General features: G+C 72.4%; 47 protein-coding genes (1 of these 47 running past the window's edge). 26 read left to right on the top strand and 21 right to left on the bottom strand.

Annotated features, from left to right (window positions below):
* Positions 1-369 carry the 5' end (the start) of an aldehyde dehydrogenase gene (locus A3IC_RS0134710; protein ID WP_020554685.1) on the bottom strand. Its footprint begins 1,095 nt before the window's first position, so the window shows 369 of its 1,464 coding nt (coding positions 1-369); it begins with the start codon at positions 367-369; the stop codon falls past the left edge of the window.
* 311 nt (positions 370-680) lie between these two features.
* Between A3IC_RS0134710 and A3IC_RS0134705 the strand changes: the two genes are divergently transcribed.
* Positions 681-1,721 (top strand): MBL fold metallo-hydrolase, encoded by a 1,041-nt coding sequence (locus tag A3IC_RS0134705; RefSeq protein ID WP_020554684.1) that lies wholly within the window; start codon positions 681-683, stop codon positions 1,719-1,721.
* 136 nt (positions 1,722-1,857) lie between these two features.
* Positions 1,858-3,165 carry a prenyltransferase/squalene oxidase repeat-containing protein gene (locus tag A3IC_RS58240; RefSeq protein ID WP_020554683.1) on the top strand — a complete coding sequence of 436 codons (1,308 nt, stop codon included), beginning with the start codon at positions 1,858-1,860 and terminating at the stop codon, positions 3,163-3,165.
* Between the two features lie 81 nt (positions 3,166-3,246).
* Here A3IC_RS58240 and A3IC_RS0134695 read toward each other — a convergent pair whose 3' ends face one another.
* The gene (locus A3IC_RS0134695) at positions 3,247-3,684 is read right to left on the bottom strand and encodes a DUF779 domain-containing protein (protein ID WP_020554682.1); all 438 of its coding nucleotides are present in this window, start codon (positions 3,682-3,684) and stop codon (positions 3,247-3,249) included.
* Positions 3,684-5,201 (bottom strand): aldehyde dehydrogenase, encoded by a 1,518-nt coding sequence (gene adh / locus A3IC_RS0134690; RefSeq protein WP_020554681.1) that lies wholly within the window; start codon positions 5,199-5,201, stop codon positions 3,684-3,686. Before adh ends, A3IC_RS0134695 begins: the two co-directional genes overlap by 1 nt.
* A 426-nt stretch (positions 5,202-5,627) precedes the next feature.
* On the opposite strand from adh, the gene A3IC_RS0134685 reads away from it, so the two are divergent.
* The 4 genes from A3IC_RS0134685 (at position 5,628) to A3IC_RS0134670 (ending at position 9,445) form a co-directional block, all read left to right on the top strand.
* A complete protein-coding gene (locus A3IC_RS0134685; protein WP_020554680.1) occupies positions 5,628-7,922 on the top strand; it encodes a collagenase in 2,295 nt (764 codons plus the stop codon).
* 212 nt (positions 7,923-8,134) lie between these two features.
* Entirely contained in the window at positions 8,135-8,722 is a 588-nt protein-coding gene (locus A3IC_RS0134680) for a hypothetical protein (protein WP_158696210.1), read from the top strand.
* Between the two features lie 168 nt (positions 8,723-8,890).
* A complete protein-coding gene (locus A3IC_RS0134675; RefSeq protein WP_026219084.1) occupies positions 8,891-9,211 on the top strand; it encodes an antibiotic biosynthesis monooxygenase family protein in 321 nt (106 codons plus the stop codon).
* Positions 9,212-9,232: 21 nt separating this feature from the next.
* Positions 9,233-9,445 carry an FmdB family zinc ribbon protein gene (locus A3IC_RS0134670; protein WP_020554677.1) on the top strand — a complete coding sequence of 71 codons (213 nt, stop codon included), beginning with the start codon at positions 9,233-9,235 and terminating at the stop codon, positions 9,443-9,445.
* A 104-nt stretch (positions 9,446-9,549) separates the two neighbouring features.
* On the opposite strand, the gene A3IC_RS0134665 is transcribed toward A3IC_RS0134670, so the two are convergent.
* A complete protein-coding gene (locus A3IC_RS0134665) occupies positions 9,550-10,200 on the bottom strand; it encodes a restriction endonuclease (RefSeq protein WP_158696209.1) in 651 nt (216 codons plus the stop codon).
* 193 nt (positions 10,201-10,393) lie between these two features.
* The gene (locus A3IC_RS0134660; protein ID WP_020554675.1) at positions 10,394-11,215 is read right to left on the bottom strand and encodes an SDR family NAD(P)-dependent oxidoreductase; all 822 of its coding nucleotides are present in this window, start codon (positions 11,213-11,215) and stop codon (positions 10,394-10,396) included.
* 187 nt (positions 11,216-11,402) lie between these two features.
* Here A3IC_RS0134660 and A3IC_RS0134655 point away from each other — a divergent pair, with 187 nt between their 5' ends.
* The 5 genes from A3IC_RS0134655 (at position 11,403) to A3IC_RS0134635 (ending at position 14,686) form a co-directional block, all read left to right on the top strand.
* Entirely contained in the window at positions 11,403-11,741 is a 339-nt protein-coding gene (locus tag A3IC_RS0134655) for a GNAT family N-acetyltransferase (RefSeq protein WP_020554674.1), read from the top strand.
* 49 nt (positions 11,742-11,790) lie between these two features.
* Positions 11,791-12,294: a (4Fe-4S)-binding protein gene (locus A3IC_RS58235; protein ID WP_020554673.1), complete on the top strand. Its 504-nt coding sequence runs from the start codon at positions 11,791-11,793 to the stop codon at positions 12,292-12,294.
* A 117-nt stretch (positions 12,295-12,411) separates the two neighbouring features.
* Positions 12,412-12,882, top strand: a complete 471-nt coding sequence (locus A3IC_RS0134645) for an arsenate reductase/protein-tyrosine-phosphatase family protein (RefSeq protein WP_020554672.1) — start codon at positions 12,412-12,414, stop codon at positions 12,880-12,882.
* Positions 12,883-12,893: 11 nt separating this feature from the next.
* Positions 12,894-13,706 (top strand): serine hydrolase domain-containing protein, encoded by an 813-nt coding sequence (locus tag A3IC_RS0134640; RefSeq protein WP_020554671.1) that lies wholly within the window; start codon positions 12,894-12,896, stop codon positions 13,704-13,706.
* A gap of 128 nt (positions 13,707-13,834) precedes the next feature.
* On the top strand, positions 13,835-14,686 hold the full coding sequence (locus A3IC_RS0134635; protein WP_026219082.1) for a hypothetical protein: 852 nt from the start codon (positions 13,835-13,837) through the stop codon (positions 14,684-14,686).
* Between the two features lie 111 nt (positions 14,687-14,797).
* On the opposite strand, the gene A3IC_RS0134630 is transcribed toward A3IC_RS0134635, so the two are convergent.
* A complete protein-coding gene (locus A3IC_RS0134630) occupies positions 14,798-15,058 on the bottom strand; it encodes a hypothetical protein (protein ID WP_020554669.1) in 261 nt (86 codons plus the stop codon).
* Between the two features lie 185 nt (positions 15,059-15,243).
* Here A3IC_RS0134630 and trxA point away from each other — a divergent pair, with 185 nt between their 5' ends.
* Positions 15,244-15,681: a thioredoxin gene (gene trxA, locus A3IC_RS0134625; RefSeq protein WP_079026860.1), complete on the top strand. Its 438-nt coding sequence runs from the start codon at positions 15,244-15,246 to the stop codon at positions 15,679-15,681.
* 367 nt (positions 15,682-16,048) lie between these two features.
* Here the strand turns inward: trxA and A3IC_RS63040 are convergent, their stop codons facing one another.
* The 3 genes from A3IC_RS63040 to A3IC_RS0134610 form a co-directional block, all read right to left on the bottom strand.
* Complete coding sequence (locus A3IC_RS63040) at positions 16,049-17,221, bottom strand: PrsW family intramembrane metalloprotease (RefSeq protein WP_020554667.1); 1,173 nt, start codon at positions 17,219-17,221, stop codon at positions 16,049-16,051.
* The gene (locus tag A3IC_RS0134615; protein ID WP_020554666.1) at positions 17,218-17,808 is read right to left on the bottom strand and encodes a hypothetical protein; all 591 of its coding nucleotides are present in this window, start codon (positions 17,806-17,808) and stop codon (positions 17,218-17,220) included. The genes A3IC_RS63040 and A3IC_RS0134615 overlap by 4 nt, the downstream gene beginning before the upstream one ends.
* 127 nt (positions 17,809-17,935) lie before the next feature.
* Positions 17,936-18,391 (bottom strand): tellurite resistance TerB family protein, encoded by a 456-nt coding sequence (locus tag A3IC_RS0134610; RefSeq protein ID WP_020554665.1) that lies wholly within the window; start codon positions 18,389-18,391, stop codon positions 17,936-17,938.
* A gap of 235 nt (positions 18,392-18,626) precedes the next feature.
* Between A3IC_RS0134610 and A3IC_RS0134605 the strand changes: the two genes are divergently transcribed.
* The gene (locus tag A3IC_RS0134605; RefSeq protein ID WP_020554664.1) at positions 18,627-19,094 is read left to right on the top strand and encodes a hypothetical protein; all 468 of its coding nucleotides are present in this window, start codon (positions 18,627-18,629) and stop codon (positions 19,092-19,094) included.
* Between the two features lie 161 nt (positions 19,095-19,255).
* Here A3IC_RS0134605 and A3IC_RS70285 read toward each other — a convergent pair whose 3' ends face one another.
* The 4 genes from A3IC_RS70285 to A3IC_RS0134585 all read right to left on the bottom strand — a co-directional run bounded on the left by A3IC_RS70285 (position 19,256) and on the right by A3IC_RS0134585 (position 24,587).
* The gene (locus A3IC_RS70285) at positions 19,256-20,764 is read right to left on the bottom strand and encodes a serine/threonine-protein kinase (protein ID WP_052173947.1); all 1,509 of its coding nucleotides are present in this window, start codon (positions 20,762-20,764) and stop codon (positions 19,256-19,258) included.
* A 213-nt stretch (positions 20,765-20,977) separates the two neighbouring features.
* Entirely contained in the window at positions 20,978-22,216 is a 1,239-nt protein-coding gene (locus A3IC_RS58220) for a L,D-transpeptidase (RefSeq protein WP_052173946.1), read from the bottom strand.
* A 220-nt stretch (positions 22,217-22,436) separates the two neighbouring features.
* Complete coding sequence (locus A3IC_RS0134590; protein ID WP_020554661.1) at positions 22,437-24,005, bottom strand: DEAD/DEAH box helicase; 1,569 nt, start codon at positions 24,003-24,005, stop codon at positions 22,437-22,439.
* Between the two features lie 378 nt (positions 24,006-24,383).
* On the bottom strand, positions 24,384-24,587 hold the full coding sequence (locus A3IC_RS0134585; RefSeq protein WP_020554660.1) for a cold-shock protein: 204 nt from the start codon (positions 24,585-24,587) through the stop codon (positions 24,384-24,386).
* A 295-nt stretch (positions 24,588-24,882) separates the two neighbouring features.
* Between A3IC_RS0134585 and A3IC_RS0134580 the strand changes: the two genes are divergently transcribed.
* Positions 24,883-25,359, top strand: coding sequence for a hypothetical protein (locus A3IC_RS0134580; RefSeq protein WP_020554659.1), 477 nt, complete (start codon positions 24,883-24,885; stop codon positions 25,357-25,359).
* On the opposite strand, the gene A3IC_RS58215 is transcribed toward A3IC_RS0134580, so the two are convergent.
* Positions 25,350-26,126, bottom strand: coding sequence for a rhomboid-like protein (locus tag A3IC_RS58215; RefSeq protein WP_020554658.1), 777 nt, complete (start codon positions 26,124-26,126; stop codon positions 25,350-25,352). The genes A3IC_RS0134580 and A3IC_RS58215 overlap by 10 nt on opposite strands.
* 220 nt (positions 26,127-26,346) lie before the next feature.
* On the opposite strand from A3IC_RS58215, the gene A3IC_RS0134570 reads away from it, so the two are divergent.
* On the top strand, positions 26,347-27,309 hold the full coding sequence (locus A3IC_RS0134570; RefSeq protein WP_020554657.1) for a DMT family transporter: 963 nt from the start codon (positions 26,347-26,349) through the stop codon (positions 27,307-27,309).
* 19 nt (positions 27,310-27,328) lie between these two features.
* Positions 27,329-28,993 (top strand): serine/threonine-protein kinase, encoded by a 1,665-nt coding sequence (locus A3IC_RS63030; RefSeq protein WP_079026858.1) that lies wholly within the window; start codon positions 27,329-27,331, stop codon positions 28,991-28,993.
* A gap of 119 nt (positions 28,994-29,112) precedes the next feature.
* On the opposite strand, the gene A3IC_RS58205 is transcribed toward A3IC_RS63030, so the two are convergent.
* Entirely contained in the window at positions 29,113-29,616 is a 504-nt protein-coding gene (locus tag A3IC_RS58205) for a DUF7144 family membrane protein (RefSeq protein ID WP_158696208.1), read from the bottom strand.
* 211 nt (positions 29,617-29,827) lie between these two features.
* Between A3IC_RS58205 and A3IC_RS66945 the strand changes: the two genes are divergently transcribed.
* Positions 29,828-31,069, top strand: a complete 1,242-nt coding sequence (locus A3IC_RS66945) for a hypothetical protein (RefSeq protein WP_052173945.1) — start codon at positions 29,828-29,830, stop codon at positions 31,067-31,069.
* Between the two features lie 61 nt (positions 31,070-31,130).
* Positions 31,131-31,490, top strand: coding sequence for a hypothetical protein (locus A3IC_RS0134550; protein WP_020554653.1), 360 nt, complete (start codon positions 31,131-31,133; stop codon positions 31,488-31,490).
* On the opposite strand, the gene A3IC_RS0134545 is transcribed toward A3IC_RS0134550, so the two are convergent.
* The 4 genes from A3IC_RS0134545 to A3IC_RS0134530 form a co-directional block, all read right to left on the bottom strand.
* The gene (locus A3IC_RS0134545) at positions 31,481-32,299 is read right to left on the bottom strand and encodes an AraC family transcriptional regulator (protein WP_020554652.1); all 819 of its coding nucleotides are present in this window, start codon (positions 32,297-32,299) and stop codon (positions 31,481-31,483) included. The two genes, A3IC_RS0134550 and A3IC_RS0134545, sit on opposite strands and share 10 nt — an antisense overlap.
* Before the next feature lie 46 nt (positions 32,300-32,345).
* A complete protein-coding gene (locus A3IC_RS0134540; RefSeq protein WP_020554651.1) occupies positions 32,346-33,260 on the bottom strand; it encodes a carbohydrate ABC transporter permease in 915 nt (304 codons plus the stop codon).
* The gene (locus tag A3IC_RS0134535; RefSeq protein WP_020554650.1) at positions 33,257-34,123 is read right to left on the bottom strand and encodes a carbohydrate ABC transporter permease; all 867 of its coding nucleotides are present in this window, start codon (positions 34,121-34,123) and stop codon (positions 33,257-33,259) included. The genes A3IC_RS0134540 and A3IC_RS0134535 overlap by 4 nt, the downstream gene beginning before the upstream one ends.
* A 202-nt stretch (positions 34,124-34,325) precedes the next feature.
* Positions 34,326-35,732 carry an ABC transporter substrate-binding protein gene (locus tag A3IC_RS0134530; RefSeq protein ID WP_020554649.1) on the bottom strand — a complete coding sequence of 469 codons (1,407 nt, stop codon included), beginning with the start codon at positions 35,730-35,732 and terminating at the stop codon, positions 34,326-34,328.
* A 351-nt stretch (positions 35,733-36,083) separates the two neighbouring features.
* Here A3IC_RS0134530 and A3IC_RS0134525 point away from each other — a divergent pair, with 351 nt between their 5' ends.
* Positions 36,084-37,871, top strand: a complete 1,788-nt coding sequence (locus A3IC_RS0134525; RefSeq protein WP_026219079.1) for a glycoside hydrolase family 35 protein — start codon at positions 36,084-36,086, stop codon at positions 37,869-37,871.
* Between the two features lie 29 nt (positions 37,872-37,900).
* Here the strand turns inward: A3IC_RS0134525 and A3IC_RS58195 are convergent, their stop codons facing one another.
* Positions 37,901-38,788, bottom strand: coding sequence for a LysR family transcriptional regulator (locus A3IC_RS58195; protein WP_158696207.1), 888 nt, complete (start codon positions 38,786-38,788; stop codon positions 37,901-37,903).
* A gap of 461 nt (positions 38,789-39,249) precedes the next feature.
* Here A3IC_RS58195 and A3IC_RS0134515 point away from each other — a divergent pair, with 461 nt between their 5' ends.
* The 7 genes from A3IC_RS0134515 to A3IC_RS0134485 are packed head-to-tail and all read left to right on the top strand — an operon-like array spanning position 39,250 to position 56,277.
* Positions 39,250-46,356 carry a type I polyketide synthase gene (locus A3IC_RS0134515; protein WP_040877640.1) on the top strand — a complete coding sequence of 2,369 codons (7,107 nt, stop codon included), beginning with the start codon at positions 39,250-39,252 and terminating at the stop codon, positions 46,354-46,356.
* Positions 46,353-51,185, top strand: a complete 4,833-nt coding sequence (locus tag A3IC_RS58190; protein WP_020554645.1) for a type I polyketide synthase — start codon at positions 46,353-46,355, stop codon at positions 51,183-51,185. The genes A3IC_RS0134515 and A3IC_RS58190 overlap by 4 nt, the downstream gene beginning before the upstream one ends.
* The gene (locus tag A3IC_RS0134505; protein ID WP_020554644.1) at positions 51,182-51,493 is read left to right on the top strand and encodes an acyl carrier protein; all 312 of its coding nucleotides are present in this window, start codon (positions 51,182-51,184) and stop codon (positions 51,491-51,493) included. Before A3IC_RS58190 ends, A3IC_RS0134505 begins: the two co-directional genes overlap by 4 nt.
* Positions 51,490-52,335, top strand: a complete 846-nt coding sequence (locus tag A3IC_RS0134500; protein ID WP_020554643.1) for an alpha/beta fold hydrolase — start codon at positions 51,490-51,492, stop codon at positions 52,333-52,335. Before A3IC_RS0134505 ends, A3IC_RS0134500 begins: the two co-directional genes overlap by 4 nt.
* Positions 52,332-53,495 (top strand): glycosyltransferase, encoded by a 1,164-nt coding sequence (locus A3IC_RS0134495; RefSeq protein ID WP_040877639.1) that lies wholly within the window; start codon positions 52,332-52,334, stop codon positions 53,493-53,495. Before A3IC_RS0134500 ends, A3IC_RS0134495 begins: the two co-directional genes overlap by 4 nt.
* On the top strand, positions 53,489-55,360 hold the full coding sequence (locus A3IC_RS71570) for a class I SAM-dependent methyltransferase (protein WP_020554641.1): 1,872 nt from the start codon (positions 53,489-53,491) through the stop codon (positions 55,358-55,360). Before A3IC_RS0134495 ends, A3IC_RS71570 begins: the two co-directional genes overlap by 7 nt.
* A complete protein-coding gene (locus A3IC_RS0134485) occupies positions 55,357-56,277 on the top strand; it encodes a hypothetical protein (RefSeq protein WP_026219077.1) in 921 nt (306 codons plus the stop codon). Before A3IC_RS71570 ends, A3IC_RS0134485 begins: the two co-directional genes overlap by 4 nt.
* A gap of 44 nt (positions 56,278-56,321) precedes the next feature.
* Here the strand turns inward: A3IC_RS0134485 and A3IC_RS58185 are convergent, their stop codons facing one another.
* A complete protein-coding gene (locus tag A3IC_RS58185; RefSeq protein WP_020554639.1) occupies positions 56,322-57,206 on the bottom strand; it encodes a LysR family transcriptional regulator in 885 nt (294 codons plus the stop codon).
* Positions 57,207-57,671 lie beyond the last annotated feature (465 nt).

Below are 57,671 nucleotides of genomic sequence, written 5' to 3'. Positions count from 1 at the left end.
GGCGATCTTGGCCACCGTGTCGTAGATCATCCCGGCGCCGATCGCCTGCGCGAACAGCCCCCAGCCGACCGGCGAGCCGTTCTGCGAGGCGACCACCTCGGCGATCTCCTGCGACCGCGTCATGAAGCCGTCGCGGATCTTCTCCAGAATGGCGATCCGCTCGTCCAACGACATCCGCGGCCACGGGCCCTCTTCGAACGCCTTGCGCGCCGTGGCCACCGCGGCGTCCACGTCCGCGGTCGAGGCGTGCGGAACGCGCGCGATGACCTCTTCGGTGTGGGGCGAGACGACCTCGATCGTGTCCTTGCCAATCGGGTCCACCAGCTGTCCGCCGATGACCAGTTGGCTGTGCTCCACGATATCCGTCATCACGGTCCTCCTCGGTGCGGGCGTGCACACACGCTGCGCGATACAGGGGCTTGCGGGCTATGAGCAGAACTCTGACTAGAACAGATATCAGTTTGCCGATGAGGGAACAACGCATTCGGGGCTCGAATGAGACTGGAGTCTCATCGGCTGACAGGTAAGGATCGTACGTGTCGGATCTCGATCTGACGACCCCTCAAGTCACCGGCGCCGTGGTGTATGAGAGAACGTGTTCTATGGTGATCATCGAAGCCGGGCGGCGATCCGGCGTTCGACTGGCGCCACTTCGAGAACCGTCGAGAAGGAGGCCGCCCGTGACCACCGCACCCGACCGCCCCACCCCGCCCGCCCCCCGTGTCGCCGATCTGGGCAACGGTGTGTGGACCGTCCCGGTTCCGATCCCGAACAATCCGCTCGGTTGCACCCTCGTCTACGTCCTGGAGACCGACGCGGGGCCGGTCCTGGTCGACTCGGGCTGGGACGATCCGATCTCCTACCGGGCCCTGGTGGACGGCCTGGTCGAGGTCGGCACCTCGATCGAGGACGTGCACGGCGTCCTGGTCACCCACGCGCACCCCGACCATCACGGGCTGTCCGAGAAGGTGCGCGAGGTCTCCGGCGCGTGGGTCGCGCTGCACGCGGCGGATGCCGAACAGGTCGAGCAGATCAACAACGCGCCGCGCGCCGCGTGGCTGCGGCACCACCTGGAGGTACTCACCCTCGCGGGCGCGCCGCAGGACGCCCTGGACGCGCTCACCGGCCTGCGCACCGCCGCGGCGGGCAACAGGCCGCGGCTGCACTACGCGGTGCCCGACCGCGAGTTGGTGCACGGCGAACTCGCGCCCGCGCCCGGTCGCACGGTGCGCACGGTGTGGACACCCGGACACACGCCCGGCCACGTCTGCCTGCACCTGGAGGGCGGCGACGGGCGGTTGCTCTCCGGCGACCACCTGCTGCCCTCGATCACGCCGCACATCGGGCTCTACGACGAGGCCGAGGAGGCCGATCCGCTCGGTGACTTCCTGGCCTCCCTGACACGTGTCGCACGGTTGCCGATCACCGGTGTGCTGCCCGCGCACGAGCACGCCTTCACGGACGCGGCGGGCCGGGCCGCGGAGGTGGCCCGGCTGCACGAGGTGCGGCTCGCGGCGCTGCACGCCCGGCTGCGCGCGGCATCGCCGACCCTGTGGCAGATCGCCGAGGGCATGGACTGGAACCGGCCGTGGGCGCAGCTGGGCGCGCAGAACCGGCAACTGGCCCTCAGCGAGGCCGCCGCGCACCTGCGCCACCTGGTCAAGCGCGGGCGGGCGACGGCCGAACCCGGCGGCGACCCGGTGCGCTATACGGCCCTGTGACGCTCGGGGCGAAGGGGGTGCCCGGGTAGGGTGGCGAGGACTCTCGACGACAGTCGCCCCCACGTCCGATCCCTACAGCGCGGGCCGATCCGTACAGCGCGGTCCGATCCGCACAGCGTTCAGCGAAAGGCCATGCATGCCCTCCCCCCGACGCCGCGGGCGCGCCGCGGCGGCCTCCGTGCTCACGACGGCGCTGTTGTGCTCGGTCTGGACGGGGGGTGTGGCCGGTGCCGCGCCGACGCCGCCTCCCGGTGCGCCCGGAGCGACCTCGGGCAGCCCGGCGCCGCGCGTGGTCGCCTCTGTACCGGCCGTCGGACCCGTCGTGGTCCTCAAGGCGCAGACCGGCCCGGCGCCGACCGCGCTGTACGGGAAGAGCGATCCGAGCGCGGACGGGGTGTACCGGCAGTCGCTGGCGATCCTGGCGTTGGCCTCGACCGACAGCACGCCGGCCCCGGCCGCGATCGAGTGGCTGCTCGCCCGGCAGTGCGCGGACGGCGGTTTCACCGCGTACCGCGCCGATCCCGCCGTGCCGTGCGACGCCAATCGTGAGGACACCGTCGCCACGGCGACCGCGATCGAGGCGCTGCGCGCGCTGCGTACGTACGACACGCGGGTCGCCCGCGGGGTCGACTGGCTCCGGGCCAAGCAGCTCCCGGACGGCTCGTTCGCGGCCGTGCCCGGCCCCGACGCGATCGGCGACCCGACCGCGACGGCGGCCGCGATCAGTGCGATCGTCACCTCCGGCATCTCGCCGGAACTGCTCAAATCGCCGCAGGGCCGCACGCCGACCGACGCGCTGAAGGCGAGCCAACTGCGCTGCACCGTGCCGGAGCCGGACCGAGGCGCGTTCGCCGCGGCACCGGGCGCGCAGATCGACCCGCTGCTGACCGCGCGTTCGGTGCTCGCGCTCGGATACGGCACCCAGCCGGCGGTCCCGGCGCCCTCCATCGCGGTCACGCCCTTGGTCTGCCCCGGCGCCGAGCCGAACCGGCAGGCCGCCGCGCAGGGCGGTGCGGCGTGGTTGATCGCCAAGCTGAAGACGGGCGGCAACCATCTCGGTGGGCCGACCGACTTCGATGCCACGGTGGCCGCCGTCCAGGCGCTGTCGGCGACCGGACACCCGGCCGAGGCGGGCGCGGCGGTCGATTGGCTCGCTGCGGGAGCCAAGACCATGGCGGGCAACGATCCGGTGCGGCTCGCGTCGCTGATCCTGGCGGCCGTGGCGACGAACCGCACGGTGACCACGTTCGGCGGCCTGGACCTGCCGAACCTGCTCGCGGCGACCGGCCCGGCCGCCACGCCGACCGCGGACATGGCCAACCAGAGCAACCTGATCGACGGTCCGGAGGACCACACGCTGCGGGACACGGTGAGCGCGGTGATCGCGGTGCTGCTGGCCGCCACCCTGATCCTGGGCATGCGGCGCGGCCGCCGCGAGGACTGAGCAGGCGACCGGCCGACCACGGGCGGGCACCGGAGGGTTTCGACCCCATCCGGCGCCCGCCCGTTTCGGCGCTCGGTTCGCTCAGTGCCGGCGACCCGGCGGTACCTCGTGCGTTTCCAGCCGGCGCGCCTCCTCGTCGGTGAACACCCGGGAACGGATCAGGAATCGCTTGCCGGTGGGTGCCTCGACCGAGAACCCGCCGCCCCGCCCGGGCACCACGTCCACGGTCAGGTGGGTGTGCCGCCAGTACTCGTACTGCGCGGCGGACATGTAGAACGGCTGGTCCGCGACCCAGCCGAGCAACACGTCGGCGTCGCCGATCAGGAACTCCCCGCGCGGGTAACACATCGGCGACGACCCGTCGCAACAACCGCCGGACTGATGGAACAGCAACGGCCCGTGCTCGGCGGCGAGTTCGGCCACCAGGTCGGCGGCGGCGCCGGTGATCGCGACCTTCTCGACGTCGACCGAGGCCCCCGGTTCGTCGGGCACACTCGGCGTCCGCGCCGGCTCGCCCATCAGAAGAAGCCGAGCTTCTTCGCCGAGTAACTGACCAGCATGTTCTTGGTGTTCTGGTAGTGGCCGAGCATCATCCGGTGGTTCTCCCGGCCCATGCCGGACGCCTTGTAGCCGCCGAACGCCGCGTGTGCGGGATAGGCGTGGTAGCAGTTGGTCCACACCCGGCCGGCCTTGATCTCCCGGCCGAACCGATACGCCCGCGTCGCGTCCCGGGTCCACACCCCCGCGCCCAGGCCGTACAGCGTGTCGTTGGCGATCCGCAGCGCCTCGGCGTCGTCGCGGAAGGTGGTCACCGAGACCACCGGGCCGAAGATCTCCTCCTGGAAGATCCGCATGTCGTTGGTGCCCTTGAAGATGGTCGGCTCGACGTAGTAGCCGTCCTCGAAGCCCTCGACCACCTTGCGCGCGCCGCCGGTCAGGACCTCGGCGCCCTCCTGCCGGCCGATGTCCAGGTAGGAAAGGATCTTCTCCAACTGGTCGTTGGACGCCTGCGCGCCGACCATGGTCGCCGGATCGAGCGGGTTGCCCTGCACGATCGCCCGGGTGCGCTCCAGCGCGCGCTCGATGAACCGGTCGTAGATCGACTCGTGGATCAGCGCCCGGGACGGACACGTGCAGACCTCGCCCTGGTTGAGGGCGAACATCACGAAGCCCTCGACCGCCTTGTCGAAGAAGTCGTCGTCCTGGTCGGCCACGTCGGCGAAGAAGATGTTCGGGCTCTTGCCGCCGAGTTCGACGGTAACCGGGATGATGTTCGCCGACGCGTACTGGAGGATCAGCCGGCCGGTGGTGGTCTCGCCGGTGAAGGCGACCTTGGCCACCCGGTTGCTGCTCGCGAGCGGCTTGCCGGCCTCGAAGCCGAACCCGTTGACCACGTTGACCACGCCGGGCGGCAGCAGGTCGGCGATCAGTTCGATCAGCACCAGGATGCTCACCGGCGTCTGCTCGGCGGGCTTGAGCACGACGCAGTTCCCGGCCGCGAGCGCCGGCGCCAGCTTCCAGGTGGCCATCAGCAGCGGGAAGTTCCACGGGATGATCTGCGCGACCACGCCGAGCGGCTCGTGGAAGTGGTACGCGACGGTGTCCTCGTCGAGCTGCGAGATGGAACCTTCCTGGGCCCGGATCACCCCGGCGAAGTAGCGGAAGTGGTCGACGGCCAGCGGCAGATCGGCGGCCAGGGTCTCGCGGACCGGCTTGCCGTTCTCCCACGTCTCGGTGACCGCGAGGCGTTCGAGGTTCTGCTCGATGCGATCGGCGATCCGCAGCAGGATCAGCGATCGCTCGGTGACGCTGGTCCGTCCCCACGCGTCGGCCGCGGCGTGCGCGGCGTCCAGCGCCAGTTCGACGTCCTCGGCGGTGGAGCGGGCCACCTCGCAGAACGGCTGTCCGGTCACGGGGGTGATGTCCTCGAAGTACCGGCCCTGCACGGGCGGTACCCACTTGCCCCCGATGTAGTTGTCGTACCGGGGTTCGAAGTTGACGATGCTGTCCGGTTGGCCGGGCTGACTGTAGACCACTCGAGCCTCCGCTTCCCTTGCCGTGCACTGGGCATGACGGACCATCAGCGGCACCTCCCGGGCCGTGCCGCGGCTCCGGGCGCCTGCGGCCGACGCTAGTCGTTCGCGGGCCGGCGGTCACGGGTTCGCCGGCGGGAAATGCCCGTCCGACGGGCTTCGCCGCCGAACCGGGTACCGGTCGGCCGCAGGCCCGCGGCCGCCGTGCCCGCGGCTTTGCCGAGACCCGACGGCAATGACCGCCCCCGGCACCGGAGTTGGTCGCGAGTTCGACGCGAATCCATCTGGAGGTCACGTGTGACATGTGCAATGGTACTCGGCGTCGTGTTCTCAACGTGGGCCGCCGACCGTGGTCCACCCGTGCCCGAAGGGCCGTACATGAGTGCTCACGTACGCCGAAAGATGTGGTTTGCCACAAGCGTTCCCCTCTTGGCACTGGCCGTCGGAGTGCTGCCGATCGCGGTGGCTCCGCCGGCCTCGGCCGGCCCCGCCCCGAGCGCTGACTCGCGGGTCGGGCAACCGAACACGGCGACGGCGGCCGATCCGGGCGACGAGGTCGACCGGATCGGCTCGCCGCTCTCGCTCGGCCCCGACCGAGGTCCGGGTCCGATCGACGGGAGCAATGCGAAGGCCCCCGGCCGGGGTACCTCCCCGGCGGACCTCCCACTCGGCCCGCCCGCACACCTGCGCACCACGGCCGCCGCCCCGGTACCCGGCTGCACCCTCGCCGAGTTCTCCGCGCTGTCCCCGCAGGCCCTGGCCGACTTCCTCACCCGCGCCGACGTCGGGCCCGACTGCCTGCGCGGCTTCCTGTGGACCTACACCCCCGAATTGGGCCGGGTGCTGACGCCGGCCCACCTTCAGGCGGTACTGGCCCGGATCACCGCGCTGGCCCCCGGCTACGACGGCACCAACGCGTCACACCTGTACGAACTCTGGTACTTCACCCACGCCGCGCTCTACCTCGACTGGGACAACCCGGCGATCGATCTGCGCGGACCGGCGGTCGTGGCGTCGATCAACACGGCGGCCGACGCCTTCCGGGCCGCCCCGCGCGCGTTCGACCTCACGCCCACCTCGGGTGCGCTGCTGCGCGAAGTGGTGATCAGTGCCGACGTCGACGGCGTGCGGCAGCGGCAACTTCCGTTGGTGACACGACTTCTGCGGGACATGGACGGCAGCACCGCGGCGTGGCAGAACTCGGCCCGGCGGAACGCGGTGCTCTCCGCGCAGACCCTCGCCTATCACGGCATCTACAACGGCGACGCGGGCTTCATCACCGCCGTGCAGGCCGATCCGGCCTACCGGGCCGGGCTCGAGGCGTTCGTCGGCTACCGACAGCTGAACACGCCGAGCACCGCCGGCCTGCTGCGCAACGGCGTCTACGAGTACGGCCGCCTGGGGCAGATACCCAGCCTGAACAACGAGACGGTGACCGGACTCGGCACCATGCTCACCGACACCGAGGGCTGGTACGGCCGCTTCTCGGTGCCGTGGAGCGAGGTCGCGCACTGGCTGGAGACCTACGGCCGCTGTCACGCGGCGGGGGTGTGTCGGGCCGACGTGGAGGCGACGGTCTTCCCGAACACGTACACCTTCGACCAGGGCGACATCGAGGTGCACACGTCGCTCGACCGGGCCACCGTCGAGCAGCTCTACTACGCGTCCAAGCAGGTCAAGGAGCAGTTCTTCCGCACGCTGGGCACCGACCAGCCGCTCACCGGCGACCCGAACCACAAGCTGACCGTCCGGCTCTACGCGAGCATGGCCGACTACTGGAAGTACCAGCCGTTCCTGTACGGCTACGCGACCAACAACGGCGGGTTGTACATCGAGGAGGGCGCGACCTTCTACACCTATCAGCGCGTCGTGCCGCGTGATTCCCTGCTCCAGCTGGAGGAGTTGTTCCGGCACGAGTACACCCACTACCTCAACGGCCGCTACGCGGTGCCCGGTTCGTTCGGCCAGGGACCCTGGTACGCGGAGAACCGGACGACGGCCTTCGACGAGGGCATGGCCGAGTACATGGCGGGCTCGACCCGCGATCAGGGCGTGAAGCTGCGCAAGTCGCTGGTCACCAAGGTGATCTCGGACGTGCAGAAGTACGGCAGCCGCCCCTCGGTCCGCGAGACGCTGCACTTCAAGTACGACGACGACGGCTACTTCTTCCGCTACTACGCGTACGCCGGCTCGTTCTTCTCGATGCTCGGCCGGGACCACCCGGACCTGCTCGCCGAGATGTACACCCACCTGCGCACCAATGACGTGGCCGGCTACGACGCCTTCCTGGACCGGGTGAGCGGGCCGAGCTTCCAGGCCGAGTTCGACACCTATCTCGACCGGCAGATCGCCGGAGTGGACGACCTGATCGTGCCGGTGGCGACGTACACCCCGACCGCCCGGCTCTCCGCGACCGGTCCCGACTACGTCCGCCAGGTCTTCCGGCAGGCCACCGCCAACGACCCGACGTCGTGCACCGCGACCCACGAGGCGCTGCCGCGCTTCACCTGCAAGGGCTCGATCACCGCGAACATCGGCTCGACCGATCCCGGCCGGATGCACACCGACATGGCCGCCACGGTCGACTACTTCATCCTCACCCGCGCCGGCGCGGCCCTGAACAACCTCGCCGACATGAACTGCCACTTCGCCCCACCCGTGCCCTGGACCAACGGCCGAGCCGCCACGTCCACTTACTCCTGTGAGGGCCCGCTGCGCCCGTAACGCCTACCCACCCCTCGAACGACGGCCCCCGAGCGCTGCCCACCCCGCGCCCGGGGGCCGTCCCGGTATGTGTCCTGTCGGGCGGACCGCGGGCTCGGGGCAACGCCCCCGTGTCGCCGGTCGTCCCGGACGACCGCCCGCGCACCGAAGACACCGCGCGAGGCGGCTTGTAGCCTCGTGGGGCTGAAACAATGTCTGTGCGGGGGAGTGTTGTGAGCGATCAGCCGAGATGGGCCTGGTGGGTGGTCGGGATCGTGGTCCCCGTAGCCGGGATCCTGGTGTCGATCCAACTGGCCACGAACTCCGATTCCGACGGCGACAAGGCGCAGTCGACGGGCACCGGTACCTCGGCGCCCGCCGCCTCGCCCGGCGGGAAGCCCGCACCCGCCTCCGACTCCACCAACTCGCCTACGGCGAATCAGTCCGCGAAGGTGCTGTTCGGACCGAAGAAGCTCACGCTCAATCCGGACGCGTACTACATCGATCTGGACAGTCCGTCGCCGATTCCCCAACCCGGGAACAAGGGCGCCGACGCGACGGTCGGCTTCAATCTCCCGGACCTGACACTCGGCCCGCCACGTTCCGGCAACGTCGTGGCGATCGTTTCGCCCGAAGGCCCCGACCCGACCCGGGACGACTGCAACCAGGCCATCGCCAAACGCGGCAGCTACACCAGCGGGGAACTCGCCCAGGGCATGCGCGTATGCCTCCAGACCGACGAAGGCCGCACCGCCTACCTGCGCATCACCAGCGTGCCCACCCGCACCGCCCTCACCTTCAACGCCACCGTCTGGGAATAGGTGTCGGGCGACGCCCCGGTGATGGGTCGGCCCTGATCGGGGCCATCAAGGCGGTCTGAGACCGGACGCCGCGGAGGGCGCCCTGGTCGTTACATCGACCAAGGGCGTCCTCCGGACCGGGCCCGTGTTGGTGACCGCGGTACGGCGGGCATCGGGCAGACTGGGCCCATGTCTGTGGTGAAGATCAACGCGCTGACCGTGCCCGCCGAGATGCGGGAGACCCTGGAGCAGCGATTCGCGTCGCGCGCCGGGATGGTGGACTCGCAGGACGGCTTCGAGTGGTTCGAGTTGCTGCGTCCGGTGGAGGGCACCGACCAGTACCTCGTGTACACGCGCTGGCGCAGCGAGGCCGACTTCCAGGCGTGGATGGACGGAAACATGAAGGCCGCCCACGCGCAGGGCGACGGCGCCGAGCGGCCGAAGCCGGCGTCCACCGACTCGGCCCTGTGGTCCTTCGAGGTCGTCCAGAGCACCGGCCCGAGGGCCTGACGGCCGACTAACCTGAGCACCATGCCTCGCTACGACTACCGCTGCCGCGCCTGCGGACTCACGTTCGAACTCAACCGCCCGATGTCCGCGGCCAACGACCCGGCCACGTGCCCGGACGGTCACGACGACACCACGAAGCTCCTGTCCACAGTCGCGGTAACCGGCGCCGCCGCCGCCCCTCGCCCCACCGGCGGTGGCGGCGGAGGCTGCTGCGGCGGAGGCTGCTGCGGCTGACCCCACCAACCGGAACCCCACCCCGACCGGCACCCGAGGCCACCCCAACGCCCAACGCCGGCCAAGCCCAATCCGGCCTGGCCGGCGCTTGAGGCCGACCCCGGCTACGCGGCCAGAGGCGCCGGCACCTCCTTGTCGCACTCCCAGTGCGCCAGTGCCGACCGGTCCAACAACACCACCCCGGCGGAGGCCGCAAGCGCCGCCGCCTTGGCGGAGAAGCACCCGGCCGTCGTCGCGAGCAACAACGCCCCCGACCGGTCTTCATTCGCATCCGTGTCAACGGCCAGCGCCGACACGAAGTCCTCGACCACACCCCCCGCCACCGGCCCCGGCCCCTCCGCGCTGCGACACCGCACCACCGCCGACGTCCCGTCGCCGCGCCTGGCGTGGATGTCCACCGCGTACGCGTCCTCGACGACACGCACCGTCTCCACCTCGGCCAGCCCGTCCCGCTCGCACAGGTCCGCCACGTGCTCGGCCAGCCGAGCCGGGTCCATCCGGTCGAGCCGCGCCTTCGCGTCCCGCAGCGCGGTGTCGTCGCAGTGTTCCGTCCACTCCTCGGCCCTGGGTCGATATCCGCCCAGCCAGATCGCCGAACCGAGCACCGCCGCGGCGCAGACGTAGACCACCATCATGCCGTCGGACTGGTCGACCCGGATGCCCTCGAGGACGAACCAGATGCCGACGGCGAGCAGTTCGAGCCCGGCGACCAGAATGGCCAGATTCAGGTAGGCCCTCACCGTCGTACGTGCCATGTCCGTCGTCCCCCCGGTGACGCTTTGGCCGGTCGTACTCGTGATCGTGCTCGTGTCGTTCACGCTGTCCCGATCCGATCGGCGCGACCGACTCGGCCGGCCACGCCATCGTTCCCCTACTGCTGTCCCGACGATTGGGACACCTGCCCGGTTCCCGACCCGAACAACAAGCGGACACCCTACGAAATGCCGCTCACGCACCATCCGGCAGGTTGGTCCAACCACGACCGTCCGCCTTGCCATACCAACCGCTCGCGGCCGTCGTACCGCCGTCCACCGGGATCAGGTGGCCCGTCACATACGACGATGCGGCACTCGCCAGGAAGAGCACAACCTTCGCGTAGTCCTCGGGTTCGCCGAATCTCGCCATCGGCACCCACGAACCGATCAGCGCGGGGTCGCGATCACGCAATTTCGCCTCGTACGTCGTCTGCGGCGTGTTCGCCATGTCCGGCGCGATCGCGTTGACCCGGACCCCCTTGCGCGCCACGTCCACCGCGAGGCTCTTCGTGAACGCGATGATCGCCGCGTTGTAGGCGGAGTAGACCGGGCAGCCCGGAATGCCACGCAGCGCCTCGACCGTGGACACGTTCACGATGCTGCCGGAGCCGCGCTCGATCATCTGCGGCAACACCGCGTGCGTGACGCGCAACACATGCTCGAAGTTGATCGCGTGCAGCGCCCGCCACTCCTCCTCCGTGCTGCGCAGGAAGGTGGTCGAGGGCCGATAGTCACCGACGTTGTTCACGAGTACGTCCGCGCCGCCCGCCGCCAGCGCGGCGTCGCGCAGCCGGGCCACGGTGGCCGACTCGCGGATGTCGCCGAGCACCACCTCCGCCCGGCCGCCGGCCGCCTCGATGTCCGCCCGGGCCTGCTCGGCCCAGTCCGCGTCGATGTCGTTCAACAGCACCAGCGCCCCCGCGCGGGCCAGCAGCCGGGAGACCCCGCCGCCGATGCCCGCGCCGCCGCCGGTGACGACCGCGACCTGACCGGCGAGGGGTTCGGGATCGAGCATGGGTGGTGCCTCCTCGGCGAATGTGACGATGCGTCAGATCTGCGCATGCTCTCCCAGGTCGCTCGCGAGGTCAACGGCGGGACGGGGAATGAACGATCATTCGAGTCGAGCCGTGGCGGGCACGGGCCTGGGTCGCGACCCACCCCGGTTTGCGTTCGAATGGATACGAGAGAGTGTCGGGTCGGCGATGGCCGACTTCACACCGATTCAAGGGGATCACATGGACATCGCGGTCGAGGACATTCCCGCGCGGAACCGCTTCGAGGCCCGGGTCGACGGCGATCCGGCCGGCTTCGCCGAGTACATGACCACCGACACCCTGATCGTGTTCACCCACACCGAGGTGGACCCGAGATTCGAGGGCAAGGGCGTCGGCGGCGCACTCATCCGCGGAGCGCTCGATCGGGTGCGCGCCGGCGAGCGCAAGGTCCTGCCGCTGTGCCCGTTCGTCAAGGCGTGGATCGGCAAGCACCCCGACTACTTCGACCTCGTCTACGACGCCCCGCCGAGCAAGGTCACGGACTGACCCGACGAGCGGTCCCGGCCTCGATCAGATCCGATCCGAGTTGATTCACATGAGTACCGCCCCAGGTCCCGACCGAGGCAAGGCGTATCCGGCCGAAGACATCGTCGTCACCTTCGACGGCAAACGATGCCTTCACTCGCAGGAGTGCGTACGCGGCCTGCCCGAGGTCTTCGACACCGACCGGCGGCCCTGGATCGACCCGGCGCGGGCTCCGGCCGAGCAGGTCGCGGACGTGATCCGGCGCTGCCCCAGCGGCGCGCTGCACTACACCCTCACCGGCGGGCCGCCGGAGACGCCGGTTCACCCCACCCGGGTGCACGTCGTCGCCGCCGGCCCGCTGGTGCTGCACGGCCACATCCGGATCACCACTACCGATGGCGCCCACCTGCACGAGACCCGGGCGGCGATGTGCCGCTGCGGCGCGACCGGCAACGCACCGTTCTGCGACGGCAGCGCCGGATGCGAGCTGACCGGCCGGGACTGGGGACAACGGGACGGCCCGGGCCGCCCGCCCACCGGACCGCCGGAAACGGACCCGGCCGAAACCCCCTGACCGGAACCCGCCGGCCCCGAGGACACCACGAACCCCACCGGCACCGCCGGCCCGGAAGCAACCCGGAAACGGCGGTAACCGCCCGGAAGCCGGCCGCCCCGTCGACGGGGCCATGATGTGCGGACGACCTCGCTCCTGTTCGTGTGCACCGGCAACGCCACCCGCGCGGTGATCGCGGGCGAGCCGGCCCGAATCGCCCGGCCCGATCGGCCGGTGGCCACGGCCGGCACCTTCGTGGTCGAGGGCCTGCCGATCAGTTGGCGCACCCGCAGCGCCCTCGCGGAACTCGGTCTACAGGCACCCCACCACCGCAGCACCCAGCCGACCGACGGGCACGTGGCCGCCGCCGACCTGGTGATCGCCCAGGGGTACCAGCACATCCGGTACATCCGCCGACACCACCCGCACGGCGCCGCCCGGACCGCGACGCTCAAACGCCTCGTCCGCGACCTGCCCGCCGCCGGCCCCACCGACGAACCCCTGGCCCACCGGCTCGACCGCGCCGATTTCGTCCCGTGTGCGCACGAACCGGCCGCGCCGATGCGTGATCCACTCCCTCGGTTGGGCACCCGTATACCCTCACCGTAGGCTCGACTCCCGTGAACAGCCTGCGCATGATCGACACCTGGCCCGTCGGGAAGGCCGCTGCCGCCGTGATCACCCGGGACGGGGTGGTCAAGGGCGAGCACGGCCCGGTGGACGAGCCGTTCCGACTCGCCTCGGTGACCAAGTTGCTCACCGCGTACGCGGCGCTCGCCGCGATCGAGGAGGGCGCCATCGAGCCCGGGGACGCGGCGGGGCCGCCCGGATCCACGATCCGCCACCTCCAGGCGCACACCTCGGGTCTGGCCTTCGACGAGGACCGGGTGCTGGCCGGGCCCGGCCGCAAGCGGATCTACTCGAACACCGGCTTCAACCTGCTCGGGGCCACCATCGAGAAGGCGTGCGACATCCCGTTCGGCGAGTACGTACGCCAGGCGGTCTTCGCGCCGCTGGGCATGACCGAGACCACGATCGGCGACTCCCCCGCGGCCGGCGGCGTGTCCACCGTGCGCGACCTGAGCCGATTCGCCGCCGAGCTGCTCGCGCCGCGCCTGCTCGCACCGGAGACCGTGCGCGAGGCCACCAGCGTGGTCTTCCCCGGCCTGGACGGCGTGCTGCCGGGCTACGGCACCCGACGGCCCAACGACTGGGGACTGGGCTTCGAGATCCGCGGCACCAAGTCGCCGCACTGGACCGGGACCACCAACTCGCCCGCGACCTATGGCCACTTCGGCGCGTGCGGCACGTTCCTGTGGGTGGACCCGGAGCTGGACGCGGCCTGTGTGTGCCTGACCGACCGCGAGTTCGGGCCGTGGGCCGCCGAGGTGTGGCCGGTGCTGAACGACGCGGTGGCGGCCGAACTGCGCTGATCCGCCGATTCGGCCAACCCGGCGGGCCGGACCGGCAGTTCGTCCCGGGCGCCGGCATCGCGCCGAGTCACCCCTTCGCCCCACCCGTCCTGCGCCGCCGCGGCGTCGGCGGCGCATACCGTCGAATCGTGTTGTTCTCCGTGCTCGCGGCACTGGCCGCCGCGCTCTGTTACGGCGTCGCGACGGTGCTCCAGGCCCTGGGCGCGCGGCGCACCGCGAGCGCGAGCGGGCTCGACCCCAGGGTCTTGGTCCGGGCCCTGGGTCAATGGCCCTTCGCACTCGGCACCGGACTCGATCTGGCCGGGTACGTCTGCCAGTTCGTCGCGCTGCGCGAGCTGCCCATCTTCGCCGTCGAGGCCGCCCAGTCGGCCAACCTCGCGGTCACCGCGGTGTTGGCCGTCCCGGTCCTGGGCGCCCGGCTGCACGCTCGCGATTGGGGCGCGGTCGCCGCCGTCTGCGCGGGCCTGGCCCTGCTCGGCGTCTCCGCGGGGCACGAGGGGCCCGCCCACACCCACGCCGCGTTCCGCTGGTCGCTCCTGGGCTGCGTGGCCCTGCTCGGCCTGGCCGGGTGGGGCTGTGCGCGGACGGACGAGCCATGGCGCTCACGCCTGCTCGGCCTGCTCTCCGGACTCGGATTCGGCTTGATCGCACTGGCCACGCGCGTGCTCACCGACCTGTCCCCGTCCGCGCTGATCCGCGACCCCGCCGCCTACACGCTGCTCCTCGGCGCCGCGCTGACCTTCCTGCTGTACACGGTCGCGCTCCAAGGCGGCGTGGTGACCTCGGTGGCCGCCGCGCTGGTGGTCGGCGAGACCGTACTGCCCGCCGGAGTCGGCCTGCTCTTCCTCGGCGACCACAGCCGCCCCGGCCCGTACGGACCGCTCGCGCTGACCGGCTTCGTCCTGGCCGTGGCCGGCGCGATCGCCCTCTCCCGGTTCGCCGAGGGCGAGACCGAACAGGCCCCGGAGATCGCCCGGTGAGCGGGGCGCCGGGCGACCCGAATACATGCCGACGGCTCCCGCCGACCGCGCGACGGGAGCCGATGCGAAGGGGATCCGACCATGACCGAGCAGCGCCCGATCACGGCACGATCACTCCTCGGGTTCGATGATCTGGTAGTCCAGCTCACCGATCGAGTGCGCCAGTTCGGCCGGCGTGTACACGGCGCCGTCGTAGACGAACGCCGGCTCGATCGCGGTCTCGGTCAGCCCCTCGGCGCTGGTGTCGAGCACGACGATGGCCCAGCCGATGACGGGACACAGAACGGCCTCTTCGCCGGCCTTGGTCACCTCGACGTCCCAGCCGGGTTCGGCCGGGGCGAGACTGACGACGCTGCGGCGGGTGTAGCGCATGGCGGGACTCCTCGGCTGCACGGTAACCGGCGTTCGGCACCGGTCCGAACAAGCCTATGGTGCCGGTGTGACGGTTGGGATCACGGGGCGTACGCAGCCGAATCGCCGGCCGCCGCGGACCACCCGGCGCCGACTCGTGGCGCGGTCGCGGAGTCGCTCGGGCGAGCCGGGGAAGGAGTCCAGGAATGCCCGCGCCCCCGTGCCTGTTGTCAGCCACGTACCGACACACGGACACCACGGGGCACGAACGTTTGGGAGGACGCATGGCCACGGTCGCACTGACCAAGGAGAACTTCGAAGAGGTCGTATCCGGCGACGGGCTGACCGTTCTCGACTTCTGGGCGTCGTGGTGCGGACCCTGCCGGTCCTTCGCGCCGACCTTCGAAAAGGTCTCGGAGGCGACCCCCGACGTGGTGTTCGCCAAGGTGGACACCGAGGCGGAAACCGACCTCGCGCAGGCGTTCTCGATCCAGTCCATCCCGACCGTGATGCTGGTCCGGGACGGCGTCGTGGTGTTCTCGCAGCCGGGCGCGCTCCCGGAGGCCGCACTCGTCGACCTGATCAAGCAGGCGCAGGGGCTGGACATGGACGAGGTCAAGCGCAAGATCGCCGCTCAGGGCTGACCACTTGCGCCCCGGGCGAGCCCGCAGACGCCCGGAAGCCCGTCGGACCGAGGTCCGACGGGCTTCCGTGTCGCCTGCTCCAGGTAACCGAGTCGACGAACCGGGTTACCGAACCGCCTTGCCGCACAAGCGCGATGAGGCGGTCGAGAGGGGTCCATCCACTTCTCGTGGATCCTGATTGCGCGGTGCGCGACCTGACCTCGACCGCTCCTCCGCGTCTATCCGCATCGGACCCCTCTCGTTCTCTCAAGTAGAACTCCATGACCGCCAACTTGCAAAAGTTGCTGTACACGGGCCTGCGGACGCGAAGCGGACGAGCACACGAAGCTCGGTACGGCCGGCAGACCACAAGAACCGCGAGCACCATTCACAACCTCCGCGCCCCCGGCCCTCCCGGTTCTCCCGTCGGCCGGCTCGGGGGCCCGGCCCGGCTGCCGCGCAGATGGGAGCGGAGTGTGGCGATCTCCTCCCGAAGCCCCTCGGCCAGGGTCCGGGATTGCGGGTCCGCGTGCGGGATTCGGGCGGCCACGAGGGCGAGTTGGGCGTTCTCGATCTCCCCGATCAGCACTCGCGCGGGTCGCGGGCGCGAGCCGCCGCGGGCTTGGCGGCGACCGTATCGGTGCGGCAGCAGCGCGGCCTCCTCCGGCCGGATCGCGCCGGTCGTCGCCTCCTCGGCGGCCACCTCGCGGAACCGGGCCAGGTAGTGCCGGCGCGCGGTGCGGTACACCAGCAACGCGATCGCCAGGTTCACCGCGACCTTCAGTACCGTGCCGCGCCACCCGGGCGGGAGCGGTGCGTCGAAGAACCAGTGCATCCCCATCGCCGTCATCCAGCAGCCCACCGCGACCGCCACCCGTCGGCCGAGTGGTCGGCCGTCGCGGGCGACCAGATACCCGATGCCGGTGCCGGCCACCGCGCTCATCGCCCAGTGCGAACCCCACCCGGTGATCGCCGCGCGCGCCACGAACGACGCGTCCACGGACGCGCCGGGGTCGGTCGCGCCGTCCAGCAGGATGGTGTTCAGCGCGTACAGCAGGTTCTCCATCACCTGGAAGCCCAGACCGACCAAGGCCCCGTACACCCAGCCGTCGATCGGCGCGTGGATCGCGCGTGAGGCGATCAGCGCGAGTATCAACACGCCGCACAGCTTGAGCGTCTCCTCGTTGAACGGCGCGGTCGACGCGGCACCCCATGTGTCGGCGAAGTCGACGCCCAGGGTCTTCGCCCAGATCCCGCCGAGACCGGTGTTGGCCGGGATCGCGCAGCCGGTCGCGGCGGTCATCCCCCAGCCGACACACATCAGTGAGGTCACGTGTGCGGGCGCGACCACCGGTCGGAACCGGCGGGGCAGCAGGTAGCCGACGCCGAGGGTGAGCAGGAGCAGAAAGCCCGCGAGCGCGGCCGCCGCCGGGAACACCCGGACCAGGTCGTGGTACGCGTAAGCGAGCACACCGAGGCCGAACAGGCACGCGAGCACTGCCACCGTCACGGCGATCGGTGCGAGGCGCTCGCCGGCCGGCCGGGCCCCGTCAGCGCTCACGCGGCCGCCTCGGTGAACGTCAGCGACCGCATCACGTCCCCCACCGGCAACCATTCCGGGTCGGTGGTGTCCGGCGGCGCGAGCGCGATCAGCCGGATCGCGAACGCGTCCTCGGGCCCCGGATAGATCACCGCCCGCCCGGTGTCACCGTCCCGGGTCAGCGTGCCGGCCATGCCCGGCGCCCCGGCGTCGGCGGTCACCGGGCCCGGTGGCCCGAGTCGGGCGTCCCGGTCGCCGACCCGGACCGTTTCGCGCAGCCCGCTCCACAGCGCGTCCGCGTCCTCGGCCCGAGGCAGCGAGATGTACGCGATCGACAGGTCCACGTCGCCGTGCCGCAACACGAACACTCGTGAAGGCGTGGTCGCCGCCCGGTCCAACGTCCACCCGGAGCCGACCCGAAACCACGCACGGTGGTGCTCGTCCGGCCCGACCCGAAACACGGTGCCCGACGTGATCCGCTTGTCGCCGGCGATCCACGACCCGATCAGCGGCCACCCGCCGGCGAGCAGCACCAAGACGGCGGCAACCGCAAGCGGCCCCCACCAGCGAGCCCGCCGCGGCCCGGAGCGGATGCGGGCGTCGGTCATGTCTCCAACGTCCGACCATCCCCGGGATTCCGCCCGACGAACATCGGCCGTCGGGCGGAATCGGTCCCCCGAAAGGGTTGGCCGGCCCGCCGGGGTGGTTACGCCCCGCCGCCGAACCCGACCGAAATCACAGGCCGAACTCGACCGGCGCGAGGTCGAGCGCGAAGCACGCGTCCCGCACGACGGCCTGCTCGGTCTTGTCGAAGTGGCCGTCGGCACCGCCGATGACGATGCCGATCTGGATCACCGCGCGCGCCTCGGTCGGCTTCTTCTTGACCTTGGCGATGTCCTGGAGCACGGACACCTTGCCCAACTCGAAGTCGGCGGTGAGCTTGGCCAGGTATGCCTCGAAGCGCTGCTCCAAGTCGCTCGCGGCGAAGTTGCGCAGCACGTCGTTCGTGGTGATCAGCGCGGTGACCCGCTGCCGCTCGGCCGGGTCGATGGAGCCGTCGGCCGCGGCCACCAGCGCGCAGATCGCCATGCTCGCGTCCCGGAAGCCGCCGCTCTTCAACTCGTTCTTCTTCGCCTCCAACTGCCCCTGCATCGTCTGGGCCGACTGCTTGAACTTGTCCCACAGAGCCATCGGAGTCCCCTGTCTCGCGCACACGCAGGCACGCTTCGAGCCGTTGATCTACAGACCCGTAGAAGATACCTCTCCCCCGCGGCGGTTGCAGAATCCATTCGGCAAACCCTGCCCGCCCGACGCTCGACGGGTGTCCGAAACCGCCGACAGGGGGCGTCGAGATCGATGTTGACCTCAAGCTCACTTGAACTTCTAGAGTGCCTCCACCAGCGATCATTCCCAGGGGGCACCGCACATGACCACTCAGCACACCTCCGACGCCGAACTCGCCACCCAGCCGGCCGCGTACTGGACCGGGGTGGCCTACGAGGCCCTCATCTCCTTCACCCGAGCCCGGCAAGCCGAACTCGGCTTCACCCAGCCCGGGTTCTGGTTGCTGCGCAACCTGTCGAAGAACGACCTCTCACCCGACGGCCACGGCATGACCATCCCCGAACTCCGGCAGGCCATGAGCTCTTACCTCAGGCCGGAAGACGACCTGAAGGCAGAGGCGGAAGTCCTGCTGGAGCGCGGTTGGCTCACCGACGACGCCGAGGGACGCCTGTGGATCACCGAGTCGGGCGAACAGGCTCGTGCCGATCTCAAGCAGCACGCCCCGGCCATCCGGGCCCGCATCCACCAGGGCATCGACGACGCCGACTACGTCACCACGCTGAAGGTGCTCCAGCGCATGATCCGAAACACCGGCGACACCCCGGCCTAGGGTGTGGCTTCAATCCCCCGTCGGGCTCCGCGGCGTTCGGTGCCGTGCGTCGTGCTGCTCGGCGGGGGATTGAAGCCACGCCTCAGGGCCCGGTGACGGCGCTGCGGGTCCGTGTTCGCGGTGGCTCCACGGGAACAGGCCCGAACGCACCGGTGTCGCGCTCACACCCCGCGCAGCGTCGTGGCGAAGGTGTGGTTCAGGGTGTCGGTCGAGGCGAATTCGAGGGTGCCGTCGGCCACGATCGACAGGATCGCGTCGTTGCGGGCGCAGAAGCCGGAGCTGTCCGGTCGGATACCGCCGCCCAGCACGATCCGGCCCCTGGTGTACTCCTTCAGACTCATCGGCGTCTCACACAGCACGTTGCCATATGGGTTCGTATAGGTGACCCGGCCCACCAGGTCGCCGACCTGGCCCTTGCTCAGCGTGACCGCGACCTTGAGGGGCATCCGGAGATCCGTGGGCATCGGGAACAAGCCCTCCCACTTGTGCGCGAACTCGACCGGCAGTTGCGCCGGCGACGAAACCGACGGGTTCGGCCGGTCCTTCGCTGCCGGCTTGCCCTTCTTCCCCAACCCCACGGTCGCGTACAGCGCGCCGGCCGCGACGCCCGCGCCGAACAGGAGGATCAGCGGGTACTTCCACCACAGTCCGCGCCGGCTCCCGGTCGGCGGCGCGACCGCGGCATCCGCCTGCTCGGGGGCGAGCCGGGTCTCCTGCGCCACGCGCGTGGGCTCCGCGCCCGCGATCCGGGTCGGCGCGAGGTCGTCGGCCGGTGCCGGTTCGGTCTCGATCTCCAGCAGGTCCACCGCCCGCCGGGCCATCGTCTCCACCACGCCGCCGGGCAGCCAGCCGGGCCCGAACAACACGTGCGGATTCGCCTCGGGAGCGAGCGCCGCGACGATCTGCTGCGGGGTCGGACGCAGGTCCGGGTCCTTTTGCAGACACGCCTCGATCACCAGGTGCATCGAGTAGGGCACCCGGGACAGGTTCGGCTCGTGGCCGATCACCCGGTACATGTGTGCCTGGTCGTTGCCCTCGCCGAACGGTCCGACCCCGGTCGCGGCGTGCACGAGCACCGAGCCCAGCGAGAACACGTCCCCGGCCGGGCCGACCTCCAGGCCGTTGGCCTGCTCCGGCGACATGAACGCGGGCGACCCGACGGATACGCCGGTGGTGGTCAGCGCGGTGGCGTCGGCGGCCCGGGCGATGCCGAAGTCGATCACCCGCGGGCCGTCCAGGGTGAGCAACACGTTGGAGGGCTTGAGGTCGCGGTGCACCAGCCCGGCCTCGTGCACGGTCGCCAGCGCGGCGGCGAGCCCGGCGCCCAGGGCCCGTACCGTCTCCTCGGACAGCGGCCCGTGCGTACGGACCGTCTCGTGCAGCGACGGTCCGGCGACGAACCGGGTGACCAGCCACGGCCGGGCCGCCTCCGGATCGGCGTCGAGCACCGCCGCGGTCCACGGCCCGGTCACCCGCCGGCCCGCCTCGACCTCACGCCGGAACCGCACCCGGAACTCCGCGTCGTCGGCGAGCTCGGGCCGAATCACCTTGACCGCGACGAAGCTCCCGCGCACGGAGCGGCCGAGGTACACCCGCCCCATCCCGCCGGAGCCGAGCTGCCGCAGCAGGCGATAGCCGCCCACCTCGACGGGTTCCTCCAACGCCGCCACCCGCACACCACACCCCCGTAGGAGCCGGGACACCCGCCCGAACTCCCGCCCCGAACAATACGATCACCCGAAATCCACGGCGATGACGCATCACCGCGGCGACCGTCGGAACGATCCGGCCCGGTCGGCCGAAGCTCCACCCGACGAGACGCCGGCGCGTGGTGATCGGTTCAGGGGCGGCCCGGCGTTCGGGACCGAGCCGGCGGGCGAGGCTCAGCTCGCCAGGGCGCTCTTGGCCTTCCACTGGTCGTAGCTCAACTGCCAGTTGCCGAAGCCGTTGCCGGGCGCGGTGGCCTCGGTGTTGGCCGAGCCCTTGACCACGACGGGGTCGCCGACCTGGACCCGGTTGTAGAACCACTCGGCGTCCGCGACGGTCATCCCGACGCAGCCGTGGCTGGTGTTGGCGACGCCGATGTTGGCGGTGTTCCACGCGGCCGAGTGGAAGAAGGTTCCGGAGGAGGTGAAGTGCACCACCCACGGGACGTCCGGGAGCTTGTAGCTGTCCCCGAGGCCGACCGTGGTCGAGTCGAGCGTTTCCTTGGCGTTCTTGTTCAGGATCACGTGCGTGCCACCGCGAGTGGGGAACTCGCTCGAACCGGCCGACATCTTGATCGTCTTGACCGCAACGCCGTCCTCGATCACGGTCAGCCGGTGCTTGGGCACGTCCACCTCGACGACCCGGTTCGTGCCGACCGTGAAGGTGCTCTCGTAGTCGCGGGTGAAGTACGCGCCAGGAGCACTGGCCACGCCTGCCAGGTTCGCGTTCAGGGTGATCTTCGTACCGCTCGGCCAGAACTCGCGCGGCCGCCAGTCGACCCGGTCCTTGCCGGACTGGTCCTTGGTCCAGCCCCACGAGCCCTCGACGTTCGTGGTCGTGGTGACCTTGAGGTTGCGCTCGACCTCGGCCTTGTCCTTGACCGGGTAGTCGAACATGACCGACACCGGCTGACCGACACCGAACGTGCCGCCGTTGGCCGGCCGCAGCGTGACCTTGTTCACGACGTCGGCCCGGAGCGTGCCGAACCTGCTCGTGGCGGAGGTCTCCACGCCCTTCTTGCCCCGCGTCGTGGCGGTCACCGTGTAGGCCGCGCCCGGCACGGTCCGCGTGGTCGAGGTCCAGGTGCGGCCGTCCGGCGCCACCGTGCCCTCGATCGCCCGGTTCTGCGCGTCCACGACCCGCACCGAGGCCAACGTCCCGGAGTCCGCGGTCACCGTGACCGGCTTGCCCGGCGCGACCCCTTGGGCGCCGTCCACCGGATCCACGCTCACCCGCGCCGATGTGTCCTTCGCCTCACTCTCGCCCGAGCCCGGCTTCGCCTGCGCCGCATCCGATGTCGCCGCCTTGTCGGTCCCTCCCGAGCCGCAGCCGGCGAGCAGTACGGCAGCCGCCACCAACGGCAGCGCAACCACACGAAGTCCCTTGCGGGAGCCGGATATCAGGGGCTTTCGCACGTGCTGACCTCACGAACTTGGACGATCGGGAATCCTTCAACAGTAACAATGCGGATCAATTCCCCATGCCCGCGCGCGATGTGACGGTGTCGACACCGCTTCGCCGCAACCGAGCACCCCGGCACGACGCGAGGCCGCGCCCGGGAAGGAAACCCCGGACGCGGCCTCGAAGTCGGCGATCGCTCGCGAGCGTTCCCGCCGGCCGACCGGCGGATGACGACTACGCGGCGGCGGTACGCCGGCGCGGGGCGGCCCCACCGGCGGTGGATCCACCGGTACGGGCCGAGGAGGCACCGGCTGCGGTGGACGGACGACGTCCGGTACCACTGCCGCCACCCTGGCCGGGACGGCGACCGCGACCGCGGCCACCGGCCGAGCCACCGCGACGCGGGGTCTCGGAGACCGGCGAGGAGATCACGACCGGGATGCCGGAGGGCACCTGCGCGCCGGTGACCCGGGTGAGCTCCTCGTCGCCCGAGCGGACCTGGATGGTCGACGCCTCGATGCCGGCGATCATCATCAGGCGGGCCATCTCCCGGCGCTGGTTCGGCGTGACCAGCGTCACGACGCTGCCCGACTCGCCGGCGCGCGCGGTACGACCGCCGCGGTGCAGGTAGTCCTTGTGGTCGGTCGGCGGGTCGATGTTGACGACCAGGTCCAGGCCGTCCACGTGGATCCCGCGCGCCGCGACGTTGGTCGCGATCAGCGCGGTGACGTGCCCGCTCTTGAACTGCTCCAGGGTGCGGGTGCGTTGCGGCTGCGACTTGCCGCCGTGCAGCGCCGCGGCGCGGACGCCGCTCTGCAACATCTGGCGGGTGAGCCGGTCCACCGCGTGCTTGGTGTCCATGAACATGATCACCCGGCCCTCACGCGCCGCGATGTGCGTCGCGGCGGTGTGCTTGTCGGCCTCGGTCACGTGCAGCACGTGGTGCTCCATCGTGGTGACCGCGCCCTGCGAGGGGTCGACCGAGTGCACGACCGGGTCGGACAGGAAGCGCTTGACCAGGCGGTCGACGTTGCGGTCGAGCGTGGCCGAGAACAACATCCGCTGGCCGTCCGGCTGCACCTGGTCGAGCAGCGCGGTGACCTGCGGCATGAAGCCCATGTCGGCCATCTGGTCGGCCTCGTCGAGCACCGTGATGCCGACCGCGTCCAGCCGCGCGTCGCCGCGGTCGATCAGGTCCTTGAGTCGGCCCGGAGTGGCCACCACGACCTCGGCGCCGTTGCGCAGCGAGCTGGCCTGACGGCCGATCGACATGCCGCCGACGACCGTGGTCATCCGCAGCTGGACCGAGTTGGCGTACGGCATCAGCGCGTCGGTGACCTGCTGCGCGAGTTCGCGGGTGGGCACCAGGACCAGGGCGAGCGGCTGCTTGCTCTCGGCCCGACGACCGGCGATCCGGGCGAGCAGCGCGAGGCCGAACGCGAGCGTCTTGCCCGAGCCGGTCCGACCGCGACCGAGCACGTCCCGGCCGACCAGCGCGTTGGGCAGCGTGGCCGCCTGGATCGGGAACGGCTCGGTGACACCCTGACGGGTGAGCGCGGACAGCAGCGGCTTGGGCATGTCCAGCTCGGCGAACGAGCCCACCGCGGGCAGCGACGGCGTGGTGCTGACCGGCAGCGCGAACTCGGCCACGGGACCCGCGGTCATCGGCTTGCGACGGTTGCCCGACGGGGCGCCGCCGCGGCCTCGGCCGCCACCGGAGCCGCCGCCGTAACCGCCACTGCGGCCGCCGGAGGTGCCGCCGCTGCGGCTGTATCGGTCGTTGGAACGGGGGGTGCGATTCATGGAGAACCTTCCTCGATGCGGCGCGTATCGAGGACGTCTCCGCGGCATGACGCCGCACAAGGAGTCGCAAGAACGAGCCGGACTAGCTGAAAAAGAACCGACGTGGTGACTCGGGTCACTCGCGTCGAGATAGTGCGCAACGGTCGGGCGCCTGCCGAAGAGCGGCGGCCGATGTGCCGGACCGTGCGAGGCCGCGCGACGAGGTCGCGTCGGGCAGGGTCCTGATCGGCGGACATGGGGCGTCCGCCTGGGGTGGTGCACCGTGGCCTTCCCGATCGGAAGGACCGTCGCCCCGTAGGGGCCGCCGGCCACGGGAAGGGCCCGCACCTTGCGGCGCGGGCCCTCGCTGCGCGGCCGGAGCCACGCCCATGAGACAGGTCAGACGATGTTGATGTTCTCCGCCTGCGGGCCCTTCTGGCCCTGCGTGACGTCGAAGGAGACCTTCTGGCCTTCCTGCAGCTCACGGAAGCCCTGAGCGTTGATGTTCGAGTAGTGGGCGAAGACGTCGGGGCCGCCACCGTCCTGCTCGATGAAGCCGAAGCCCTTTTCGCCGTTGAACCACTTCACGGTGCCAGTAGCCACGTATCTTCCCCTTCGGGGCAGTACCGGGATCTCGCACCCTGCGAGACCCGAATCGTTGCTGATTACCCCGCCCGGAGTTGGACACCGGAAAAACAAAAGTGCACCTGTTGGCTACAACCAGCAGGCGCACAGAAAATTCCATGGGAACCACAGCAGCAATTAACGTTAGCACGCCGGACGGCCGAGCCGGCGGGATCCCCTCGATCTTGTGCCGGCCGCGCACTCGGACACCGGGTGCGACCATGGACGCTCCGCCGGCCCCCCGGCCGACCTCCCAACCATCCGAAGGGTTCGCGTGTCCTCCTCCGACTTCCCCGCGTCCGACGACTCGGTCCAGCCGATCTCCCTCTCCGCCATCGGCACCCCCCTCACCCTGGAGGACGTCAGCGCGACCGGCGGTTGCGGCGACGGGTGCGGGTGCGCCGGCGGCGGCATCGACATCGACGCCGATCTGCTCGACGCGTTCGTCACCGAGCAGGTGCTGGTCCGCCTGGAGTCCGAGCCCGCCTTCGTCGCCCGGTCCATCGCGGCACTCGCCGCCGGTGACGACCTCGATGCCGAACTGGCCGAGGAGATCGAGGAGTTGGAGTCCGACCCGGTGCTGCTCCTGGACGTGCTCGGGGCCACCCGCGAGACCCTGCCGGACATGGAGTCCGACGCCGTGGTGCTGCTCTTCCGCTACGTCATCGACCACGTGGCGCTCGGCCCGGAGGAGCTGCCGCTGGAGGAGCGCGTGCAGATCGAGTGGCGGGTGCCGCCGGTTCAGGTCTGACCCGAAGGCGCCCCACCCGGCTGCGCCGGCCCGTTCCCGGCGACCTCCGGGAGCGCGTCCGCGGCCGGGGGGAGCGCGACCGGCGACAGCGCGGCTGCGGCCGGCGCCCGACGCGACGCCGGCCGCAGCCGTCCCGAGAACAGGAACCCGGACCCGAGGCCGATCAGCGCCGCCGAGACGTGCCCGATCGTGGTGAAGTCCGGGAGATCACCGAACCACTGCACGGACGAGAACGGGTACAGCAGGCACGCGAGCGCCCACCAGGGCCGCAGCCGCCCGGGCAGCAGTGGTGTGACCGCCGCTATGGCCGCCATCGAGGCGTAGCTCACCCCGTAGTCGAGCGTGTACCGGGTGTCCGGCGGATAGGTCCCGGCGTCGATCGCCACGATCAGCACCACCGCCGTGACGAGCGTCGCACCCACGTGTCCGAGCACCGTGACGCCGACCGCCCGCAGTGTGCCGACCCGGTGCTCCAGGAACGCCATGCACACCCCGAGCCCGAACCCGATCGTCAGCACATTGCCGAGCAGGGTGCCGTGCACGTCCGCGACCATCAGGCTGCCCGCCATCGCGCGCACCGGATGATGGTGCAGATTGTCGAGGTTCGTGCTGATCTCGTCCAGGAGCCGATCGGCGGCGGCCTCGGACATGAGCCGGCCCACCACGACCCCGGTGATCGCGAGCAGGATCAGCACGGCGAACGTCGCCGGGCTGCGTCGCGGATATCCGACGAGGCCGCGCAGATGGCTCGCGGGGTTCCGACTCACGGTGCGACTCTCCTTGTGCCGGCGCGGGGACGCGGCGCGAAACCACCATGCTGCATCACCGGTTCGGGTCGCCGTGGCCCGGCCCCGGATCGGGGCGGCCGACGATTCGGTGGGTGCCGAAACGACCCGCCCCTACCGTCGTTACTCGCAAGCGCGTCCGCCACCGGTGAACGCTTGGAAGGCGGCCGACCCGGGCCGCCGGCACAGAGGGGTCCACGCGATGTCGGATACAGGTCTTCGCCCGGCGACCGGCGTCGATCGGCGCGCCGTCGCGGCGGCCGCGGTCACGGTCGTCTTCTGGGCGTCCGCGTTCGTGTCCATCCGCAGCGCGGGCGAGCACTTCGCGCCCGGGGCGTTGGCCCTGGGCCGGATGCTCGCCGGTTCGCTGGTGCTCGGCACGATCGTGCTGGTCCGCCGCGAGGGTTTCCCGCCGCGCGCCGCGTGGCCCGGCATCGTGCTCTCCGGCGTGCTGTGGTTCGGCGTGTACATGGGGGTGCTGAACTGGGGCGAGCGCAAGGTGGACGCGGGCACCGCGGCGATGGTGGTCAACATCGGCCCGATCGCGATCGCGCTGCTCGGCGGCTGGTTGCTCAAGGAGGGCTTCGCACCGCGTCTGCTGGCCGGCATCGGCGTCTCGTTCGCGGGCGCGGTGGTGGTGGGCGTCTCGATGTCCGACGGCGGCGGGGCCCCGCTGCTGGGCGTGGGCCTGTGCGTGCTCGCCGCGCTGTCCTACGCGGCCGGCGTGGTGGCGCAAAAGCCCGCGCTGCGGCACACCTCCGCGCTCCAGGTCACCGCGTACGGCTGCTTCATCGGCATGTCGTGCTGCCTGCCGTTCGCCGGGCAACTGGTCGAACAGGGCGCCCACGCACCGCTGTCGGCCACGCTCAACGTGATCTACCTGGGCGTCTTCCCCACCGCTCTGGGCTTCACCACCTGGGCGTACGCACTGGCCCGCACCACCGCGGGCAAAATGGGCAGCACCACCTACGCGGTGCCGGCCATCGTGGTGCTGCTCGCCTGGGTGTTCCTGAGCGAGGTGCCCGGCCCGCTGACCTTCGTCGGCGGCGCGCTGTGCCTGGCCGGCGTCGCGGTCTCCCGGGGCGGCGCCCGCCGGCCGGTCGCCGGACCCGACCCGAAGGCCGCCGATCGGCCGCCGGTGCGGCAGGATCTCCCCGGACGATGACCGGGACGAGGGAGATGTCGTGACAGCGGTGGGTCGGGTCCTGGCGGATCGATACGAACTCCTCGAACAGCGCGGTCGCGGTGGGCTCGGTCGGGTGTGGGCCGCGCGCGACCTCACCGAGTCGCGCGACGTGGCGGTCAAGCTGCTGCACGGGCCGCCGGACGACGAGGCCGCGGCGCTGTTCGTGCGCGAGGCGCGCACCGCGGCGGCACTGGAGCATCCGGGCCTGGTCGCCGTCCTCGACGTCGGGCAGGACACCGACGGCACCCCGTTCCTGGTCACCGAGTTGCTCACCGGCCGCGACCTGCGGGCGATGCTGCGCGCGGGCCTGCCCGAGCCGGCGAGCGTGGCGGCGTGGGCGGCGCAGGTCTGTGCCGCGCTCGAACACGCGCATCGGGCCGGCCTGGTGCACGGCGACCTCAAGCCCACCGACCTGTTCGTGTGCGAGGACGGCCGGGTGCGGGTGCTCGACCTCGGCCTGGCCGAGCACCTCGCGGCGGTCGCCGCGACCGGCACGCGCCTGCTGGGCACGCTTGCCTACACCGCGCCGGAGCGGCTGCGCGGGCGGGCCGCCGAGCCGCGCTCGGACCTGTACGCACTGGGCTGTGTGCTCTACGAACTGCTCACCGGCGCCCCGCCGTTCGGCACCGGCGACGCCGCCGCCACGGTGTACGCCCAGCTCGAGGCGATCCCGGAACCTCCCGAGCGGCGCCGCGCGAACGTGCCGCCACAGCTGAGCCGGTTGGTCCTGGACCTGTTGGCGAAGGACCCCGCACAGCGCCCCGCCGACGCGGCCTCGGTCGCCGCGCGGCTTACCGAGCCGCCCCCGCCGGCCCCGGCGGACCGCCCTCGGCCGCCCGCCGCACCGCCGCTGATGCCTGCTCCGCCGGTAGCGCCCCCGCCCGCCCCCTCGCGGCCCCCGCTCGGCCCGCCCGCCCCGGCTGCGTTCCCGACCCCGGTCGCGGCGTCCGGCACGGCCTCCGTCGAGGATGACGAGCCGCGGCTGCGCCGGGCGGCGGCGGCCGGTGATCCGGACGCCGCCGTGCAACTCGCCTACCACCTCGCGGACACCGGCCGCGAGACCGAGGCCGAGGCGCTGTACCGCGAGGCGCTGGCCCGCAACCACCCGGAGGCCGCGAACGATCTCGCCGACCTGCTCGCTGCCCACGACCGAACCGGCGAGGCCGAGGAGTTGTATCGCCGCGCGTTGGCACAGGGCCACCCGGACGCCGCGAACAACCTGGGCCGGCTGCTGGTGCGGCTCGGCCGGGCTCCGGAGGCCGAGATGCTCTTCCGGCACGCCTCGGCACACGGCCACGACGACGCGGCGAACCACCTCGGCCTGCTCCTCGCCGGCTCCGGTCGCCCGGACGAGGCCGAGCAGTTGTTCCGGCACGCCTACGCGCAGGGTCATCCGGACGCCGCGATCAACCTGGCCGGGTTGCTGGGTGCGCGCGGCCGGCTGAAGGAGGCGGAGAAGCTCTACCGCCGCGCGTTCACCGAGGGGCACCCGGACTCCGCGATCGGCCTCGCCGGGCTGCTGGAGCACCGCGGTCGCGCCCGCGAGGCGGAGGAGATGTACCGCCGTGCCCTGGCCGAGGGTCATCCGGCGGCGGCGGGTCGGCTCGCCCGTTTCCTCGACGCCCACGGCCGCGGGCAGGAGGCGATGTGGTTGCGCTCGTAGTACCGATGGGCCGGGCCCCGTCCGGCGGATCTCGGCGGATCCGCCGGACGGGGCCCGGACGACGGCGATCCGCCACGCACGAGAACCCGCCGGGTCCGTGCGTGGCGGATCGAGTGCCGCTACGCCATCGGTTCGTCGCGCTCGGCGTCCCGGCGATGTGAGGCGGCGCCCGCACGGCGTCCTTCGTCCCTGGCCTGCCACTCGGATGCCGTCTCGTCCGAGAAGTAGCCCTTGGCGGCGTCCCAGCGCACGGTCAGCGCGAACAGGACCACCAGGTCGAGCGCGATCACGATGGTGGACCAGACCGGGTGGGCGGCCAGGAAGCCGATCTCGCCGATGATGTTCAGCATCACCAGGAACGTACCGACCACACGGGCCCAGGTCGCGCCGGTGAGCAGTCCCCCGCCGACGAGCATCTGCAACCCGCCGAAGATCAGCAGGATGACGCCCCATGTGTTGTAGTTCCACACCAGGAGATCACCCGAAGGAGTGACGAAGTACCCGTCCGAGAACAGTGCCGTGAACCCCTGGAAGAGGTTGAGGACACCCAGGACGAGCAGAGTGCATCCGGCGAAAGCCACCCACCCGGACCATGCGCTCGACCTGCGGGTTGTGCTGTTCATGGCCTACTCCCAACCCCGGCCGGCCGGCCGGGAAGGTCTTGCCTCGTACCGATTGCCCGCCGTCGCGGGGATCCGCGACCTTGCAAGTCGGTCTCCTCGCACCTTGGCACGGCCTGTCATATTTTGCACCTTTTGCTTCATTGGAGTAGATACCCCGATTTGATGGAACCCGCCCCGGGACATTTGGTAACGAGCGGGGAGGGTGACATCGATGTCCGAGTCAGCGTCCGAATCGGGAGAGCCGGTCCGGGGCCGGCACCGATTGCGGCTCACCCTGGCGTGCGTCCTGCTCGCCCTGGCCTGCGTACTCACCCCGGTCGCGGTGACGGCCGCCTGGGCGGACGACGAGGTCGGCGACACCGATCGTTTCGTCGCCACGATGGCGCCACTGTCCTCGAACCCGGCCGTCCAGGCCGAGGTCGCCGATCGGGTGGCCGAGGGCGCCGTGCAGGCGGTGGACGTGGCCGGGCTGAGCGACGCGCTGCGCCAGGCGCTCGGGCTGGATCCGAACAACGGGTCCGGTCCGGTCTCCGGATCGATCCAGAGCCTGTTGAGCGGCGTGGCCGAGCAGGCCGCGCACGCGTTCGTCACGACCGACGCGTTCGGCGTCGTGTGGCGCGACGCGCTCCGCCTCGCTCACGCGTCCGCGCTGAGCGCACTCGAGGGCAAGGACGACGGCGCGGTGTCCTCCTCCGGCGGCGAGGTGGTGCTGGACCTGGGTCCGATGGTCGACCGCGTCCGGCAGAGCCTGGCGGGCCAGGGCTTGTCGATCGCGACGAACATCCCGAGCACCGACCGTCGGTTCGTGCTGCTGCACCGTGACGGGCTGCGCAAGGGGCAGGACGCGTTCCGTCTCCTGAACACCGCGGGCACGTGGTTGCCGATCGTGGTGGTGCTGCTCTTCGTCGTGGGCGTATGCGTGGCACCGCGTCGCCGCCGGGTGATCATGTGGGCGGCCCTGGGCACCCTGCTCGCCCTGCTCCTGCTCGCGATCGCACTCGCCGTCGCCCGCCGGTACTACCTGGACGAGTTGCCGCCGCAGATCTCCCGGGACGCGGGGGCGGCGATCTTCGACGCGCTGGTGCGGTTCCTGCGCCAGACCACCCGCACGCTGGCGGTCGTCGCCGCCGCGATCGCCGTCGCCGCCTTCCTGGTCGGCCCGGCGCGGCCCGCCCCGACGATCCGGCGGGTTTTGGCGGTCGGCCCCGACGCGGCGGGCGGCACGCTGGCCCGGACCGGCCTGGGCACCGGGTCGGTGGGCCGGTTCGTGGCCGAGCGGCGGGGTCCGATCTACGCCGCGGTGGGCCTCCTCGGCGGGATCTGGCTGGCCTGGTGGAACCACCCGACGGTGTCCTCGGTGCTGCTGGTCGTGCTGGTGGTCCTGGCCGTCCTGGCGGTCCTGGAGGTGGTCGCGGCGGCCGGGACCGGCAGGCCGGTCGAGGCCGGTCGGTGAGTGTCCGGGCGCCGTCACAGGGGTCCTTGGCGCGGCTCAACAAACCGGAGCGGCCGGTGCGGTGTTCACCCTCTTGATGGCGGTCCAGGTGGCCCGGTCGCTGCACCGGTTGTGCCGTCGCGCGTGGTTCGTGCGCACGGTCGGCTTCAGTCCGCTGCTGCCCAGCGCGCTGTTGACCGCGCCGGGCACGGTCGGCGTGCAGTACGGCTCACATCCGGTGATGCCCGGGGCGGTGGCCCGCGGTGTGGCCGAGTTCGGACCGTTCGGGCTGATGCCGACCCTGATGTCGTGGCTGGTCGCGGCCTCCGCGGTGGTGGTCTTCGCGATCACCATCGGTGCGTTCGTGGCCGAGGAGGAGCCGCCGCGCAGCCTGCTGGGTGCGCCCGAACCCCCGCGGCACATCGACCCGCCTCAGCTCTGACCGGAGGTCTGCCCGGTGCGCCGGAACTCCGACGGCGACTGCTGGACCCGGCGGGAGAACAGCCGGGCGAAGTAGGCCGGGTCGTCGTAGCCGACGTTGCGGGCCACCTCGTGGATGGACTGGTCGGTGGCCAGGAGCAGGCGCTTGGCCCGGGACAACCGGGTGCGCACGATGTACTCCTTGGGCGTGGTACCGGTCGCGCGTTGCATCTCGCTGCGCAGGCCCGCCTCGTCCAGGCCCAGCCGCCGGGCGTGCTCGCCGACGGTGAGCGGCTCGGTGGCGTGCTCGTCGAAGTAGCGGACCACGCGCGAGCCGTCCTCGTCGACCCGGATCGTCTTCAGGTCGATGATCAACTGGTGCACGATCGCGGAGGTGATCACCTCGCGGTTGGGCGCGCCCGGCTCCACCGCGGTCAGCAGCCGGTCGAAGCCCTGGCGCAGCGGCCGCACCCCGCCCAGCGACATCACCGGCTCGGCCCGGTCCAGGAAGCCCAGGTCCTCGTAGGCCGCGGCGGTCGGTCCCTCGAACAGCACCCAGTGCTCACGCCACCCGGTGGGGTCGGGGCTGTACGCGTGATACTCGCCGGGGAAGAGCAGAAAGGCCGCGGGCGCCTGGACCGGGATCCGCGGCGCGTGCCGGTTGCCCGAGCGGAACCAGCCCGATCCCCCGGTGATCAGGGTGAGTTGGTAGCAGCCCAGCACCCGGCCCTCGAACTGCATCGCGGTGACCTGCTGCCAGCCGACGCCCAGGCACACCAGACCGAGCCGCTGGTGTTCCCTGGCGGGCGTGAGGTAGCGCGCGAAGATCATGGTGCGCCGATCGTACGGCCGTGCGCGGCGGCGGCGAAGGGGTCGTTCACGCCTTCACCCCGCCCGCCACCAGATCGGTGCGCCAGAACCGCTGGAGCGACCAGAACGCGGCGACCAGCGGGATCACCGACACCAGCGCACCGACCACGACCAGGTTGGCGTGCGGCTGGGTGAGGTCGCTGTTCCAGGCGTTCAGGCCCAGCGTGACCGGCCACAGGTGCTGGTCGTTGAGCGTGATCAGCGGCAGGAAGAAGTTGTTCCAGACCGCGACCAGTTGGAACAGGAAGATGGTCACCAGCGCGGGCGACATGATCCGCAGCCCGATGGTGCAGAAGATCCGGAACTCGCCCGCGCCGTCCAGGCGGGCGGCCTCGATGAGTTCGTCCGGCACCGACGCCTCGGCGTAGGTCTTGGCCAGGAAGACGCCGAACGGGCTGACCGCCGCGGGCAGCAGCACCGCCCAGATCGTGTCGACCAGGTGCACCTTGGAGAGCATCAGGTAGATCGGCAGCGCGAGCATCGGGGTCGGGATCAGCACCGCGCCCAGGATCACCGAGAAGATCGCACCCCGGCCGCGGAACTTGTACTTGGCCAGCGCGTAGCCGGCCATCGCGGCCAGGAAGGTGGCCACCACGCCGCCGCCGACCGCGTACAGCACCGAGTTGAACACCCAGCGCAGGAAGATGCCGCCGTCCTCGCTGAACAGTTGCCGCAGGTTGGCGCCCAGGTTCCAGTCGGCGAACCAGAAGCCGTTGCTGTTGAACAGGTCGCCGGAGGACTTGGTCGAGGAGACCAGCAGCCACCACACCGGCATCAGGAAGTAGGTCGCCACCAGGAACAGGAACGAGGTGGTCAGCACCTGCGAACGCATCGGCGTGGCACGGCCCTTGCCCGCCTTCGCGACGGGCAGTGGCGCCCGATCGCGGGCCGGGCTCGCGGGCGGGGTGGTCAGCGTCGTCACAGCGAGGACCTGCCGTTCGTGAGCCGGGCGGAGAGCTTGAGGACCGCGAAGGACAACAGGCACGTGCCCAGCGCGAGCAACACCGAGACCGCGGCGCCCTGCCCGTAGTCGTTGTTCTCGACCGCCTTGTGGTACGCGGACATGATCGGGGTGTAGTCCGCGTCCAGGGACGAGGTCAGCGGTCGCAACACGCGCGGTTCGGTGTAGAGCTGGAGCGTGCCGATCACCGAGAACACGGTGGTCAGCGCGATCGCCGGGGCCACCAGCGGCACCTTGATCCGCCACGCGGTGCGCCACGGGCCGCATCCGTCCAACTCGGCCGCCTCGTACAGCTCTTGCGGGATGGCCTGGAGCGCGGAGTAGATGACCAGCATGTTGTAGCCGGTCCAGGTCCAGGTGACCACGTTCGCGATCGACCACAACACCGCGTCCTCGCCGAGGAAGTCGGACGGCAGGCCGACCGCGTCGAGCATGCTCACCACCGGACTGGAGCGCGGCATGTACAGGAAGGCCCACAGGATGGTGGCGATCACACCGGGAATCGCGTAGGGCAGGAAGTAGGCGGTGCGGAAGAAGCCCTTGAGCCGGGCCGACTTCGCGTCCAGGAGCAGGGCGAGCACCAGCGCGAGGCCGAGCATCACCGGCACCTGGACCGCGCCGAACAGCAGTACCCGGCCCACGCCGTGCCACAGCGCGTCGTCGTGCAGTGCCTTGGTGTAGTTCTCGAATCCCGCGTACACCCGCTTCGGTGGGGTCAGACCCAGGCCGGAGCGCTGCACCTTGTGCAGGCTCTCGACGATCGCGTAGCCGACGGGGACCGCGTACATCGCGGCGAACAGCACGCCGAACGGCGCGAGGAACATCAGGGGTGCGGACCGCCGGCGCTTGCGCCGCGGGATCGGTGCGCTCAAGGGCGGGCTCCCGGTGGATGGAACGGGTGGAATGGGTGGAACGGGGTGGAGTGGGATGGGCCCGACGGCGGCGTGCCCGCCGTCGCGCGCGAGGTGACGCGCGGACGGCGGGACACGTGCGGACTGCCTGTGGCGTCGGGGTGGTGACGGCGGGTCAGCCCGCGGCGGCCTTCAGGCCCTTGTCCTGGATGGCCTTGATCGTGGTGCCCTGGACGCCGGTCAGCGCGTCGGCGAGCTTGCCGTTGCCGGCGCCGGCCTTGCCGACCCGGTCGGTCAGGTCGGCGGAGACCTGGGTCATCGTGGGACCCCACTGCCAGCCGGCCGGGGCCTGGGCGGCGGACTCCTTGAAGATGTCGTAGATCTTCGCGTTGCCGAAGTACGCCGACGGCTGCTGCATCGCGTCCAGGCTCGCGCCGGACGTGGCTGCCGGGTAGATGCCCGCGTCCTTGACCAGCGTGGTCAGGCTCGCGGTGTCGCTGCTCATCCAGTCCGCGAAGGTGACCGCGGCCTTGGTGTTCTTGCAGCCCTTGAGCACGGCCGTGCCGGAGCCGCCGATGTTGCCGGTGGTCTTGCCGGTCGCGTCCCACTGCGGCATCGGCGCGACCGCCCACTTGCCCGCCGCGTCCTTGGCGTTCTCCTCCAGCAGCGCGGTGAACCACACCGGGCCGACATAGCTGGCCACGCTGCCGTCGCCGAAGCGCTTGTACCAGTCGGGGGTGAAGGTCGGATCGGACGAGACGACCTTCTTGTCCAGCAACTGCTGCCAGTACTGGGTGACCTTCTGCGTGCCGGGCTCGGTCAGCGAGACCTTCCAGGTGTCGCCCTCGGGCTTGAACCAGCTCCCGCCGTTCTGCCAGGCCATACCCGCGTACCACCACGGGTCGTTGCCGCCGAAGGCCGAGTAGGCCACCGCCGGGTCGGCGGTGTGCACCTTGTCGGCCTGCTGCGCGAACTCGTCCCAGGTCTTGGGCGGGGTCAGGCCGTTCTTGGCGAACACGTCGGTGCGGTAGAACATCGCCACCGGGCCGGTGTCCACCGGGATCCCGTAGGTCTTGCCCGCGACGCTCATCTGCGACCAGGCGCCGGCCGAGTACTTGGACTTGACCGCCGCGGCCTCCTTGTCCACGTCCTGGAGCGCGCCTTCGACCAGGAAGCTGGGCAGCGTCTCGTAGCCCATCTGCGCCAGGCACGGCGCGTTGTTCGCCTTCACCGCGGCGAGCATCTTGGCGTAGCCGCCCTTGGAGCCCGGCTCGACCTTGTTGTAGTTGACGTGGATGTCGGGGTGCGCGGCGTTGAACGCGGTCACGGCCTTCTCGTAGGCCGGGTTCCAGCCCCAGAAGTCGAGCTGGGCGGTGCCGCCGCCCTGGCCCCCGGGTGCCTTGTCGCCCTGTGCCGCCTTGTCGGTCTTGTCGGAGTCCGAATCGGAGCCGCAGGCGGTGAGCGCGGTCAGGGCCGCGATCGTGACCGCGACGGCGGCGTGGCGGGCCGTCTGGCGGCCTCGGCGCGAGGAGCGCGAAGCGGCGCGCAGCGACGAGCGCGAAGCGCGGTTGCTACCCCACATGAGGTGGCCGTCCCTTCGGGAAATGGGCAGGGCTCGACGGAGCCCGGCACGTGGTCGGAGGCAGTGGAGGCTGTCTTGGCCGCCGATCATGTGCCCTCCCCGACAAGGCGTCAACGGGTTGCCGCCGGGCTTGTGCTTTTGTCGAGATGATCCGCAAGAAAAGTCCAAGCGCGTGGTCACCGGATGGCAAGGTGGGTGAACCAGAGAGTATCCAGCCAGGTGAGAGCCTCGTACCGGCAGGTCGGTGGGTGTACAAAAGTCCACGACGCCGCGCAGAAGAGTGCATGTTCGGGTCGCGCGCCTCGTGCACGATGAACCGGACCCACCGCACGGATCTGCCCGAGGAGCGTCTTGACCACCCCCAGCCTCGTCCCGAGTCGAGACGGCTTCACCCTCGACGGCAGGCCGTTTCGAATGCTCTCCGGTGCCCTGCACTACTTCCGCGTCCACCCCGAGCAGTGGAACGACCGGCTCGCCCGGCTGCGCGGAATGGGCCTGAACACGGTCGAGACCTACGTCGCCTGGAACCTGCACGAGCCCACCCCCGGGCACTTCGACTTCACCGGCGGCAACGACCTGGTCGCGTTCCTGCGCGCGGCCGAGCGGCACGGCCTCAAGGCGATCGTTCGGCCGGGTCCCTACATCTGCGCCGAGTGGGAATTCGGCGGCCTGCCCGCGTGGCTGCTCAAGGACCCGGGGATGCGGTTGCGCTGCGCCCACCCGCCCTTCCTGGCCGCCGTGGACCGCTACCTGGACGCGGTGATGCCGCTGCTGGAGCCGCTGCTCGCGGAGCACGGCGGGCCGGTGATCGCGCTCCAGGTGGAGAACGAGTACGGCAGCTACGGCAACGACGTCGCCTACCTGCGGCACCTGGTCGAGGCATTGCGCCGGCGGGGCGCGAACGGGTTGTTGTTCACCTCCGACGGGCCCACCGAGCCGATGCTCCAAGGCGGGACCGTGGCCGGGGTGTTGCCGACGGTCAACTTCGGCTCGCGCGCGGACGAGGCGTTCGCGATGTTGCGCCGCTGGTCGCCGGACGGGCCACCGGTGTGCATGGAGTTCTGGAACGGCTGGTTCGACCACTGGCGCGATCCGCACCACGTACGGGACGCGGCGGATGCGGCGGGCGTCCTGGACGACATGCTCGCGGCCGGCGGGTCGGTCAACCTGTACATGGCGCACGGCGGCACCAACTTCGGGCTGATGAACGGCGCCAACGAGGTCGAGGGCGTCTATCAGCCGACGGTGACCAGCTACGACTACGACGCGGCGATCGGCGAGGCGGGCGAGCTCACCGAGAAGTACTGGGCCTTCCGCGAGGTGATCGGGCGCTACGCGCCGCTGCCGGCCGAACCGCCGCCGGCGCTGCCGCCGCGGATCAAGCTCGGCGAGGTCGCGCTGCCCTCGGCGGCGGCACTGCTCGCGCACGTCGAGGACCTGTCCGCGCCGGTGTACTCGCCCGGCACGCTCACCATGGAGGAGCTCGACCAGGCATACGGCTTCGTGCTGTATCGCACCTGGGTCAGCGGCCCGCGCGAGGCGGCGCCGCTGCACGTGGACGGGCTGGCCGACCGGGCCCAGGTGTTCCTGGACGGGGTGCCGGTCGCGGTGCTCGACCGGAGCGAGGGCGGCTCGGCCTCGTGCGAGTTGGCCATTCCCGCGGGCGGTGCGCGGCTGGATCTGCTGGTGGAGAACTGCGGCCGGGTCAACTACGGGTCCGGGTTGCACGACCGCAAGGGCATCACCCGGGGTGTCCGGCTGGAACGGCAGAGTCTGTTCGGCTGGCAGATGTACCCGCTGCCGCTGGACATGCCGGGCGGCCCGATGTTGCCGGACGCCGCCGGGCCGATTCCGGCGGGCGTACCGGTGCTGCGCTCGGGCACGTTCGAGGTGGAGACGGTCGGGGACACGTTCGTCCGGCTGGACGGGTGGACCAAGGGTCTGGTCTGGATCAACGGCTTCCTGCTCGGCCGCTACTGGTCGGCGGGGCCGCAGCGCACGCTGTACGTCCCGGCTCCGGTGTTGCGGGCGGGGGCGAACACGGTGACCGTGCTGGAACTGCACGGCCCCGGCGCGGCGCAGGTCTCGTTCGTGGACACGCCCGATCTCGGCGAGCCCGCGGCGGCGCCGATCGCGTAGGACGGGCCTCGGGCGCGGGGCCGGCTCGTTCAGTCCGCGTCCGGTTCGCTGACGCCGCCTCGGCGGGCCAGGTGGATGAACAGGCGGGCCGAGCGCTCCCGGGCGTCCTCTCGGCAGACCAGCATGATGCCGCGGCGCAGTGGTGGGTCGAGTGAGCGGATCGAGGCCGAGTCGCCGAAGACGTCCTCGGCGACGTCGCGGTACCACAGCAGCGAGCCCTCGCCGTTGAGCACGCCGGCGACCCAGTTGACCCGGTCGTTGTGCTCGCAGCGGGCGATCGGCCGCACGCCCATCTCGGCGAACATCGCCTCGAACTGGGAGCGCCGTTCGCTGCCGCGTCCGGGCAGCACCATCGGCAGGCCGTCGAACGCGCTCCAGGGCACCGGGTCGGGCAGCCGGGTGTGCAGCGGCGAGACGAGCACCACCTCCGCCACGGCGAGCCGGTAGGTACGCAGGTCGCCGGGGCCCGGCGCGTCGGCCACCCCGATCGCGGCGCTGCCCGCTCGTACCGCGCCGAGCACCCCCTCGCGCCCGTCGTACCGGGTCACCTCGATCGGCGCCTCGGGGTGCTCGGCGGTGAACGCCGACACCAGTCGGGCGACATGCCCGATCGCGAGGGTGGAGGTGGTGGCCACGGTCAGGGTCGGCTCGGACTCCGGGCCGGCCGCCCGGCCGATGTCCTCGATCGCGGTGACGGTGTCGAGCACGGTACGGGCGAGCCGGACCACTCGCGAGCCCTCGGCGGTCAGTCCCACCGTCCGGCCCTCGCGCACGAACAGTTCGGCGCCCAGCTCGTGTTCGAGTGCCTTGAGCGCCCGGGACAGCGCGGACTGGGCGACGTAGAGGGCTTCCGCTGCCGCGGTCATGGTGCCGAAGTTCGCGACGGCGACGAGGTAGCGCAGCTGCTGGAGGGTCACGCGCCGCACCATAACGGTCACGCCGGCCATAACGGCAGGGTGCGAAAACGGGCAATTCGCTTGTCGGGTTCGGCCGTTACCCCGATTCGGCCGGATCATCACGGCATCGGTGTATGCCGAGTGGGCAAGGTTCGGGGCCGCCCACCCCCTTGACCGAAGCCGGTCCGACGGCCCGATCGGGCGGTGTCGACTGGGCGGACCGGGCCCGAGAGGCGTTTGCCCGAGTTTTCCCGAGCCGGGTCCGGCGGCCGGTTCGTCGTTGACACCTGGATGTCCGAAAACAACGATACGGCCCAGCGTTTCGACTACGGCCGATATTTCGATTCCGTACCACTTTCGACTGCCGGATACGTCCCGACATCGGCATCGATGCGGCGATTCACCGTGCCCGGAAACGAATTCGCGCGCCCATTCCCCCACCGTCCTTTCGCCGCACGGTTCCCCGGATGGAGGCACTCCCCATGACGTCGAAGTCCCCGCGTCGCGATCAGGTCCTCGCAGTGAACCCCTTGGGCCGGCCCAACGCCCGGCTCGTGATCGCCGCGCATCGGGCCGGCGCGCTCGGGGTGCTCGATCTCGGCCGAGAGCACGACCGGGCGCTCGACGCGCTGACCGAGGCGTGTGCGGTCTCCTCCTTCGGGGTTCGGGTGCCGGTGGGTTGTCGGTTGGCCCCGCACGAGTTGCCCGACCGGGTGGATGTGGTGCTCCTGGCACCGGACGCGCCGTGGTCGCCCACGGCCGCCGGCCCCGGGCGGCGGGTCCTGGTCGAGGTCACGTGTGCGGAGGAGGCCCGGGCGGCGGTGACCGCCGGGGCTGCGGGAGTGATCGCGCGCGGCGCCGAAAGCGGCGGTAGATGCGGCGAGTTGACCACGTTCGTACTGCTCCAACAGTTGCTCGCGGACGATCGGGTCTCCGTCCCGGTCTGGGCGGCCGGAGGGATCGGTCCGCACACCGCCGCCGCGGCGGTGGCGGGTGGTGCCGCCGGGGTGCTGCTGGACACCCAGCTGGCCCTGGTGGCGGAGAGCACGCTGCCCGCCGACGTCGCGGCGGCCGTGCGCGCGATGGACGGCAGCGAAACGGTCGTGATCCGCGGCCATCGGGTCTACCGGCGGCCGGACCTGCCGATCGCGCGACTGGCCGAGCAGGCCGCCGACCTCGGCGCCGCATTGGGTGCGGGCGGGCTGCACCGCGAGTTGTTGCCGGTCGGCCAGGACGGCGCGGCGGCCGCCCGGCTGGCGGATCGGTACGGCACGGCCGGTCGGGTGCTGCGCGCGGTGCGCGAGGCGATCGTGGACCACGTGGCCTCGGCCGCCCGGCACGGCGTGGGGCCGCGGCCGGTACAGGGGCCGATGACGCGGGTGAGCGACCGGGCCGCGTTCGCGCACGCGGTGGCCCGGGCGGGCGGGCTGCCCTTCCTGGCGTTGTCCCTGCTGCGCGGACCACAGGCGGGCGCGCTGCTCACCGAGACCGCCGCGCTGCTCGGCGACCTGCCCTGGGGCGCGGGCCTGCTCGGCTTCGCGCCGCCCGAGCTGCGCGAGGAGCAACTCGCCGCGGTGCTCGCCGCCCGCCCACCGTATGCGCTGATCGCGGGCGGTCGGCCGGATCGGGCCGCGCCGTTGGAGGCGGCCGGGATCCGCACCTATCTGCATGTGCCCTCACCCGGACTGTTGACGCAGTTCCTGCGCGAGGGCGCCCGGCGATTCGTCTTCGAGGGCACCGAATGCGGTGGGCACGTCGGGCCGCGCGCCAGTTTTCCGCTGTGGGAGGCGCAGTTGGACGAGTTGCTCTCGTTCGCCGAACGGCACGGCGATGCGGCCGGGTTGGACCTGCTGTTCGCGGGCGGGATCCACGACGCGCGCTCGGCCGCGATGGTGGCCGCCGCGGCGGCGCCGCTGGTCGAGCGCGGGGCCTCGGTCGGCGTGCTGATGGGCACCGCGTACCTGTTCACCCGCGAAGCGGTGGACAGCGGCGCGATCGTGCCCGGGTTCCAGGCCGCGGCGATCGAGTGTGCGTCCACCGCGCTGGTGCAGACCGCGCCCGGGCATGCGACCCGATGTGCGGGCACGCCGTTCGTGGCCGCGTTCGAGGCCACCCGGCGCGACCTGGAGGCGCGCGGCGTGCCGTCCCGGCAGGTCTGGGCCGAGTTGGAGCAGCTCAATCTGGGTCGGTTGCGGATCGCCGGCAAGGGACTGCGGCGCGAGGCGGGCGCGTTGGTCGCGGTGGACGCGGACACCCAGCGCCGGGACGGGATGTTCATGCTGGGCCAGGCCGCGGTGTTGCGGTCCGGGCCGACCGACGTGGCCACGCTGCACCGCGAGGTCACCACCGGCTCGGCCGCGTGGCTGGCCCGACGGGTGCGCGAGTTGGGCGGGCCGGCCCGACCGGCCGCACCTCGACCGCAGGACGTCGCGATCGTGGGCATGGCCTGCGTGCTCCCGGGCGCGCCGGACCTGGCGAGTTACTGGCGCAACATCCTGGCCGGCGTCGACGCGGTGACCGAGGTGCCGCGCGAGCGCTGGGACGTGGAACGCTACTTCGCGGCCGATGCCGAATCGGGCGCGACCGCACGCGGGTCGGTGCGCGGCGCCGCCCCCGGAGCGGTCCCGCCCGGGCGGACCCCGTCCAAGTGGGGCGGGTTCGTGCCGGCGATCGCCTTCGACGCGACCGGATACGGGATCCCACCCGCCTCGCTGGCCGCCATCGAACCGGCCCAACTGCTGGCCCTGCACGTCGCGTCCGGGGCCATGGCGGACGCCGGATACGGACCGGGACGGGCCTTCGCCCGCGAGCGCACCTCGGTGATCTTCGGCGCCGAGGCGGGCACCGACCTGGCCGGCGCGTACGGCTTCCGCGCGCTGTTCCCCGGGTACTACGGCGCGCTGCCCGCCGACCTGGACGACCAGCTTCCCTCCCCCACCGAGGACTCCTTTCCCGGCGTACTGGCCAACGTGATCGCCGGCCGGATCGCCAATCGGCTCGACCTGGGCGGCGTCAACTACACCGTGGACGCCGCGTGCGCGGCCTCGTTGGCCGCGCTGGACCTGGCCTGCAAGGAGCTGAACACCGGCTCCAGTGATCTGGTGTTGTGCGGTGGGGTGGACACCCACAACGGGATCAACGACTTCCTGATGTTCTCCTCGGTACGCGCCCTGTCACCGACCGGGCGCTGTGCGACATTCGACGCGGACGCGGACGGAATCGCCCTGGGCGAGGGCGCGGTGTGCGTGTTGCTCAAGCGGCTCGCGGACGCCGAGCGCGACGGCGATCGGGTGTACGCGGTGGTCAAGGGCGTCGGCGGGTCCAGCGACGGACGCTCGCTCGGGTTGACCGCGCCGCGTCCCGAGGGCCAGCGGCGGGCGCTGGAGCGCGCGTATCGGGCGGCGGGCGTCTCCCCGGCACAGGTCGGCCTGATCGAGGCGCACGGCACCGGCACCGTGGTCGGCGACCGGGCCGAACTGGACACCCTCACCCAGGTGTTCACCGAGCACGGCGCGACCCCCGGCGACTGCACGGTGGGCTCGGTGAAGTCCCAGATCGGGCACACCAAGTGTGCGGCGGGCCTGGCCGGTCTGGCCAAGGCCGCGCTCGCGGTGCACTTCGGGGTCCGCCCGCCGACCCTGCATCTGCGCCGGCCGCCGGATTCGGGCCCGTTCGTATTCGACGACCGGGCGCGCCCATGGCCCGCGCCGATCACCGAACGCATCGCGGGGGTGAGCGCATTCGGCTTCGGCGGGACCAACTTCCATGCGGTGCTGACCGGTTCGGAGCTGTCCGGTGCGGTCGGGCCGGGTGGCGCGGACGCCGCGTGGCCGGCCGAGCTGTTCTGCTTCCGCGGCGCGGATCGCGAGGCGGCGCGGGCGGCGCTGGATCGGCTCGCCGCGCGGCTGGACACGGGCGAGGACCTGCCACTGCGCGGGCTGGCGGCGCTCGCGGACGGCGATTGCGGTGCGGGGGGCCGTGCGAGGGGCGAAGCCGGGGCGGGTGCCGGGGTGGATGGCGGTGGCGGGGCGGGTGCAGGGGCCGGGGCCGGGGCCGGGGCCGATGGCGGTGCCGGCGGCGACGTCCCGGTACAGATCGCCTTTGTCGCGGCCGATCACGCCGACCTGCGGGTCAAGCTGACGCTGGCCCGCGCGGGTGCGATCGATCCCGCCGGCGAGATCTTCCACCGGAAGGAGGCGGATTCCGGGGCGATGGCCGAGTCGAGTGGCGACCCGGGTGCCCAGGCCGTCGGGCAGGTGGCCTTTCTGTATCCCGGACAGGGGAGTCAGCGGCCCGGGATGCTCGCCGACCTGTTCGCCCGCTTTCCCGAACTGTGCGACGGACTGCGCGACATCGACCCGGAGTGCGTACGGGCCATGTTCCCGCCCGCCGCGTTCGGCCCCGAGGCCCGGGCCGAGCAGTCGGCCCGGATCACCGACACCCGCCGCGCGCAGCCCGCACTCGGGGTGGCGGCGGTCGCGCTGACCCGGCTGCTGGACCGGTTCGGGGTGTGGCCGGACCAGGTGGCCGGGCACAGCTACGGCGAGTTGGCCGCGCTGTGGTCGGCGGGCGTGTTGTCCACCCGGGATCTGGGCTGGCTCGGCGAGGTGCGCGCGGCGGCCGTGTTGGCCGCCGCCGGTCCCGAGCCCGGCGCGATGGCGGCCGTCCAGGCCGGCGCGGACCGGGTGGCCGAGGTGCTGGCCGGGATCGACGGCGTCGCGCTCGCCAATCGCAACACACCGACCCAGACCGTCGTGTCCGGCCCCGAGGCGGCCCTGACGACGGCGATCGCCACGCTGGAGGGGGCCGGGCTGTCCGCACGTCGGCTGCCCGTGGCGTGCGCGTTCCACAGCCCCGTGGTCGCGGCGGCGGCCGACACCCTCACGGCCGCCGTCGCGGACCTGGATGTGCGCGCGCCCAGGATCCCGGTGTGGTCCAACGGCACCGCCGCGCGCTATCCGGACACACCCGCCGAAGTACGCGCGCTGATCGCTCGCCAGGTGGCCGAGCCGGTGCGATTCGCCGAGCAGATCGAGGCGATGTACGCGGCGGGCGTGCGGATCTTCGTCGAGGCCGGACCGGGTCGGGCGCTGACCGGCATGGTCCGGGCGATCCTGGGCGACCGACCGCACACTGCGGTGGCCTGCGACGTGCCCGGCGAGGACGGCCTGCGCCGACTGCTCACCGCGCTCGCCGAAATCGCCGTCGCCGGCGTGCCGGTGCGGGTCGCGGGCGGTCTGGCCGGCCGGGTGCGGCCGATGGATGTCGCACCCGGCGCCCGCCCGGCCTGGACCGTGGACGGCCACCTGGTGCGCACCGCCGACGGCCGACCGGTGCCGGGCGGGTTGCGCCCGGCGACCCCGGTGGCCCCGTTGCCCGCCGGAGCGGCAGTCGACCCGGGTGCGCAGGCCGGCTCCGGGCGGGACGCGGTGCTGCTCGAATACCTGGCCGGCGCGCGGGCCGCGGTCGCCGCCCAGCGCGAGGTGCTGCTCGGCTACCTGGGCGTCCCGGGCGGGGTGCCCGAGGCGCCGCCCGCCGCACCCGGACCGATGCCGGCCTCCCTGCCTGTTCCCGTGCCCGTCGCGGCGACCGTCCCGGTCGAGGAGCCGGGCGGACCACTCACCCGCGAGCACGTGCTGGCCGTGGTCCTCGACATCGTGGGCACCCGGACCGGCTACCCCGAGGACATGCTCGATCCGGCGCTGGACCTGGAGGCGGATCTGTCCGTCGACTCGATCAAACGCACCGAGATCATCGGCGAACTGGCCCTGCGGCTGCGGCTGTCCGGCGCGGCCGATCCGGCGGCCGCGGTCGGTGCGACGGGCGCCCCCGACGAGGCGCTGATCGAGCGGCTGGCCAAGGTCAAGACGATCGACGCGATCGTGGCCGGTGTACTGGCGGTCGGGAGCGGGCCCGGGGCAGGAGCGGGATCGGGGTCGGGGTCGGACGAACAGGCCGTGCCGGAGCCGCCGATCGGGCCCGCCGAGCCGGCCCGTGCCGAACCGGCCCTGCCCGTCGCCGACCGGCCCACACGGCATGTGGTCGAGTGTGTGCCGATCGAGGACCCACTGCTCGCGGGCGAGGCGGACCCACCCGTCGGCGAGGCGCTGCGCGGTCGCCGGGTGGTCCTGGTCGAGGACGGTGGTGGGATCGCCTGGGCGCTGGCCGACCTGCTCACGGCGCACGGCGTCGTGGTCGAGGCGCGCGCCCGGGATCGGGCCGAATCGGCGGAAGATCGGCCGGACCCGGCGTGGTCAAAGGTCGACACGTTGGTGCACCTGGCCGCACTCGCCGACGGCCCGGACCCGATCCTCCCGGACGCCTTCGCGCTGTTGCGGGCCGCGCTGGTGGGCGGCGTGCGGCAGGTGTTCCTCGGTACGGCCGGCGGCGGCCATTTCGGCCGGGAACAGGTCGCCGCCGGTCCCGATCCGGTGCCGGGCGCGGGCCTGGCCGGGTTCGCCCGGTCCGCCGCGCTGGAGTACCCGGACCGGGTGCTGCGGGTGCTGGACCTGGATCCCAAGGAGGAACCGGCCCTGATCGCCCGTCGACTCCTGGCCGAGTTGGGCCGCACTCCGGGCCGGGCCGACCCCGATGCCCCGGTGTTGCTCGGCCTGTCCGGCGAGCGTCGGCTGACCCTGCGCACCCGGCCGGCGCCGCTTCCCGACCTGTCGCCCGCCGACCGGAACGCCCTGCTGCGCGAGCGGCTCGGGCCGGACGCGGTGGTGCTGCTGACCGGCGGCGCGCGCGGAATCACCGCTCGGGCGGCCGTCGGCCTGGCCCGGGCCACCGGGTGCCACATCGAGGTACTCGGTCGCACCGGCGACGACGGCACCCCGGAGCCCGCCGCGTTCGCCGACGCGGCGGACACCCCCGCGCTTCGGGCCGCGTTGATCGCGACCGGGGTGCGCGAGCCCGCCCGGATCGAGGCCGAGCTGACCCGGGTGCTGAATCGCCGCCTGGTCCGCGCGACGCTCGCCGAGGTGGCCGAACACGCGGCCTCGGTACGGCTGCACGTCGCCGACGTCACCGACGCCGACGCGGTCCGCCGAATCCTGACCGGGATCGCCGAGCGGCACGGCCGGCTGGACGGGATCGTGCACGGCGCCGGCGTGCTGGCCGATCGGCTGCTCGTGGACAAGACCGCGGAGTCCTGCCGGCGGGTGTTCGCCACGAAGGTGGCCGGGGCGCGGGCCCTGGTGACGGCGTTGCGCACGCTGCGGCCCACATTGGCGCCGCCGGCGTTCCTGGCCATGTTCGGCAGCGTCGCGGGGGTGTACGGCAACCGGGGTCAGACCGACTACGCGGCCGCCAACGACGCGTTGGCCACGCTCGCTCGGCACTGGGCGGCCGGATCCCAGGACACCCTCGCGCCGATCGCGGAGCGTGTGCTGACCATCGACTGGGGACCGTGGGCGGCGACCGGCGGCGGCATGGTGACGCCCGAGTTGGCCCGCGAATACGCCCGGCGCGGCGTGCCGTTGATCGATCCCGAGCACGGCGTGCGGGCGCTGCTCGCCGAACTGGCCTCGGGCCGGGGCCCGCAGGCCGTGTACGTATGCCTTCCGACACACGGATCGGTGTCCGGATGAGCGCCCGGATCGGCGCGCGGGGCCCGCGTCCCGACGACGCGGCGATCGTCGGGATCGGCGCGATCTTCCCGGGTGCGGCCGATCCGGCCGGTTTCTGGCGGCTGATCGAGTCCGGCGGCGACGCGATCACCGAGGTGCCGCCGAATCGCTGGGACCCGGCGCTCTACTACGCGCCGGGCACGGCCGGCGAGCCCGCCCGCAGCGACCGGTTCTATTGCCGGCGCGGCGGCTTCGTGGACGACCTGGCCACGTTCGACCCGGTGCGCTTCGGCATCATGCCCGCGGTGGTCGCCGGTGCCGAACCGGACCAACTGCTCGCGCTGCGGGCCGGCGCCGAGGCGATCGCCGACGCGGGCGGCGAGGCCAGGCTGCCGGACCGTTCCCGGATCGGGGTGGTCTTCGGTCGCGGCGGCTACATGGGCGTGGCCACCGCCCGGCTCGACCAGCGGGTCCGCACCGCCCACCAACTGACCGGCCTGCTCGCCGAGTTGGCTCCGGAACTGGGTCGCGACCGGTTGGCCGCGATCCGTGCGGCGTTCCATGACTCGCTGGGTCCCGAGCAGCCCGAGGCGTCGATCGGCCTGGTGCCCAGCTTCACCGCGTCCCGGATCGCCAACCGGCTCGACCTGGGCGGGCCCGCCTACACCCTGGATGCGGCCTGCGCGACCTCGCTGCTCGCGCTGGACCAGGCCGCGGCCGAGTTGCGCTCCGGACGTTGCGACGCGGTGCTCGCGGGCGCCGTGCACCACTGCCACATCGCGACCTTGTGGAGCGTGTTCACCCAGCTGCGTGCGCTCAGCGCGAGCGAGCGGATCCGGCCGTTCGACCGGGCGGCGGACGGCACGCTGATCTCCGAGGGCACCGGAGTGGTGCTGCTCAAGCGGTTCGCCGACGCCGAACGCGACGGCGACCGGGTGTACGCGGTGGTCCGCGGCGTCGGGGTGTCCAGCGACGGCCGGGCGGCGAGTCTGCTGAGTCCGCTGGTCGACGGGCAGGTCCGAGCGCTGGAGCAGGCGTGGCGGGCGGCCGGGCTGGATCCGACCGAACCGGGCCTGCTCGGCCTGGTCGAGGCCCACGGGACCGGCACCCCGGTGGGTGACGAGGCGGAACTGACCACGCTGGGCAAGGTCTTCGGGCCACGTTCGGGCGACCGCCCGGCCGATGTCGCGCTGGGCACGGTCAAGTCCAACATCGGCCACGCGATGCAGGCATCCGGGATGGCCGGCCTGATCAAAACCGCACTCGCGCTGCATCACCGCACGCTCCCGCCGACCCTGCACGTCCGGGACCCGCATCCGGCCTTCGGCGGCACCCGGATGCACCCGCAGAGCCGCGCCGAGGCGTGGCCGGTCAACCCGACGGGCAGCCGGCTCGCGGCGGTCGACGCGTTCGGTTTCGGCGGGGTCAACGCACACGCCGTGCTCGAACAGCCGCCGGCGGAGCGGCCGGTCGCGCTGCCCACCGGGACCGGCCGGCCGGCCGCGCGGAACACGCCACCCGCGGAGCAGGAGCCGACCACGCCGCACAGGCCGCCCACCAGGTCCGAGCCGATCGCGCCGCACACACAGCCCGCTCGGGCCGACCAGGCGATCGCGCCCGATGTACTGACCCTGGCCGCCGATTCGGCGGCCGAGCTGGGCCGGTTGCTTGCCGAGGTCGCCGCCGGGCGGCCCGCCTCGACCGGGCTCACCGGGCCGTGCCGGCTCGCGGTCGCGAATCCGACCCCGAAGCGGCTCGCGCTGGCCGCGCGCGCGGTCGATCGCGGCGTGCCGTGGCGCGGACGGGCCGAGATCTGGTTCACCCCGCGCCCGATGCTGGGCCCGTACGCGCCCGATCCGGGCCGGGTCGCGTTCCTGTTTCCCGGTCTGGAGCCCGAGGTGTCGCCGCGCCTGGACGACCTGGCCGACGCGTACGGCCGGCCCCGGCCGGAGCTGACCGGCGCCGAGGATCTGGTCGGCCGGGCCGTGGACGCGCTGACCGCGGGCCGCTTCCTGGCGGCCGAGTTGGAGCTGGCGGGCCTGGTCCCGGATCTGCTGGCCGGGCACAGCATGGGCGAGTGGACCGCGATGGTGGTGGCCGGGATGTACCCGCGCGCGGCGGTGGACGGCTTCCTCGCCTCGTTGCGGCCGGACTCGCTGGCCGTTCCGGACCTGGTCTATGCGGCGGTGGGTTGCGGTGCGGCGGTCGCCGAGCGGCTCGTGGGCACCACCGGTCCGGTGGTCGTCTCACACGACAACTGCCCGAATCAGAGCGTGCTGTGCGGGCCGGGCGAGGCGGTCGCCGAGGTGCTGGGGCGGCTGCGCCGGAAAGGCGTCGTGGCCGGCGAACTGCCGTTCCGCTCCGGCTTCCACACCCCGATGTGGGCGCCCTACCTCGGACAGGTCGCCGCCGCGTTCGAGCAACTCCCGCTGCGGGCCCCGCGGATCCCGGTGTGGTCGGCGACCGGTATCGCGCCGTATCCGACGGATGCGGCCGCCGTCCGCGAACTGACCGTACGTCACCTCCTGGAGCCGGTCCGGTTCCGGGAGTTGATCGAGGAGCTGTACGCGGGAGGCGTGCGGGTGTTCGTCCAGCCGGGCGCGGGCAGCCTGGTCGGCTTCGTGCACGACACGCTGCGCGGACGGGATGCGCTGGCCGTCGCGGCGCACTCGACGCTGCGGCCGGGCCTGGCGGGCTTCCGTCGCGCCACGGCGGCGCTGTGGGTGGAGGGCGCGGCAATCGAACCGGCGGAGCCGGCGCCCGCACCCGCTCCGCCCCGCCACCACGACCCCGCGCCCGTACCCGGCACCGCGCTCACCCCGGCGCCCGCGAACGTGCCCACTCCCGTGCCCGACCTCGCACCCGCCCCGATGCCCACGCCCACCCGCACACCCGTCCTCGCACCCACCCTCGACCCCGTACCCGACCTCACGCCCACCCCCGCCCCATCCCCCACGCCCGCCGGTCCGATCGTCCGGCTCGATCTCGGTTCGCCCTTGGTCACCTTGGGGCCGGCCGCCGGTCCACTGCGGCTCACGGACGCTTCGCGCTCGACCGCCGCCGATCCACTGCCGCTCTCCGGCGCTCCGCGCCCGACCGCCGTCGGCCATCCGGTGCTCGCCGCCTTCCACGCGGCGCTGGCCGAAGCCGATCGCTCGGTGACCGAGGTCGCGTTCGAGGCCGCCGAGCCGAGCCGCACCCCCTCGGCGGCCTCCTCGCCGCCGGCCCGTGCCGACCAGCGCCGCGCGTACCGGTTCTCCCTGACGGAGCACCCCTACGTACGCGACCACTGCGTCTACGAGCAGCCCGAGTGGTGGCCGGACCCGGCGGACCGGTTCCCGGTGTTGCCGATGACCACGCTGATCCGGTTGGCCGGCGAGCAGGCTCGCGCGGTGGCCGGGCCGGGGCGGGTGGTCGCCGGGTACCGGGACGTACGCTCCCTGCGCTGGTTGCCGGTGGCCCCGCCGACCGACATCGAGCTGGTCCGCACGCCGGTGGCTCCGGACCGGATCCGGATCGAATTCGGCCGGCACATGTCCACCGAGGTACTGCTCGCGAACGAGCACGCCGCCCGGCCGGCGCCGGCACCCGACCGCACGCCGCTGACCGGCGAGGGTCCCGCGCCGGTGTGCGCGCGGGACCTGTACCGCGATCGCTGGATGTTCCACGGCCCCGGGTTCGCCGGCATCGACCAGGTGCTGACCGTCGCCGACGACGGCATCCGCGGCATCGTGCGCGCACTGCCCGCGCCCGGTGCGCTGCTGGACGCGGCCGGGCAACTCCTGGGCCACTGGATGCAGCTGCGCCTGGTCACGGATCGCCTGGTGTTCCCGATGTCGGTGGCGGCGATCGACGAGTACGGGCCGCCGCCCGAGCCGGGCGCGCGGCTGCTGGTCACCGCGCGGATTCGGGAGGTCCTGCCGACCACCGTGCGCGGCGACGTCGAGCTGGTGGACCTGGACACCGGCGCGGTGCGGATCCGGGTGCGGGACTGGGTCTACCGCCGTTTCGCCGCCGACGAGCGGGTGTGGCCGATGAAGTTCACCCCGCACACCACCGGGATCGCCGAACCGCAGCCCGAGGGTTGGTGTCTGCTGCGCACCCGCTGGCCCGACCCCGCGGCGCAGGACCTGGTCACGCGTCGCTATCTGGACACCGCCGAGCGGGCCGAGTTCGACGCCGCGGCACCCCGGGAGCGCCGGGGTCGGCTGCTCGCACGGGTTGCGGCCAAGGACGCCGTCCGGCAGTACCTGTGGGCGCGCGGGCACGGTCCGCTGTATCCCGCGCAGGTCCGGATCGGCTCCGACGACACCGGCCGCCCGCTCGCGCGCGTGGTCGTCGAGCCCGGCACCCGCACGCCGGCGCCGCCGCACGTGTCCGTGGCGTACAGCCATCGATTGGGTGTCGCCACCGCGAGCGCGGCACCGATCGGCATCGACATCGCGCTCGTCGACCCCGCCGCCGATGTCCCGGCGCTCGAACACGACTCACTGACCGCCGCGGAACGCCGGTTGCTGGACCCGCTCGTGGGCGCCGAACCGCAGTCGCGGCACCGGTGGGTGTTGCGCTTTCGGTGTGCCAAGGAGGCGGCCGGCCGGGCGGCCGGCGCCGACCCGATGGGCCGGCCGGCGCATCCGGTGGTCACCTCGGCCCGGCCCACCGGCCCGCACGACGCCGAGTTGTCCGTGGGCGCGGGTGTGCCCGACGGCCCCGGACACCTCGTCCGCACCCGGGACGTGGCGGATTCGGACGGCTCGCGGATCGACCACTACGTGGTCGCGTGGACGAGCACGCGGCCCGACGAGCACCGGAACGGTTTCCCCACCACCTCACATGGGAGCACCCGATGAGCGCGGACCCGCACGCCGACCGGATCCTGGCCGAGGTCGCCGGGATGCTGGCCGAGATCGTCGGCGAGGAACTGCTGATCGCCGCCGAGATCACCGCCGACAGCGGCTTCGACGACGATCTGGCGCTGGAGAGCATCGAGTTCGTCGCCCTGGCCGGACGGCTCCAGGAGCGCTACGGCGACCGGGTCGACTTCATCGCCTTCCTCGCCGACCTGGAGATCGAGGAGATCATGGCGATGACCGTCGGCCGGCTGGTGAACCACATCGCGGCCTGCACTCGCTCCGAGGCCGTCGGCGGTACCCGATGAGCGAGGTGTACGCGAACGGCCTGCGCTTTCACGTCCAGCGGTTGCCGGCACCCGCCGACCGACCCGCACTTCGCACGCCGGTGGTCTTCCTGCACGGCCTGGTCCTGGACAACCTCTCCAGCTTCTACTACACGCTGGCCGCGCCGATCGCCCGCGCGGGCTCCGAGGTCGTGCTCTACGACCAGCGCGGACACGGCCGCACCGAGCGGCCCCGGACCGGATACGACCCGGACACCGCGGTCGCCGACCTGGCCGCGCTGCTGAAGGCGTGCGACGTGGCGACTCCGGTACACCTGGTCGGCAACAGCTTCGGCGGCCTGATCGCGCTGCACGCCGCCCGGACCCGGCCCGACCTGGTCGCAAGCCTGGTGCTGATCGAGGGCCAGTGCCTGGACCTGCCGGCCGACTCCGAACCGTACGCGGGCGGCTGGGTCGAGGAGATGGCGAACACGCTCAACCTGGCCGCGCTGGGCCTGGAGTCCCATCCCGGACCGGACCGACTCCCCACCGGGCCCGCGCGCAAGGCGGCCCGCCTGCGGGCCGGCGCCGACGCGCTCCTGAACGGCACCACCCTGATCGAGGACGTCACCCTGCTGCGCGCACCGGACCCGGACGAACTGGCCGACCTGGCCTGCCCGGTCCTGGCGCTCTACGGCGAGCTGTCCGAACTCGCGGCACCCGCCCGGCGATTGGCCGCGCTTTTGGCCGACTGCACGCTCACCGTGCTGCCCGGCGTCGCGCACACCGTGCTGCGCGAGGCCACCGCTCCCGTGCTGGACGCAGTGCTCGACTGGCTGCCGCGGCACGAGTCGGCCGACACCCGGGCCGGGGTCGGCCGATGAGATTCATGTTCGTGGTCCCGCCGTTCACCGGGCACGTCAACCCCACCGTCGCGGTCGCCGCCGCGCTCGTCGAGCGCGGGCACGAAGTGGTGTGGTGCGGGCCGCCCGAGATCCTGGAGCTGCTCCCGCTCGGCGCCCGGCTGTTCGCCACCGGCGATGCGCCGGATCCCGCCGGTGGCTATGCCGCGCTGCACGCGAACTGGCAACGGCTGCGCGGGGTGTCCGCGCTGCGCTTCCTGGTCGAGCAGACGCTGGTCCCACTCGCGCACGCGATGTTGCCCGGCGTCACGGCGGCCGTGGCCGGCTACCGCCCGGACGTGCTCGTGGCCGACCAGCAGACCTTCGCCGGCGCGTTCGCCGCGGTTCGGGCCGGCGTGCCGTGGGCGACCTCGGCGACCACCTCGGCCGAGTTCACCCGGCCGCTGCTGGGGTTCCCGAAGGTCGCCGACTGGGTGCGGGCCCGGATCGCCGAGGCCGCGGTCGCCGCCGGTGTGCCCGCCGACTGCGATCCGCGCTTCTCCGCACGGCTCGTGCTGGTCTTCTCCACCCCCGAACTGGTCGGCCTGACCGAGCCGGTCCCGGCCCACCACTGCTACGTGGGCCCCGCGTTCGGTCCCAGACCGGCGGCGGTGGACTTTCCGTGGGATCGGCTCGACCCGCGCCGACGCCGGGTCCTGGTCACCCTCGGCACGCTCAACCGCGAGGCCGGCGACCGGTTCTATCCGGCCGTGGTGGCCGCCACCCGACCGCTCGCCGATCGGCTCCAGCTGATTCTGGCCGCGCCCGAGCGGCTGGCCGGCGAACCCGCCGAGCACGTGCTGGTCCGCGAGTACATCCCGCAACTCGCGCTGCTCCCGCACCTGGACGCGGTGGTCACGCACGGCGGCCACAACACCGTGTGCGAGGCGCTCGCGTTCGGCCTGCCGCTGGTGCTCGCGCCGATCCGCGACGACCAGCCGATCGTGGCCCGCCAGGTGGTGGCCGCGGGCGCCGGGGTCCGGGTGCGCTTCGGCCGCGCGCACGTACCCGAACTGCGCGCGGCCGTCACCGACGCGCTGGATCGTCCCGAACTGCGCGCGGGCGCCCACCGGGTGCGCGCCTCGTTCGCCGCGGCCGGCGGCGCCGGCGCGGCCGCCGACCGTTTGGAGAAGCTGTGCTGAACCCCGTCGCCGGCCCGTTCCCGTGGCTCGCCCTGCTGATCGGCCTCGGCCTGCTGGGCGGCACCCGTACGCTGCGCCGCCGGCTGCGCGCACTGCCCTCGCCGGCCGATCCGCCCACCGACGACCGGCCGCTCGACGCCTGGACCTGCGTGAGCGCGATCGGGGTCCGCCCGGACGAGTCCACCATCCGTGCCGCCGTCGCCCACGCCGAACAGCACCGACTGCTGCTGCTCGACCTGGTCCCCGGCGATCTGCCCACCGACGAACTACTCACTCTGCTCGCCCGATTGGACCCGGACCGGATTCGCCGCGACCCACTCGCGCGCGGCCGGGGCGCGGGCCACGCCCTGCTCGTGCACGAGGACGTGTTGCGCCGCGCCGCCGTACCGGCCGCCGAGCTGATCGACCTCGACTCGCCCGATCTGATCCGACTCATCGCCCGGCTGCGGCCGTTCGCCGCGCGGGCCACCGGCCACGCGGTCGCGCCGGGCCTGCCCGCGACGCGTCCCGATCCCACGCTGCGCAAGCGCCGGCTGCGGGCGACCGGCGTTCCGGTGTGGCCCACGCTGATCGGCAACCTGGGTGAGGCCGCCGCCTACGCCGGGGCGGGTGTGACCACGCCGTTCTGGGGCGCGCTGGTCTTCCTGGCCATGTGGGTGCAGCCGTTCGCGGTGGTCGTCGGCCGCTCGCCGGTGCACCCGCGGGACCTGGGTCGGGCCACCGGGCTGCGGCCGGTGCTGGCCGGATGGCGCTGGGTGCGCGCGGTGTCCGGGCCCCGCCCGGGCCGGGCCGGACCGGTCATGGATCCGGCGGCACTGCGCCCGGAGTACGCGCGCAGCGTCGCGAACGGCCTGGGCGCGTTCTTCGAGGACCGCCGGGAGACCTGCCCGTGGTGCGGCTCGACCCGGCTCGCGGTACGCAGCCGCATCGGCGACCACCTCCAGGGCAAACCGGGCCGGTTCACCCTGGAGCGCTGCCGGGACTGTGCGCACGTGTTCCAGAACCCCCGCCTGTCCCTCGCCGGGCTGGAGTACTACTACCGCGACTTCTACGACGGCCTCGGCGGTCCGGGCGCCGAGGCGCTGTTCGGCACCATGTCGCGCACCTACCGGGGCCGCGCCGAACTGCTGCGCCGACACCTGCCCGCCGACGCCACCCCGCGCGCCTGGCTGGATGTGGGCACCGGCCACGCACACATGTGCGTGGTGGCCCGAACCGTGCTGCCGGACACCGTCTTCGACGGCCTCGACCTGGGCGACGGCGTCGAGGAGGCCGAGCGGCGCGGCTGGATCCGGACCGCGTATCGCGGCCAGTTCCCGGATCTGGCCGACGACCTGGCGGGCGGCTACGACGTGGTCGGGATGAACCACTACCTGGAGCACACCCGTGACCCCTTCGCCGAACTGGACGCCGCAGCGAAGGTTCTGGTGCCCGGCGGCCGGCTGCTGATCGAACTGCCCGACCCGCAGTGTTGGTACGGCCGGCTGCTGCGCGGCCTGTGGCTCCCACTGTTCCAGCCCCAGCACCAGCACCTGATGCCCTGGCGCAACCTGGAAGCCGCGCTCAACGCCCGCGGGTTCACCGTCGTCGCGCGCGAGCACGGTCGGGCGCACCAGGGCAACGACTTCACCGGCGCGGTGTCCCAGGCCCTCACCGCGCTCGCGCCGAACCCGGCCATGCCGTGGGTCGCCGGCGGCCCGACCCCGCTGCGCCGGGCCCGCCGCGTCGCACTGGTCACCCTGTCCGTGCCGTGCCTCGTGGTGACCGTACTGCTCGACGCGGTCGGCACGCTGCTCGCGCGCGTCGCCGGCGAGCGCGGCGCCAGCAACGCCTACCGTCTCCTCGCCCGAAAGGACCCGGGATGACCCGCCCGCGGAGCGCACCGGCGCCTACCTCGCCCGCGGCGGCGTTGCCCACCGCGCGCGGCGCGGCGCCCGTGCTGCGCCTGGTGCCGTTCGCGTTCGCCCAGGCTTTCGGCCGACCACCGGCCGGGGTCTGGTCCGCGCCCTACGTGCTGCGCCTGTCCGGCTCGCGGGCCGGACCGGGCACCGCCGTGGCGCTGTCCTGGCGGGTGGTGGTCGCCGCCGCGCCGCGCGCCGACGGCGTGCTCCGGGTGGGGTCGATCGATCGGCCCGAGGAGGGCGTGGAGTTCGGTCCGGCGGGCGACATCGGTCCGGTCCCGGACTGGGCCCGCCCGGTGCTTGCGGGCACCACCGGCGCGGGCGGGCTGGATCTGCTGGTGCACACCGACCTGCCGGACAGCACCGGTCTGTCCGCGTCGGTCCCGCTGTCCCGCACCGCCGCGCTGATCGAGGCGGCCTTCCACGACCCGGCGGCGGGCGGCGGGCGGCGGGCCCGGGCCCGGCTCACCGACCCGCCGCTGGGCACGGTCGCGCTGTCCGCCCGGCCCGGCCACCTCATGCTGATCGAGGACGCCGGCGGCGAGCCGACCCCCGTACCGTTCGACCCGGATCGGCTCGGCCTGCGGTTCGTGTTGGCGGTGCCCCGACGGGTCGCCGGCGACGTCGCATCCGCCGAGCCGGCCGACCGCACGGCCGCCGACCGATCCGACCGGCCGACGCCGCCGGCGCGCGCCGCACTGGCCGCGGGCGCGATCGAGGCCCGGCCGCTGGGTGCGGGCGGGTCCACGATCGCGGTGGTGCCGGGTGCCGCGCTGGCAAGCGTGCGCCGAGCGCTGGTGACCACCTACACCCGTGCCGGCGAACCGGCCCCGCGCGTACTCAGTGCCTCGGTCGGATCCCCCTGCACCCGGGTGGCGTAGGACGGACCCGGCGATTCCTCATCGGGGGTCGAACCCGCGGGTGCTCACACGTACTCCATCTCCTGCACGCCCTGACGTCGGGTGTAGTCGAGCAGCGCGCGCACCTCGCGGCTGATCGGACCGCGCCCACGTACCAGACCGACCGTCCTGATCAACCGTGGGCTCATCGACCGCACGGCCACACTCGACGCGAACGGCTGGGCCAGATCGGCATACCACAACACCGAACCGTGCCCGGCCACCACGCACGGGATCCAGGCCCCGCGGTCGTCGGTCTCCATCGCGACCGTGGGCCGCACCCCGGCCGTGGCGAACAACATCTCGAAGTCGGCCCGCCGCGCGCTGCTGCGGGGCGGAAGGATCATCGGCAGCCCCTCCAACTCCGTCCAGGAGACCGGATCCGACAGGCGGGTGTGTTTCGGCGAGACCAGCACCACCTCGTACGAGCGCAGCGGCAGCACCTCGAAGCCGCCGGGTGCGGGCAGGTCCACCAGCGCGATGTCCGTCTCGCCGGAGCGCAGCGACGCGAACAGCGCCTCGCGGCTGTCCTGTCGGTCCACCACGATGTGCAGCTCCGGGTGCAGCTTGGCCAGACCGGGCAGCAGGCCGCTGGTGCACTCGATCGCGAGGGTGGCGGTCGCGGCGAGATGCACGGTGTCGCTGTGCGTGGGGTCCTCCACCCGCACGAGGTCCTTGATCGCCTGCACGCCGCGCAGCACCTTGCGCGCGAGGTTGATCACCTGCACGCCGGCCGCCGTCGGCACGAGGCCGCGGCCGACCCGGGTGAACAGGACCACGTTCAACTCGCGTTCGAGGCTCTGCAACGATCGGGACAGGGCCGGCTGGACCACGAAGAGTTCCTGTGCGGCACCGGTCATGCTGCCGTGTTCGGCGACGGCGATGAGGTAGCGCAGCTGTTGGAGGGTCACGGGGTATCGATGCCTCCAGCCGGGGCCGGGACCGCGACGACCCGATCATGCGATCGGGTCCGGGCTTGCGCTCGACGTACCGCACGGTGGCTGTCGACCATGGTGTTCCTCCAAGGTGTGCCGTGGTGCCGGGGGCGAGTGAAAACGTGACGCGGATCGGCCGCACGGGCCGGCGCGGCGCCCGAGGCGATCGCCTCGGGCGCCGCGCCGACTTGCCCGGCGGTGGTGCGTTTCGACCGATTGGCTTCGACCGGTTTGCTTCGGGCCGGTTGGTTGCGACCGGTGGGGGCGACCGGTTCGCTCGGGTCGTGCGCTCGGATCGGTTCCTTTCGACTGTGGGTCAGAACCAGCTCACGGTCCAGCGGAACGCGGCGGTGGCTTTCGCCCCCGTCGAGTCGCTCGCACTCACCTCGACGGCGAAAACACCCACCCCCCACGCCCGACCCGAGACCACACACGTGAGCG

It is taken from the genome of Embleya scabrispora DSM 41855 (genome assembly GCF_000372745.1).
Lineage (GTDB): Bacteria > Actinomycetota > Actinomycetes > Streptomycetales > Streptomycetaceae > Embleya > Embleya scabrispora.
The sequence above is the reverse complement of the archived record's forward strand: the minus strand, read 5'-3'. Positions and strand labels throughout refer to the sequence as shown.

Bases quoted from the DNA above. Each gene is read 5' to 3' on its own strand.
- A3IC_RS58240 (WP_020554683.1), top strand. From the start codon at position 1,858: ATGCCCTCCCCCCGACGCCGCGGGCGCGCCGCGGCGGCCTCCGTGCTC.
- A3IC_RS0134695 (WP_020554682.1), bottom strand. From the start codon at position 3,684: ATGGGCGAGCCGGCGCGGACGCCGAGTGTGCCCGACGAACCGGGGGCC.
- A3IC_RS0134675 (WP_026219084.1), top strand. From the start codon at position 8,891: ATGTCTGTGGTGAAGATCAACGCGCTGACCGTGCCCGCCGAGATGCGG.
- A3IC_RS0134670 (WP_020554677.1), top strand. From the start codon at position 9,233: ATGCCTCGCTACGACTACCGCTGCCGCGCCTGCGGACTCACGTTCGAA.
- A3IC_RS0134665 (WP_158696209.1), bottom strand. From the start codon at position 10,200: ATGGCACGTACGACGGTGAGGGCCTACCTGAATCTGGCCATTCTGGTC.
- A3IC_RS0134660 (WP_020554675.1), bottom strand. From the start codon at position 11,215: ATGCTCGATCCCGAACCCCTCGCCGGTCAGGTCGCGGTCGTCACCGGC.
- A3IC_RS0134655 (WP_020554674.1), top strand. From the start codon at position 11,403: ATGGCCGACTTCACACCGATTCAAGGGGATCACATGGACATCGCGGTC.
- A3IC_RS58235 (WP_020554673.1), top strand. From the start codon at position 11,791: ATGAGTACCGCCCCAGGTCCCGACCGAGGCAAGGCGTATCCGGCCGAA.
- A3IC_RS0134630 (WP_020554669.1), bottom strand. From the start codon at position 15,058: ATGCGCTACACCCGCCGCAGCGTCGTCAGTCTCGCCCCGGCCGAACCC.
- trxA (WP_079026860.1), top strand. From the start codon at position 15,244: ATGCCCGCGCCCCCGTGCCTGTTGTCAGCCACGTACCGACACACGGAC.
- A3IC_RS0134615 (WP_020554666.1), bottom strand. From the start codon at position 17,808: ATGACCGACGCCCGCATCCGCTCCGGGCCGCGGCGGGCTCGCTGGTGG.
- A3IC_RS0134610 (WP_020554665.1), bottom strand. From the start codon at position 18,391: ATGGCTCTGTGGGACAAGTTCAAGCAGTCGGCCCAGACGATGCAGGGG.
- A3IC_RS0134605 (WP_020554664.1), top strand. From the start codon at position 18,627: ATGACCACTCAGCACACCTCCGACGCCGAACTCGCCACCCAGCCGGCC.
- A3IC_RS0134590 (WP_020554661.1), bottom strand. From the start codon at position 24,005: ATGAATCGCACCCCCCGTTCCAACGACCGATACAGCCGCAGCGGCGGC.
- A3IC_RS0134570 (WP_020554657.1), top strand. From the start codon at position 26,347: ATGTCGGATACAGGTCTTCGCCCGGCGACCGGCGTCGATCGGCGCGCC.
- A3IC_RS58205 (WP_158696208.1), bottom strand. From the start codon at position 29,616: ATGAACAGCACAACCCGCAGGTCGAGCGCATGGTCCGGGTGGGTGGCT.
- A3IC_RS66945 (WP_052173945.1), top strand. From the start codon at position 29,828: ATGTCCGAGTCAGCGTCCGAATCGGGAGAGCCGGTCCGGGGCCGGCAC.
- A3IC_RS0134545 (WP_020554652.1), bottom strand. From the start codon at position 32,299: ATGATCTTCGCGCGCTACCTCACGCCCGCCAGGGAACACCAGCGGCTC.
- A3IC_RS0134535 (WP_020554650.1), bottom strand. From the start codon at position 34,123: ATGTTCCTCGCGCCGTTCGGCGTGCTGTTCGCCGCGATGTACGCGGTC.
- A3IC_RS0134530 (WP_020554649.1), bottom strand. From the start codon at position 35,732: ATGTGGGGTAGCAACCGCGCTTCGCGCTCGTCGCTGCGCGCCGCTTCG.
- A3IC_RS0134515 (WP_040877640.1), top strand. From the start codon at position 39,250: ATGACGTCGAAGTCCCCGCGTCGCGATCAGGTCCTCGCAGTGAACCCC.
- A3IC_RS58190 (WP_020554645.1), top strand. From the start codon at position 46,353: ATGAGCGCCCGGATCGGCGCGCGGGGCCCGCGTCCCGACGACGCGGCG.
- A3IC_RS0134505 (WP_020554644.1), top strand. From the start codon at position 51,182: ATGAGCGCGGACCCGCACGCCGACCGGATCCTGGCCGAGGTCGCCGGG.
- A3IC_RS0134500 (WP_020554643.1), top strand. From the start codon at position 51,490: ATGAGCGAGGTGTACGCGAACGGCCTGCGCTTTCACGTCCAGCGGTTG.
- A3IC_RS0134495 (WP_040877639.1), top strand. From the start codon at position 52,332: ATGAGATTCATGTTCGTGGTCCCGCCGTTCACCGGGCACGTCAACCCC.
- A3IC_RS0134485 (WP_026219077.1), top strand. From the start codon at position 55,357: ATGACCCGCCCGCGGAGCGCACCGGCGCCTACCTCGCCCGCGGCGGCG.